Origin of the sequence: Candidatus Thalassolituus haligoni, assembly GCF_041222825.1 — a bacterium.
Taxonomy (GTDB): Bacteria; Pseudomonadota; Gammaproteobacteria; order Pseudomonadales; family Oceanobacteraceae; genus Oceanobacter; species Oceanobacter antarcticus.
In genome coordinates this window covers 3,821,055-3,878,725 of the sequence record NZ_CP139482.1, presented here as the reverse complement: position 1 = coordinate 3,878,725, position 57,671 = coordinate 3,821,055, and the positions used below count along the sequence as shown (strand labels likewise).

Genomic DNA, 57,671 nt, shown 5'->3' with positions numbered 1-57,671 from the left:
ACGACAACCAGTTCGCCATTGGCATCGACCCATTATGGGAATACGCCACCGTGGCAGAGATGACCAGCGGCTTTTTAAGCCAGAACCGTTACGTGTTTCATTGCCGGGTTGGCTCTGCCGCCACCCAGATCGAATGGATGCAGGGCGGAGAGCTCGACTTTCTGCTGGCCCCCGCACACTTGTCTGTTGCCCATGCCTCCGGCAGCCAGGGAGCACTGCAGCGGGAAGTGGTATTCCGTGACCGCTCCGGCGTGTTTGTCGGCAAACAATCCCGATTACTGGGCAGCCAGCAACCGATTTCCCCCGACGTCCTGGAACAACAACGCTGGCTTATCGCCGGAGCCAGCGCCGGATTTTTGTCTGGGGTAGAAGACCCGGCGGCGCAACAAGCCGCCCGGATCGCTTTTACTGGAGGCATTCGTTCAGTGATTCATCTGCTTAACACCACCAGTATGCTGGTGCGCCTGCCCGCACGGCTGGCCTTGATGACGACCGAAATTGATCCACAACAAATGATACAAGTCGAAGGCCAGACCAGCGCCCGCCGCGATATAGCCCTCTGGTCGCGCAGGCAAGATAGCGAACGGCCCGACAGCCAGAAAGTGCGTGAGTTTATTCGGGACTGGGTAACCGGGCTGGATCACAGCGTGGGGGAGTTCGGGCTGGATTTGTAATGGCAATACATGAGAGCGCTATAACAAGTATTGAGAGTATCTATGTCGTGGGATCATCTATGTGATCCTCTTGGCTCTGGACGGCGGCGGCACTCGCGCAGAGCCGTGCAGGATGAAATAGATGTCCCCAGTACTATAAGCAGCTGATCGTGGAATACCTTGGCAAGCTGTCGCGAGGGGTTGTCGGGGTTAACTGACAAGCCGGTTAGCGTTGGGTGATCCGCTAGCAACCTGGGTGTTGTAGTGAGTGTCTGGGTTCAGCCTTGTTCGAGTGCCAGCACTTCGGCAAATTTTTGTCGCAGGATATCCCGTAACAGTAAGGCGGCGGGGGTGATTTGTTGACGGCCAGGGGAGACCAGGTTGAGGTCGATTGGGTCGGATTGGTATTGCGGTAATATCCTCACCAGGCGTCCGGTGCGCAGGTCGTCGTTGATGTCGAGCCGCGATTTGTAGGCGATGCCGCGGCCTGCCAGTGCCCAGCGGCGTACCATTTCACCGTCGTTGGCGCAGCGGTTACTGCGTACGCGAATACGTTCATGGTGGTGCTCGTGGTGGTGCTCGTGGTGGTGTTCTGTCGCAGTGGTGGCGCTGTTTTTTACTGTTGTTGAATTGGCTGTTGTTGAATTGGCTGTTGTTGAATTGGCTGTTGTTGAATTGGCTGGTGTTGGTTTCGCGGCAATAAATTCCCAGACATCGTGGGTACGGTTGTTGAGCTGAAACAGCAGGCAATTGTGTTGCAGCAGGTCGGCAGGTGTCTGAGGTGTACCAAACCGGCGCAGATAGGCCGGTGAGGCGCACACCACCCGATCAATCGTGGCCAGTTTGAACGCCACCAAAGATGAATCCTGCTGATTGCCGTAACGAATGGCGAGGTTGATCCTGTCCATATAAAAATCGGCTACCGCATCACCCAGCAGCAGGTGGATGGACAAGTCCGGGTGTTGCTCCATGATGTCGTCGATCCACCTGGGTAGCAGGTTCCGGCCAATATCGGACGGAGCGGAAATTCTCAGTTCTCCGGCAACCTTGCCAGCCAGCGCATGAATGGATGCCCGCCCGGCGTCCAGCTCCGCCAGTGCCTTGCGACAATACACCAGAAACCGTTCGCCTTCGGCGCTGATGCGTAATTGCCGCGTTGAGCGGATAAACAATTGCACCTTGAGCTGCTGTTCCAGTCGTTTGAGTGCGGCGCTGGCAGCGGCGGTTGTGATGTCCAACTGTTCAGCGGCACGGGTGATGCTGCCGCTGTCGGCGGTACGCACAAACAGGACGAGGTCTTTGGTGTTCATTATCAAATATTTTTTGACTAAGAGTGTGGTATTGCCCCGTTTATAGCACGGGTTTGGCTGGGAATAATAGGCCATCGCCGTACGCTGCCCACCGTCAGCAACAACCGGCATCTGTTCGCAGACATCAGAGAGGATCAGACATGAAAGCTGTTGGTTATTTGCAACCCCGGGCCATTCAGGAACCCGACGCCCTGGTTGATATCGAGTTGCCCATGCCGACTGCCACGGGCCGCGATGTGCTGGTAAAAGTGCAGGCGGTTTCGGTCAACCCGGTGGATACCAAGGTACGCTCATCGGCTGCTGCCGAGGCCGGGCAGTACAAGGTGTTGGGGTGGGATGCGGTAGGCGAAGTGGTCGCAATTGGAGACCAGGTAACGTTGTTCAAGGTGGGTGATGCGGTGTGGTACGCCGGGGATATTACCCGTTCGGGTTCCAATGCCGAATTTCAGCTGGTGGATGAACGGATTGTCGCCATCCGGCCAACCACCTTGTGGAATGTCGAAGCGGCGGCGATGCCTCTCACGGCGATTACCGCCTGGGAACTGCTGTTCGCCCGGCTGGGTTTTACGCCGTTGCTGCCATCTGCGGAGACGGTTGCCAGTGACGCGGATGCCGCTGCGCCAGCGCCGGTTATCCTGATTATGGGGGCTGCGGGTGGGGTGGGATCGATTCTGACCCAGTTGGCCGCGCGGCTGACTCGCGCGACGGTGATTGGTACGGCTTCGCGGCCACAGAGCGAGCATTGGGTGAAGGAACTGGGGGCTGACCATGTGATTAACCATCACCAGCCGCTGTTACCGCAGTTGCAGGCGGTGGGTATCGACAGCGTTACTCATGTGATTAGCCTGACGCATACCGATCAGCATTTTGATCAGCTGGTCGAGGTACTGGCACCACAAGGCAAGCTGGCGCTGATCGATGATCCACAAGGGCCAATCGATATTATGAAGCTCAAGCGCAAGTCCATTTCGCTGCACTGGGAGCTGATGTTTACCCGTTCGATGTTTGCTACCTGGGATATGTACAAGCAGCATGAGTTACTTACCGAGGTAGCCCGTCTGGTTGACGACGGTGTGCTTAAAACCACGCTGGGTGAGCATTACGGTACGATCAATGCCGCCAATCTCAAACGTGCTCATGCTTATCTTGAGAGCCATCAGGCGGTTGGGAAAATTGTGCTGGAAGGGTTTTAAGCTGATGCCTGCGTTACATGACGGATCGTGCCCGCCATGTAACGCCTGCTAAAATGCCTTGGCAAAAGCCATTGATTACAGCCATTGATTACAGGCAAATAATCCCGGCTTCCGGTTCGGCGGCATACAACTTTTCGACGGTGTCGGCCCGATTGGTCAACACCGCATTCTGGTTGATAGAGCCTTTGTCGGTAATCTCGTGGGCGTCCAGTTGCGGTGGCCGGGCTTCAATCACCAGTCGCTGAACACGGGTAGAGCTACCGGTTGAGGAGGCTGCCATTTCACCGAGCAGGCGTTCAAATACCTCGCGTGTGCGTGGATGCGATACCAGTTCGCTGGCACTGGCATCGGCTGGCAGTTCGGTCAGCTTGTGCAGTTGAGCCAGGTCGGGGAACACCAGAACCGAAATATAGCCACGGTCGCGACCCGCCACCACCAGATCCTGCACGTAGGGCGCGCAATGGTGGATCACAAATGGCCGCAGGGTGCCAACGCTGACCCAGGTGCCGGTATCCAGTTTGAAGTCTTCCGATACCCGGCCGTCGAAGTAAAAGCCGCGATTGGGCTGCTTTTCATCAATAAACTTCAAGGCATCACCGAGGCAATAGAAGCCTTCTTCGTCATAGGCCTTGGCGGTTTTGTCGGCATCACGCCAGTATCCCGGTGTAATGCTGAGGCCACGGATACGGGCTTCCAGTTTGCCACCGTTGGGCACCAGTTTGATTTCGGTGCCTGGAGCCGGTACGCCGACCACGCCGGATGCACATTCTTCAATGGATGCAAACAAGGCTGCCGGGCCGGTTTCGGTAGAACCCAGGCCGGTCAGCATCGGTACTTTTTTGCCGGTGTACTGTATCGCCAGCGCATCCAGAGAGTCCCATACATGCTGGGCCAGACCGGCACCGGCAAAGTACATCACGTTCAGGTTGCGGTAAAAATTGGCGGCAACGTCGGGGTTTTCCTTCAGTGCTTGCGCCAGTAATTCAAACCCCTTGGGGACGTTGAAATAGACGGTCGGGGAAATGTCGCGCAGGTTGTCCAGTGTGATGGGCATGGCCTTGGGAACGGGTTTGCCCTGATCGATATAGAGCGAACCGCCGTTAAACAGCACCAGGCCAACGTTATGGTTGCCCCCAAAGGTATGGTTCCACGGTAGCCAGTCGACCACGACCGGTGGTTGCTGCTGTACAAAGGCCAGGACGCTGGCCAGCATGGCCTGGTTGGAGCAGAGCATTTTCTGGGTGTTGATTACGCCCTTGGGCATGCCGGTGGAGCCGGAGGTAAAGAGGAATTTGGCGATGCTGCTGGCGGTGACCGTCTGGTTGGCCTGATCAACGGCGCTGGTCGCAGCGGTGCTTTGCAGCGTTTCAAACGCGGTCAGTTGACCTTGCAGGTTATCGGTGCTGTGTTCGGAAATCACCGACACCACCGGCAAACCAGGCAGGACGGCGTCGATGGCATCACGATAAGGCCCGAGATTGTCGACAAACACCAGTCCGGGCGTCAGTACGTCGACAATGTGGCGCAGCTTGCCGAAGTCGGTAGAAATCGTGGAGTAGGCGGTGGAAATGGGCGCGTATGGAATACCAACGTACATGGCCGCCAGCGCCAGCAACAGGTGTTCGCTGCTGTTGCCAGACAGGATGATAATCGGTCGTTCCTGGCTCAGGGGTTCCCCATCGATGCGTAAATCCAGCAGCCATTGGGCGATGGCACGTACTTGCGTACGGGTTTCGGCATAGCTGAGGGTTTGCCAATGGTTATGATCTGCGCCGGACAGCGGGCGCTGGCAGACAAACAGCTGATCCGGCGTGTGCTCGGCCCAGTGATCGAGTCGGTCGGTGATGCGCTCCGGGTAGTCACACAGTTCGCCGATCGAGCGGATAACGCGGCTGCCATCCTCGCGCTGTTCAACGTCGACAGGATGATTCACTACATGGACAGGATGGAAATCGGCAAGCATGTTGAGGCTCCCTGATGCACTTTTTATGGTTGTTCGCATCGTTTGTGAGTTTTTATTCGGTTGTTACGACCGCTGTCGGGGGTTACCCGGCAGCAGTAAAGTCAAAGTCTTTCAAGCCGTCATCGGCATTGGCTACGGTGCTCATCAGTGCGTGAATACGCGGCATTTCATGGGCAAAGTAGAAACGTGCGAGGGCAATCATATTGCTGTGATAAGCCGCATCGCTGTCACCCCGTGTATGGGCCTGATTGGCCAACAAGGCCAACTGCCAGCCAACACAGAGCAAGCCCAGCGCTTCCAGTAGCGGCACCGATCCAGCGTGCAGTCGGGTTTGGTCGCTTTCTTTGGCGGCCATCTCCAACAGCGTGCGTAACTGGCCATGAATCGCTGCACCTGCGCGAATCAGGCTGGCTTGCAGTTGACTCAGAGGGGCTGCCAGGCGATCGGCATCCTGGTTGATGTCTCGCAGCAGGTGTTGCAGTGCTACGCCCTGGTCTCCGAGAACCTTGCGGAACACCAGATCCCGTGCCTGAATACCGGTGGTGCCTTCGTAAATGGTGATGATGCGGGCGTCGCGCATAAACTGGGAAACCCCGGTTTCTTCGACAAACCCCATGCCGCCAAACACCTGAATGCAGGTGTAGCTCATCTGGTTGCCTTGTTCCGTACTGAAGGCCTTGAAGACCGGTGTGAGCAAGGCAATCCGTTCTCGCAGTTGCTGCCGCTGGTGGTCGTCCTCGCTGTGTTCCGAAAGGTCGATCCAGGCCGCAATCAGATAGCCCAATGCCCGCAGTCCCATGGTTTGACTGTGCATGGAGAGCAACATGCGCTGCACATCGGGATGCTGGCTGATAGTGACCCGTGCGCCGCTCTGGAAGTGGCTGCCCTGGGTACGTTCCTGGGCGTAGCGCAAGGAGTGCTGATAACTTTGTTCACCAAAGCCTACCCCTTGCATACCGGTGCTCAGGCGAGCTTCGTTCATCAGTACGAACATCGCCATCAGACCCTTGTTCTCGGCACCGATCAGCTCGCCAATGCAGTCGTCGTTGTCGCCATAGCTCATCGAACAGGTCGGGCTGCCGTGCAGGCCCATTTTGTGTTCAATGCCACTGCAGACCACATCGTTGCTGGCCCCCAGTGAGCCGTCGGTGGCAATGCGATATTTTGGGACGGCAAACAGTGAGATGCCACGGCTGCCGGCCGGAGCATCTGGCGTGCGCGCCAGCACCAGATGGACGATGTTTTCGGCCATGTCGTGCTCACCGTAGGTGATAAAGATCTTCTGGCCCTTGATGCGATAGCTGCCGTCACCCACGGGCGTGGCCCTGGTGGTGGTCGCGGCGAGGTCGGAACCGGCACCGGGTTCGGTCAGTGCCATGGCAATGGTCCACTGGCCACTGGCCAAGGGTTCAAGATAGCGTTGCTTTTGCTCATCGGTGCCAAAATGCAGCAGGATCTCGCTGCCACCCTGGTTCAGGGCGTGGAACATCACAAACGCCAGGTTGGCCGACAACCACATTTCATTGACCGGCTGGGCGATACTCTTGGGCAGCGCTTGGCCACCAATGGCTTCGGGCATGGCCAGACCCATCCAGCCATTGTCACAAAACTGCTGGTAGGCTTCTTTCCAGCCGGCCGCAGTGGTGACTGTGCCCTGGTCAAAGGAACAACCTTGCTGGTCGCCAATCTGGTTCAGGGGTGACAGGGCACCGCTGGCAAACTTGGCTGCTTCTTCCAGTACCGCAGCAACAAAGTCCGGGGTGAATTCGGCCAGGGCTTCAACCTGATCCATCGCGGTTTGCTGGCGTACCAGATCGAGTACGAACAGCATGTCTTTTAGCGGAGCTATGTAGTCACTCATCGCATGCTTCCTATTTTGCGGCCATGCGAATAGCGCCATCCAGGCGGATGGTTTCGCCGTTGAGCATGCAGTTTTCAAAAATCTGCTGCACCAGTTGGGCAAACTCGTCCGGCTCACCCAGTCGTGGCGGGAATGGCACGGCAGCGCCGAGCGATTGCTGCACTTCTTCTGGCAGTACGGCCATCATCGGGGTCTTGAACAGGCCTGGAGCAATGGTCATCACTCGAATGCCAAAACGGGCCAGCTCTCGGGCAATCGGCAGGGTCATGGCGACCACACCCGCCTTGGAGGCGGAATAACCGGCCTGGCCAATCTGGCCATCAAAAGCTGCGACGGAGGCGGTATTGATGATAACGCCACGCTCACCGGTCGATTCCGGTTCGTTGTGCTGCATCTGGTCGGCACACAGGCGAATCATGTTGAAGGTGCCGAGCAGGTTGACCTTCAAGGCGCGTTCAAAGGAGGAAAGACGGTGCGGGCCTTCACGGCCAATCACCCGTTCAGCTCCCGGAATTCCGGCGCAGTTGACCAGCCCGTAGAGGCTGCCAAAGGTGTCGGTTCCCTGGTTGATGGCGCTGCTGACCGATGCTTCATCGGTAATGTCACAGGTGCAGAACAGGCTGCTGTTCGGGTAGTCCTGTTCCAGTTGGGCCACCAGTCGGGTGCCTGCTTCGGTATTAATGTCGACCAGTGTTATGCGGGCACCCTGGCTCAACAGGCGGCGGGCAACCGCTTCACCCAGGCCAGAACCGGCACCGGTTACCAGACAATGTTTATTGGCAAGATTCATATAACGCTCCTTCTCCAGCGATTGCTTCGGGTCCAGCGGTTGTTGCGGATCCTGTGATGGGTTTGGGCAGGGCACTCATGGGCGGCTTTGAATCCACCTGGATGAGTGCCATACCAACCTGTCAGGATGATTTTTTACGGTTGAGGAAGGCGTCGATACGTTCCTTGACCTCACCACTGGTCTGGGTAATACCGGTCAGCAGGGATTCGGTGAACAGGCCGTCGTCGCTGGCCATGTTGTTGATACGGGCAAGACCGGAGGCCATGGCCCAGTTGGACAGGCGTGAGTTGGTGGCAATGGTTTCTGCCAGCTCCTGGGCTTTTTCCATCGCCGTACCCTTGGGCACAACGTAGTGCGCCAGGCCCAGACGTTCGCCGTCTGCGGCATTCAGCGTGCGGCCTGTCAGCATCATTTCTGTCATGCGGCCATGACCAATGGTTTGCGCGACGCGCACGGAGGCACCACCACCGACAAAAATACCGTGGCGACCTTCTGGCAGACGATAGAAGGTGGTTTCATCGGATACCCGGACATGAGCGCAGATGGCCAGTTCCAGGCCACCACCAATCACGGCACCGTGCAGGGCGGCAACAATCGGGATACCACTGTTGCTGATGTGGCTGAATACCCGGTGCCACATACGGGAATGCACCACCACTTCGAATGGCTCGCGGGCGGTGTGTTCGGACAGATCCAGGCCGGAGCAGAATTCAGGGCCATTACCAGAAAAGAGGATAACGCTGACGTCCTTGGGCATGTTGATAAAGACCTGTTCGATCTCCAGGCACAGGGCGTCGTTGATGGCGTTTTTCTTGTTGGGACGATTCAGGGTCAGGTGGCCAATACTATTGTCTACACTGAATGTCAGGTGTTGGTAGTTGCTCATGAGCGGGCCTCGTCGGCTTTGTTCTTGTTGGTTATCCGCTGAAATCAGTCATCCGGATATTTGTTGTTTTCAAATATAGTTTATGAGTACAACAGTTTGCAACCAATAACTCCATTCTTTGCACGGGAGAGGCCAGGAGGACAGCTCGCGACAGTTCGATCAATGTCTATTGATGTGCTTTAAACTGTTGTTGACATAAACAATTAGCCGGGACACACTCGTTCACGAGCGGCATCGCAAGAGTCAATTCGGATACGTCACGATCCGATTGATGCCCTTCAATAATCGATAAAAATAACAAGGTGTGAATAATAATGAAGATTAAAAACCTGCTGATCACGCTGGGCGTGACTTTGGGCAGCTTGACGACTGCTCTGAGTGCTCAGGCCGCTGAACCCGAATATACGTTCAAATTGCACCACTTTCTGCCGCCGATGGCGATGGCCCACAAAGACTTCCTGCAGCCATGGGCTGACAAGGTAATGAAGGAATCGGGTGGGCGTATCAAGATCGACGTCTTCCCGGCCATGCAGCTGGGCGGCAAGCCACCACAGTTGTTTGACCAGGCCCGTAAGGGAGTTGTTGATATTTCCTGGACGGTGGGTGGTTATACCCCTGGCCGCTTCCCGAAAGCCGGTGCTTTTGAGCTGCCATTCATGGCTGCCAGTGCCGAAGCCACCAGTATGGCGTTACAACAATACGCCGAAGAAGAGATGCAGGAAGAGCTGAGTGATGTGCATGTACTGGCCCTGCACACCCACGCGCCGGGTTCTCTGCATTCTCGGGGTGACATGATCAAGGTTGCTGCAGACCTGAAAGACCTGAAGCTGCGTGCCCCCAACAAAGCCATGGCTGAAGCCTTTGGTATTATGGGTTCTGCCCCTGTATTCATGCCGGTGACCCAGATGTCCAGTGCCCTGGCCAAGGGAATTCTGGATGTGGCTGCACTGCCGTTTGAAGTGGTTGCACCGATGAAGATCAACCAGCTGACCAACAATCACACCCTGGTTAAAGGGGATCGTGGCCTGTATACCCAGTTCTTCCTGTTCAGCATGAACAAACAGGCCTACGAACAACTGCCAGCTGATCTGAAAAAGGTCATCGACAACAACTCCGGTATTGAACTGGCGCGTCATATTGGTTATTTGTTTGATCAGTCGGAACAGCACGGCTATGACATTACCGCCAAGGGTGGCAATCATTTCTACACCTTGCCAGCCGCTGAGGCAGACCATTGGAAGCAGATGATGCAGCCAGTAACGGATGCCTGGATTGGCGATATGACCGAAGAAGGTGCTAATGGTCAGGCGCTGTACGACAAGGCCAACGCCTTGATCACCAAATATCAGAAAAAAACCGGTTCCTGACCGGTTCACCTTACTGGCCTGCCAGAGACGTCGTCTGTGGCAGGTCGTTTGATTGCGCGTGTTAAACCGTTGTTTGATAACTGTTTAACAAACAACAATTGCCCGGAAAACAAACACTTTTTTGTTATACTGCCCGCCAGATATGACTTATTAATACGCAGCACAGTGGCTGTTCAGACCCCAGGCATCTCATGGCAACTTCTGATTTATCGTCCGACTCCCTCGATTTTGGTATTTTGCACGACCTGATTGGCTATCGTTTACGTCGCACCCAACTGGTGTTTTTTAACCGCTTTGCCGAAGCCTGTACGGATCTTGGTATCAGTCCGGGATTGTTTGGCGTATTGGTACTGGTGAGCCGTAATCCTGGTCGCACCCAGACAGCCATTGCCCAGGCATTAGGCAACGACCGCTCGGCGATGGTCGCCGCCGTCGACAAGCTGGAGAAAATGGATCTGGTGGAGCGCCGTCCATCGCTGAATGATCGTCGTTCCTACGCACTCTATCTGACCGAACACGGTGAAACGTTTTATCAGACGATTGAAAACCGGGTGCGAGAACATGAACAAGGGCTGGAGTCGCTGCTTGAACCGGGTGAAAAAGACCTTTTAATTGATATGCTTGCGCGACTTTGTCAGGCTGGTCGTAACGGCGGAGTCTGATCGCAGCCAAACAGCGACATACTCCCCGGCGACAGCTAACAGACGAGGAGGGTGAATATGTCGGTTTCTCTGATGCCCGTTAGCGGCGTTGAGTTGCAAGCCTATATTGATGACCTGGCGCGGTTACGTATCCGCGTATTTCGGGAATATCCCTATCTTTACCAGGGTTCTGCCGCCTACGAGCAGCAGTACCTGCAAACCTATACAGGCTCTGGCCAGGCCATGGCCGTATTGGCCATGGATGACAGCCTGCCATCAGGGCAGCGCATTGTCGGTGCCTCTACCGGCATTCCGATGACTCATGAAAGCGAGGCGTTTCGCCAGCCGTTTGAGTTGGCGGGCATTGATACCGCGACGTTGTTTTATTGTGGTGAATCCGTGTTGCTGCCGGAATATCGTGGTCAGGGTATTTATCGCGGTTTTTTTGCTGGCCGCGAACGTTATGTGCGTACCCTGGCTGGGTTTGAATCGCTCTGCTTTTGTGCAGTGGTCCGGCCCGTCAACCATCCCCTGAAGCCTGTTGGTTACCAACCACTGGATGCTGTCTGGCAGCATTTTGGCTATTCCCCGCGACCGGATCTGGTTGCTCATTATGACTGGCAGGATATTGATCAGACGGCTGCAACTGCTCATCCAATGATGTTCTGGGTAAAAACACTGTGAGTACATTACGCATTGCCTCGGCGGCCTATGAGGTCGGTTTTCTGGACAGCTTCAGTGCCTGGCAACACAAGGTCTCAGGCCTGGTGCAGCAGGCAGCCAATAACGGAGCGCAGATTTTGCTGTTGCCGGAATATTTTGCCATGGAGTTGACGTCGCTGTTTACACCCGCTGTGTATCAGTCGCTGAGCCAGCAGCTGGTCGAGCTGCAGAGTCTGCGGGTGGCTTTTGTGGCGGAGTTTGTCCGTCTGGCGAAACAGCATCAGGTGTTGATCGCCGCAGGCACGTTTCCGGTCGGATTAGCCACGGTGGCGGGCTGGGAGCAATACGTTAACCGCTGTTACCTGTGCTATCCCTCCGGCGAGGTACATTGGCAAGACAAACTGCAAATGACCCGCTTTGAACATGAGCAGTGGGGGATTTCCGCTGGTGACGCTTTACGCGTTTTTGATACCCCGTTTGGCCGTCTGGCGGTGAATATCTGTTACGACAGCGAGTTTCCACTGCTAGCTCGTCAGCAGGTGGCGCAAGGTGCGGATCTTATTCTGGTGCCTTCCTGTACCGATACGCTCGCGGGTTATCACCGCGTACAACTGGGCTGTCGGGCACGGGCGCTGGAAAATCAGTGTTTTGTGGTGCAGTCGCCTACCGTTGGCAGCGCTGCCTGGTCGCCAGCCATCGATAGCAACTGCGGTGCGGCCGGTGTTTTTGCCCCCGTGGATTACGGCTTTCCTGACGACGGCATTGTGGCGCAATTGCCGCTGAATCAACCCGGCTGGTGTTATGCCGATCTGGATCTGGCTGAGTTGGCGCGAGTTCGCACCGCAGGACAAGTGTTTAACTATCGCGACTGGGAAGGGCAATACCGGTTCATGGAAGGGCAATAAACCGGGTAAAACATCGGCCCCAAGGGCCTCCCTGCGTCAATTGCATTGTTGTGGCAGGAGGTGGCTTGCCGCTGACCGGTGTGATAAACACCAGCCCCAAGGCACCTCCTGCCGGTAAGTCAAATCAACAACGCCCACTCGCTACCGGGCAATTATTGCGGCGCATAAATCACTCCGATTTTATCCAGTTCGTCACCGGCCCGGCCCTTGAAGCCGACAATCTGCCAACCTGCGGGGGCGTTGAAGGTGGTGCAGCTGGATGTGCTGCTGCCGCCCGTCAGCGTACGGTTCTGGCTGGTGGTGAAACGCGCGTAAAAGATGCGGGTCTGGTCGTTTTTCTGGCCGGAGCAGACCTTCAGCGCCGTGAGATATTCACCGCTGTTCAGGGTCAGGGAGGATTCGCTGCCACCGTTACCACCGTGCGACAGTACATTGCCTTGAGATAAGCTCAGGCCAATATTGTCGATGCGGGAACCGGCACGCAACGTCACCCTGCTGACAACCGGATTGGCTGGTAATACCGCCACGTCGTTAAATCCGCTGCCATGCGGGCCACCCCAAAAATCGGACATTTGCAGGTTGCTGGCGGTGCTCCAGCTGAAGTTGGTCTGTACCGGCGGGTGATCGGCCAGCTTCAGGCCGTCGTAGGTCAGGTCATCCTGACGCACATCATACAGAGTGGCGTCCAGGTGGATAAAGGCATTGCCGCGATAGACGATCTTGTCGACGATTTCACAGTCGGCACTGGTGATTTTCGGATCACAGACCAGCGCGTCGATACCGGCTTCGGGCATATCGCCGGAGCGTATCAGGTCGACCCAGGCATCGCTAAAACCACGATTGAGAAACTCCCACATATTGTCGCCACTGCGAGTGTAGCGGGTATTGGTATCACCCATGACGATCACGGCGTTAGCGGCGGAGTGGGTTTCGATATAGTTGATCAGTTGCAGCATATCGGCGCGGCGAGCGATCAGGTCGGCCTCTTCTGTTTGTGCCTGGGTATGCAGATTGTAGATGTCGACGTACACACCTTCTGCCAGTCGGGTGCGTGCCAGGGTAAAGCCTTTGGGGGTCAGGCAGTCGACGCCATTGCAGGCATCCCAGCTGACCCGATCCCAGTCGGTGTATGCAAAACGGCTCATGCTGTTAAGACCGCTACCGACTCCCATACCTCCGGTGGTGGCAGAGCGATAGGCGTGGTCGTCACAGGTGTCGTACAACGCCGCGTGGTAGTTGAAATCTTCCTGGACGTTGACGATGTCAAATTCGTTGACGTAGCAGCTGATCTGCTCGGTGGCGGCCTGCCGGTCGGAGTCTGCGCTGGAAAAGACTTCCAGCAGACCGGCGACGTTGTAGGTCAGGGTGCTGAAGGTTCCGGCGTCGGCCTGGACAGGGGTATGCAGCAAGCAAAGTGGCACCAGCGCAGCGAGGTGGCGAACGATGTGTTTCAGGTCAGTCATTTCAGTGTCTCCAATGGTGGGTGGGGCTTATGGATTGGTTGTGGTTGTGGTTGTGGTTGTGGTTTACGTGACGCAGCCGTTCGCAATCCTGGCTTGGAAGCACAGGCCGTTTGATAGTGAGTTGAAGGATTCGTCACGGTACTGCGAGGTGGCTGGTAAAAGGGCAGCTGAGAGAGGAACTGCCCTTTTACCGTCAGCTGAACCGGGGCACCGGCTCCGCTGACGGGTCGGACGGGTTATTCGACGGTAGCGACAATCGAGGTGTCGGTGTACTCAAGTGTGATAGCCACTTCGCCAGCGTAAACACTGGCGAATTCACCCCCCATGTTATCGGCCTGAATCAGGGTAAAGGTCGTACCGGATGCGGGGGTTGATGCAAACGTCAGTTCCAGAGCGGCACCCGCAACATACGCCGTGCCGGAAGCCGCTACTTGAGTGCTGTCTGTATCCATGTTGATGGCCAGTGTGGCGGTGTTTTCAAGCGTCAGGTTTGCGACGGCCACCGCGCCATCGGCGTTCACCAGCGCCGCACCGCCATTGATGTAAACATCACCGCTACCGAAAGCGGTTGCCGATGCGGCTGCCAGTACACCACCTTCAATCACGGTGCCACCGCTGTAGTGGTTGTTGCCTGTCAGAGTCAACTGGCCGGTGCCATTTTTGGTCAGCTTGCCAGCACCGCTGATGTTATTACGCCATTCGTCCTGAGCATTGAAGCCGCCTTTGCCGGCATCCATATAGACGTTGACGTCACCGTTAAATGCGCCATAGCCATCGCCCGCAGCGATCAGGTTAATCCGTCCCCAGCCGTTGGAGTCATCCAGCAGCGGATAACCGGATTCCACTTCTGTGGTGGCCAGTACGGCCCGGCGCTGTTCATCGGACAGATAAGGCTGACGGGTTTTCAGCAAAGCTTCCGCCCCTTTTGGCACAATAGCAGCCAAACCCAGGGTGCCGTTTTGCGGTAAGCCGTAGGTCATGCGCGCCAGGTAATCAGCCTTGATTGCGGCGTGGTCATCGAAGCGATTGTTGTTGAATACGTTAACGTTGAGTGTGCCGTCTGCATTTTTGCTGCTGCCGGTGTCTGTCACGGTCTGGTGGGCGTAGTCATACAGACTCATACCGGCCGCCGCCGCTTTGCCACCAAAATATTCCAGCGCTTGTTGTCGTGCCGCTGCGGCCTCGGCCGGTTGGGTGTTGAGCGCGTAGGTGGCGACCATCAGGGCCTGCATACGACCACCAATGACATCGACTGGTGAGTGCATACCGGCAATAATTCGGTTTTCTCCCAGGTCTGAACCACGGGCTACGTGCTCGGCAAAACGCTCTGGCAAGGCATAGGCATAGGCGAGAGAAGCCAGAATGCCGGCGTTGGCGTGGCCGCTTGGGTAACCGTTGTCTTTACGGCGGTTTTCCGTCGTGGCGGTGTAAAGCAGTTCCGTTTCCTTGCTGGATGAATGCGCCCGACGACCGCAAAACAGACCGGGCAGGACATTCACGCTGCTGGTGTAAGAGTCTATACGGTATTCTTTTTCTTCGCGGGTCTCACTGGCACCGTCAATACAGGTCAGGCTTTCGACTCCTTTGAAGTCAATGTTGCCGGTGTCGGTCATGCGCCATGGGCGCGGTGTTCCAAAGATGTATTTCGGGCCACTGGTCGATGCGTGTGAATCACGGAAACGTTTTGCCAATTGCACCATGTCACCCAGGGTTGAATCTGTTTGACCACCATAGGTGCTGTAACTGTCGTTGTTTGGTTGCGCGTAGCGATTGTTTTCGGTCACGTCGGTGAGCAGGATGGGCTCGAAGCTGGCGTAAGCGCCAGAGTTGGCGGCGTAGTCTTCCGTCAGTGGGCCAAAGCCATCAATAGTGCTGTAGGTTTTGCTGCGGATGTCATCCAGAAACGCAAACAGGGCCTGATCTTCCGTGCGGGCTGCCGTCACGTCGATCACGTACTGGATGTTGGCGGCCCAGGAAGCAGCATCGACGATCTCGGTGCCAGCCTCAACATAATCGCTGGGCTGACCGTTGGCGGCAGCGTGCGGATTAGGGCCATCACCGGCCTTGTAACCGTTGGCATCATCGGTGTAATTACCCGCCGTGGTCTGCCATTGTTCCGTGGTGCCTTGCCAGATTTTGTTGATGCTGCTTAGCACCGTAAGAATCGGGTTTTCATCGCGGAAGAAACGGCCATCTCCTTCATTCAACGCCAGATTATCAACCGCTGGCAGCGGGTACTCGACTGATGGCTCAGCAACGTATTGTTCGTAACCCAATCCGGTCGGGATGGCTGGTTTAGACACCAGCAGGGTGCTGGTCTCGATGTCTGGAGTGTCTTGTACCGTGTCGTTGTTATTATCGTCACTGCCACAGGCGCTGAGTAGCAGAGCGGTTGCTGCCAGTACCGCAGTGTACAAGGTGCTGCGCTTGGCGCCGAAGAATTCAGAGGTCATAAAATAGGCTTCCAGGTGAACAAAATAGAGCAAGGATCAGGGCCGATCTGCACCGCTGAAAACAACAGGCAGAACAAGCGATTCACTGAAGAAGACGTCGGTACAAGCGCGATGGGGACATGACAATTACGTGAAGTTTTACTCACAGTTTATTCACAGGTTGTTGTTGCCGGGCCAAGAAGGGCGGAAAATACGGTTTTTCAGCATTTCTGGTACTTCCTACGCCTGCTGGAAACGTTGCAGCCGATGGATTGGCCAATCCGGTATCAGGCAGAACTGCTATTCGCTGAACCAATAGCAAAAATGGCACGGTGTTCGATATATTGTTGCCACTAACGGATCAATTCATACCGGCAGCATCTATTGATGGCGCGGTGCTTCATACTGTATGGTCGCTGGCGACACTACCAATACAACACCGGTTGTGTTCTTCCTGTTTGGCGCCAGTCGTTTGATCAGTCATCCCGTTTTTTGAATGGCACATTGTGCGCTGTGTGCTGCGATTACCAGATTATGATCGCCATATACTGGATCGTAGTTGATGGTCTGGTGTCCTGATTGCCAGGCGGGTATTCGATGCTTAACCCAGGTTTCCACAGCGCCAGATTGTGTTTGTACTGGCGTTTTGCGGCTTTTTATATTTCCGGAGAATTATGTCTTCTGTGGCTGTTCGCCTGACTCCAGGCTTCTTGTTAATGCTGTCGGCATTAACCGCGCTTACGCCATTGGGAACGGATATTTATTTATCTGCCGTTCCTGCTATTGCCAGTGATTACGGTAACTCGCTGCATGAGGTCGAGCTGTCGGTCAGTGTCTTCCTGATGGGCTTCAGTCTGGGGCAGCTGCTGGGCGGGCCGCTGTCGGATCGTTATGGCCGTCGCCGCATGGTGTTGATCGGGCTGAGTATTTTTGCGGTCGGTTCGCTGGGTATTATTCTGGCGCAGTCGCTTGATGTGATGCTGGCTTTTCGGGTGGTTCAGGCACTGGGTGGCGGTTTGGCGGTGGTCAACAGTACCGCGATTATTCGCGATCTGGCCAGTGGCCGTGAAGGGGCAGGGGCAATGATACGGGTGATTCAGGTGATGATGATCGCACCGCTGGTCGCGCCGTTACTGGGTATGCTAATCCTGAAAATGCTGGGCTGGCACTCGGTCTTCGGCTTTTTGCTGATCTATGCACTGTTGCTGATTGCACTGTTTTATTTTCGCCTGCCAGAAACACGCAAGGTACGTACGGGCGGTAATCCGTTACGTAATTACTGGCAGGTATTGAGTGACCGTCGCATATGGGGATTTGTCGCCTCAACTTGTGCTGCTTATGCCGGGATGCTGTCGTTTGTGACGTCGTCTCCGGGTATTTTTATGGGCCATTTTGGCCTCAGTGATACGGTCTATCCTCTGGTGTTCGGCTGCATTGTCTTAACCATGCTGGCGATGAGCAAGGTGAACCTGCATTTGCTGAAGCGCTACAGTCCTCCCGTGCTGATCAGTATCGGCCAGAAGATCCAGATCGCCATGGGGATATTGATGGTGGGCTATATTTTCCTGTTTGACGAGCTGTCGGTATGGCCACTGACGCTGATGCTGATGCTCTACATTGGCAGCCATGGGTTTGTGGTCGCCAATGCGACGTCATCGATTACCGAGTATTTCCCCCATCTGGCTGGAACGGCGACAGCGCTGGTCGGTGCGTTGGGCTTTGCCAGTGGTGGTATCGCTGGTGGTGTGGTCAGTGCGTTGTCGGATGGCTCTCCCAAGGCCATGGTCTGTATGATGCTGGCAGCGGTATTGTTTGGTTCTGTTATCCGCCGTTTAACAAAATCTTTTCAGGAGCTGGCCAGCGCCTGAACGCTCGATCCTCGGTAGCCCTCTCGTTGGCTGCCTGCTTTTCTGCTGCTTGGGGTCATCCTTGCTGGCTGTAACCTTGAACCACCCATATCTCCGGCCAGGAGCTAGCGGCTCTTCAGCCGGTAGTTCAATTGCGACCGGGTGAGCCCCAGTAGCCGGGCGGCCTGGCTTATATTTCCTGCGGTTTTTTTCAGTGCGGCGTTGATGATGCCTTCTTCGTGGCGGCGCAGGTCAAATTCGCTACTGAGCAGTTGTTGATAATCGATATTGGTTTGTCCCGGTTGGCCAATATAGCCGCCATCGGTCAGGCCGCTGTTAGTGTCCTGGTGTTGGTCTGGCCGGGTCAGGCTGGCAGGAAAGCTCTTGGCATCGATCTGGTGATTGTTGTCAGTCAGGATCACCCCGCGCTCGATCATGTTTTCCAGTTCGCGGATATTGCCGGGCCAGTCGTAATGCAGAAGGGTTTGCATGGCAAGGTCGGAAACCCCCAGGGCATTTTTGTTGTAAAGGCCGTTGTATTTGCGAATGAAGTGTTCAACAAACAGCGGAATGTCTTCCTTGCGTTGTCGCAGTGGCGGAATTTCGACAGTGAAAACGTTGAGCCGGTAGAACAGATCTGCGCGAAATTTGCCGTTATCGACAGCACTCTTGAGATTTTCATTGCTGGCGGCAACGACCCGTACATCGATGGCAATGGAGTGGGTGCCACCGACCCGTTCCATTTCCCCTTCCTGTAACACCCGTAAGAGTGCGGCCTGAGCCTTGGGTGATAGCTCGATCACTTCATCAAGGAATATGGTGCCGCCGCCAGCGCGTTCGAATTTGCCCTGGCGGGTTTCGTGGGCACCGGTATAAGCCCCTTTGTTGACACCAAACAGCTCAGCTTCGATCAGTTCGTGGGGAATGCAGGCGCAGTTGACGGCGACAAACGGAGCGCTCTGGCGCGGCGAGCTGTTGTGTAATTCTCGTGCCATCACTTCCTTGCCGACTCCTGTTTCTCCTTGTAGCAGAACGGTGGCTTTACTTTCAGCGGCTTTTTTCAACAACGTCAGGGCGTCGAGGAAGGCCGGTGACTGGCCGACGGAGCCGGTAATGCGGTCACTGTGGTGATGGGGTGAATCGGTTACTTCCCGTAAATGGGAGAGCTGCTGGCGCAAGGCAAACAGCTCATCGGCGACAGGGTCAGGCAGCAGCATGTTTTCCAGTTCCATGTGGTCTTCCCATTCATCGACGGGTTTACCCACAATGCGGCAGTGGGCATCACCGCAGGCTTTGCACAGGGTTTCCTTGAAAACGATTTTTTGCTGCATGTAAAAGGTGGTGAAGCCGCTGGCATAGCCCAGCAATGTCCAGCAGACGGGGTCGTCGGAGAGGCCAAATTGCTTGATGTGTACTTCGGCTTCGTAGGAGTCGAACCAGTCCATGGTGCAGGAAAAGTGGCCAGATTCGACGTCGAAGTCGAGTTCAACTGGCGTCACTTTAACCATGCCCTTGATGCTGTGCAGCTGCGGGCCAACAAAGTAGGCATCTTTGGTAGACAGGTCTGGGCGAATACGGGACACCAGTTCGGCATCCATCCAGCCGGAGTGGTAGCCAAATCGCATCAGGAAGGCACGGGTTCTGTCTTTGCCCAGAGTGGTAATCAGCTCTTTGCGTAATAGCCCCATTACTGCGGAATGAATCAGCAGCATGCGGTTTTCGCTCAGCCAGATTTTACCTTCCTTGGGGTCAAAACGTATCTGCGACAACAAGTCTGAGTTGTCTGGCAGGGTCAGGGATTGTTTGGACATCTTATTCTTCTTGTATTTATCAGCGTCCTGATACTTGCACAAAGCGGTCTGGCTCGCCATGTCATATCGGCCCGTTCCTGGCCTTTTTGATGAAACCTCAAATTATACCCTATGAGTATAGTTTGAGATGAATTCAATATTGGACGGCTAGCGGACCGTTGGTGAAATATGTCGGCATTCAGGTGCTGGCTGCAGTGTCTGAACCCATACGATCCTAACAATAATAAGTAAGAGGTAGGCTAAATGGTCGACAAGAATCGCCGCTCGTTTATCAAAACATCATTGCTGGCTTCGTCGGCGGTATTGGCTACCGGTGGCGTCCCCCTGGTTCAGGCCGGGCGAAACAATACTTTTAAAATTGGTTATGTCAGTCCACAGACCGGGCCGTTGGCGGCCTTTGCCGAGCCGGATATGTTTGTGCTGCAACAACTTCGTGAGCTGACCAAAAACGGCATTATGTCGGGCGGTAAAAAATACAGCGTCGAGATTATTTATAAGGACAGCCAGTCCAGTGCCAACCAGGCCGGTAATGTCACATCGGAGCTGATTCTGCGTGACCGGGTTGATTTGGTGGTGGCTTCCTCGACTCCGGCGACGACCAACCCAGTGGCGGATCAATGTGAGGTCAACGGTGTTCCCTGTATCACTAATGATGCTCCGTGGCAGCCTTATTTCTTTGGTCGCAAGGGTAATCCGGCGGTCGGTTTTGACTGGACCTATCACTTTTTCTGGGGCCTGGAAGACGTTATCGGCTCCTATTCCAATTTATGGGAGCAGATTCCTACCAGTAAAACCATTGGTGCGCTGTGGCCCAACGATGAGGATGGCAACGCCTGGGGCGATGATCAGCGGGGCTTTCCTCCGGTGCTGAAGCAGAAGGGTTTCCAGGTGGTGGATCGTGGCCGTTTCCAGTCGCCGATCAATGATTTTTCTTCGTTTATTTCTGAATTCCGCAAGCGCGATGTGCAGATTGTAACTGGCGTGGTGCCACCACCAGATTTTGCCAACTTCTGGAATCAGGCCGGTCAACAGGGCTTCCAGCCAAAGATTGTTACGGTGGCCAAGGCGACGGAGTTTCCGCAAGCCATTCGTGCCTTTGGTGATCGGGCCGAAGGGTTGACGGTGGAGCTGATGTGGAGTCCGGCTTATCCGTTCCAGTCGACCCTGACCGGTCAGTCTGCCGCTGAGCTGGTGGCCAGCTATACCGCCGCAACCGGCGTCCCCTGGACGATGCCTCTGGGTCTGAAACATTCGTTGTTTGAAGTCGCGATTGATGTGTTGAAGCGGGCGGGTGGCAAGGATCCGGAAGCTATCCGCGACGCCATCAAGAGTACGGATCTGGACACCATCGTCGGCAATATTAATTTCCGCAAGGGGCCGGTGCCCAATATCAGCAAAACACCGCTGGTCAGCGGCCAATGGCAAAAACGTGCGAACAAGCTGGAACTGGTGGTGGTTGAGAACAGCCAGGCACCGATGATTCCGCTGCAAGCCGAATTACTGCCGATCAAGTATTCGTGAGAGCAACTCCCGAAGTACGCAAGCAAAACAACGATATAACAATAAGAACGGAGAAGATGATGATCAATACCCGGTTGATTCTATGCACTCTGGCTGCAGCACTGGCTGCGAATTCTGCCATGGCGACGGAAGGCGGCGGTTCCAGTTATCCAGTGGGCGCGGAGAACTATACCTGTTGTGCCGTGCCACCTCCTGGCATGTACGGCATTGTGTGGGCACAGCATTACAGTGCTGACAAGGCGGTCGACAATAACGGCGATACAGTCACACCGGATGATTTCAAGGTGACTGCCAATGCCATTGTGCCGCGTTTTATCTATGTGACAGACAAACAGTGGCAAGGCGCATCGGTTGCCTTGCACGGGATTTTACCACTGGTGGATCTGGATGTTCATGTCACTGACGGTGTGGAGCAGAGCAAATCCGGGCTGGGAGATGCGACGGTCGGTCTGGCCTTTGGCTGGCACCACAGTCAGGCATTACATTCGCTGTTCGCCATTGATGTGATTGTGCCAACCGGTAGTTACAAAAAGGGCGATATTGCGAATCCTGGTCGTAACCATTGGGCCATCCAGCCGGTATTGGGGGTGAGTAATATGAACCCTCATGGTTTCAACTATGACCTCAAGGCGATGTGGACCTATAACCTGGAAAACAGCGCCACATCCTACCAGGACGGTCAAGAACTGATCTTCGACTATGCCCTTGGTTGGGGTCTTGGCGATCGCTGGGTCGCCGGTATTGGTGGTTATATTTACCAGCAAGTCACCGACGACACTCAGGATGGCGATACCGTGGCAGACAACCGTGGCAAGGCACTCGCGGTTGGCCCATCCGTGCGTTATGACTCGGGAACTGGCTGGTTCGCAACCTTCAAATACCAGCAAGAAACCCAGGTGAAAAACCGCGCCGAGGGCAGCACCCTCTGGATCAAAACGGTCTTCCCGTTCTAACGCAATGAGTAACTGACATGTTGTTGAAAGTTGAGCAAGCCTGCAAGAGCTACGGTGCTTTGCAGGTCACGCGGAACGTATCGTTTGATGTCGCAGAGGGCGAAACGCTGGGGATTCTCGGGCCAAACGGCGCGGGCAAAACCACCTTGTTTAATCTGATCTCCGGGGATGCTGCGCTGGATCAGGGAGCCGTGTATTTCAACGGTACTGATATCACCAGGCTGAAACCTCATCAGCGTTGCCGTACGGGTATCGGACGCAGTTATCAGGTGCCTCATCCTTTCGGCAATATGTCGGTGTTTGAGAACCTGGTCACCGCCGCCTGTTTTGGTGCCCAGGTGACGGAAAAGGAAGCCTGGCTGATTGCCGAAGAGGTGCTGGAATCGACGGATTTGCGTGCCTACGCCAATCAGCCTGCGGGCAGCCTGACCTTGCTTAATCGCAAGCGGTTGGAGCTGGCGCGGGCGTTATCCACCCGGCCGCGCTTGCTACTGCTGGACGAGATTGCCGGAGGGCTGACCGAACACGAAGCCCGAGAGTTGGTGGACGAACTGAAACGCATCAAGGCGCAGGGCACCACCATGATCTGGATTGAACACGTGGTGCATGCACTGCTGTCGATTGCGGATCGTTTGCTGGTGATCGATTTCGGTAAAAAACTGGCCGAAGGCAAGCCGCAAGAGGTAATGAACGACCCTGAAGTCCGACGGGTTTATATGGGGATCGACGCATGACCAAGGCGGTAACGAATAGCGTGATCAATGTCACCGGGCTGAACGCTTTTTATGGTGATGCGCAGGTATTGTTTGATGTCAATTTCTCGCTGTCTGAAGGCGAGGTGGTCGGCATTCTGGGTGCCAACGGTGCGGGTAAAAGTACTTTTATGAAGTCCCTCACCGGGCTGGTAAAGGTGGCACCGGAGTCGGTGTCTTTACGTGGCAACGCCATTGGCGGGATTGCACCGGGTGACATCGTGAAACAGGGCATTGCCATGGTGCCGGAAGGTCGGCGCTTGTTTGCCAGTATGACGGTGGAAGAAAACCTGTTAATGGGTGCCTTTGCCAAGCGTAAGGGTAAGTGGAGCCTGGCTGAAATTTACCGGCTGTTTCCGATTCTGCAAGAGAAGCGGAATAACCCGTCGACCTCTTTATCGGGCGGCCAGCAGCAACAGGTCGCGATTGGCCGCGCACTGATGAGCAACCCCGACATCTTGCTGTGTGACGAAATCTCGCTGGGTCTGGCACCCATTGTGATTCGTGAAATTTACGACGCCCTGCCATCGATTATCGCCGATGGCATGACCGTGGTGGTGGTGGAACAGGATGTGATGCTGGCGCGGGAATGCGCGCAGCGGCTGTACTGTTTTCAGGAAGGGCGGGTGGCACTGGAAGGTCGCAGCGACACCTTGACCCGCGACCAAATCACTGAGGCCTATTTCGGTATCTGATTATGTTAGAAGTCATCATTCACGGCGTACTACTGGGCGGTTTGTACAGCCTGTTTGCACTCGGGTTGTCACTGATGTTCGGTGTCATGCGTCTTACCAATATTGCCCACGGTGATCAGATTGTGATCTCCGGTTTTATCGGCATTGCCATTGCGTCGGTAGTGGATATCAATCCGTTTTTACTGATTCTGTTTCTGGTGCCTTGCGCGCTAGTGAGCGGTTATGCCTTTCAGTATTTCGTACTCAATAAAACCATCAGCAAGGATCCCTTGCCGTCGCTGGTGATCACCTTTGGGTTGTCGATCATTGCCCAGAATCTGCTGCAGGAAATCTTTTCCGCCAACCCGCAATCACTCGACAGTGGTGGCCTGAATACGCTGGGTATCAGCCTTGGCAACGATACCGTGGTGGGTGTGTTGCCATTGATTATTTTGGGTTGCGCCATCGGCTGTACCTTTGGTTTGCAGTGGTTGTTTGCCCACACCGCGATTGGCCGGGCCTTCCGGGCGGTATCGGACGACCGTGACATTGCCGAGCTGATGGGGCTTAGCAGTGCCAAGGTGTATTCGATGGCGACAGCGATTGCGTTTTCGCTAGTGGCGCTGGCTGGTCTGTTCCAGAGCATGCGTACCACGGTGGCACCCACTGATGGCCCGTCGCTGCTGTTGTTTGCCTTTGAGTCGGTGATTATCGGCGGCATGGGCTCGTTCTGGGGCACGTTTCTCGGTGCCATGACGCTCGGTCTGGCCCAGCAAATCGGCTTTTATTTTGATCCCGGCTGGGGCATCTGGTTTGGCCATCTGGTGTTTATCCTGATCCTGGCATTCAAGCCCAGTGGTCTGTTCCCCAAAACCAAGGGCTGATGCAGGCCGCGTACGGAGAAGAATGTATGAACAAGAATATTTTGCTTGCGGCGGTGCTGGTTGCTGTTGCCGTCATTGGTGGCACCATGCCCCTATGGGGTGATTCGTACTGGATGTACGAGTTTGTGAACGTCGCTTGTCTGTTTATTTTCGCGATGATGTGGAACCTGATGGCCGGTTACGGCGGCATGGTGTCGGTCGGCCAGCAGGCTTTTTTTGGACTGGGTGGCTACTTTATGCTGGCACTGGCTAATCAGGGCGGTATCAATCCGTTTGTGGCCATTGTGCTGGCTGCACTGGCGACGGCGCTGGTGGCATTACCAGTGTCGAAAATCGCTTTCCGGCTGCACGGTGGCTATTTTGCCATTGGCACCTGGGTGATCTCTGAAGTTATCCGTCTTACCGTCGCCAATATTGATGCCGTGGGCGGTGGTTCAGGCACCAGCCTGACAGCCTTTCGCGGCGTCAGCCGGGCCTTCCGGGAAAGTGTTACCTACTGGGTTGCATTGGCGGCAGTACTGGTCACCATTGTCGGTATCTACCTGTTTTTGCGCAGTAAGCAGGGACTGGCGCTGCAAGCTATTCGTGATAGTGAGGTTGCGGCCGAAAGCCAAGGTATCAATGTTGCCCGGATGAAATTGGCGGTTTATATCATCGCCGCGCTGGGCTGTGGCCTTGCTGGTGGTCTCTACTTTGTCAGTAATCTGCGTATCAGCCCGGAAGCAGCGTTCAGTGTCAACTGGACGGCGTTCGGTATCTTCATCGTGATGATTGGCGGTATTGGCCGCATCGAAGGCCCGTTGATTGGCACGCTGGTGTATTGGCTAATTGATCATTACTTCAGCGACTACGGCACTTGGTATCTGATGGGGTTGGGGGCGCTGGCGATTCTGATGACTCTGTATGTGCCGGGCGGCATCACTGGTCTGGCACACCGGTTGACGGGGTTGGACGTGTTATCGACCCGTCGTGTACTGAAAAGCGTCGGGTAGACGGATGTCAAAGCAGCTCGAGAACGGCCCAATAGCGCTGGCGACACCGGTTAACTGGTCTGCGGAGAGGGACTTCGGCAGTGCCGGGATGGTGAATTATCAAGACCTCTACTATTTTGTCGTGGTGGTCGAGAAGGGCAGCCTTATCGCTGCTGCCCGCTTTCTGAATGTACCGTTATCGACCTTGAGCCGGAGAATCCAGGGCTTTGAAAAAAGCCTTGGTTATAAGCTGATCCATCGTACCGCCAAACATTTTGGCCTGACCGAGTCTGGCGTGCGTTTGTATGACAGTGTGCATACAGTCATACATGATCTGGAAATGCGGGTTGATGGCGTTAACAGTGAACTGTCGTCACTGTCTGGCGAAATCAAGATTACCGCGCCGATTGCCGTTGGCCATCATTATATCAAGCCGCTGGTCTTGGGGTTTATGCAGCAAAACCCCCGCGTATCGGTGGAATTGTTGTTATCCAATGACCATTCTGACCTGGTAAAAAACAGCATTGATATCGCCTTCCGGCTCGGCCCGATTACCCTGAACGACTGGATTTCGCGGCCGCTGATGAAAGCGCCGGTCATGCTGTGTGCGGCGGCGGATTTCGATTTTGGTGCCCGTTATCCTGAACATCCCTCTCAACTTGCCTTGCTGCCACTGATTGCCACCCGTGGTTTGCCTGTCTGGCGTTTTAACCAGGGCGAGGAGTCAGTCTCTTTTGTCCCCAAAGCCTATTTCAGAACCGATGAAGCGCGATTGGCGCTGGATATGGTACTGGAAAAGGTCGGCCTGGCCTGCTTGCCGGAATACCTGGTTGCGGAGGCGCTGGCCAGTGGCCGTTTGCGGCAACTGTTGCCTGACTGGGGTGCTGGATACAAACAGGTCAATATGATTTATCCACATCGCAGTAATTTACCGACAAAAACCCGAGCCTTTATTGATTATGTGATTGCGAGATATGAACCGCTGAAGGATATGGCATTGGTCTCATAGTCATTTCGAAAGCTGCTCTCATAGGTGGGATCTTGTGTTTCAAATTTAGTCGGTTGAGCAGAATTGGCTGAGGAGTACATTGGGTCGTCAAGGCGGCACCATGACGCTCCGGTTTGGCGAACGGGCAATTAAATAACTCTAAATGGTGTATCCGTCGAACCGCGCACACGTCGCCGTCGTATTTTGATACACCCAAATGCAGGCAGTATTCAGCGGTCGCGATACTGCTGATTTATTCACCGAGATGGATGATATTTTTTATGAATGAAGCTGATATCAAGCAAGCGGGAGACGAGCTGTATAACGCGCTGGTTACCCGTACCACGCTGCGCCCGCTGACGGAGCGCTATCCCGACATCACCATCAAGGATGCTTATCATATTTCACTGCGCATGAACGAGCGCCGTATCGAGGCCGGTGAACGCATCATTGGCAAAAAGATCGGTGTGACCTCTAAAGCGGTGCAGAACATGCTCAACGTACATCAGCCGGATTTTGGCTACCTGACCGACAAGATGGCATACAGCCAGGGCCAAGAAATGCCCATCAGTGAGCTGATGATTCAGCCCAAAGCCGAAGGTGAAATCGCCTTCGTGCTGAAAAAAGACCTGCTTGGCCCCGGCATCACCAATGCCGACGTGCTGGCGGCGACCGACTTTGTGATTCCGTGTTTCGAAATCGTCGATTCACGCATTGAAAACTGGCAAATCAAGATTCAGGACACCGTCGCCGACAATGCCTCGTGCGGCCTGTTTGTGCTCGGCGATACCGCTGTCAGCCCATTGGATGTCGATCTGACCACCTGCGGCATGGTGGTAGAAAAGAACGGCTCCATCATCAGTACTGGTGCGGGTGCTGCGGCGCTGGGTTCTCCGGTGAACTGTGTTACCTGGCTGGCCAACACCCTGGGTGAATTCGGTATTCCGCTGAAGGCCGGTGAGGTCATTCTGTCTGGTTCGCTGGTGCCGCTGGAACCGGTTAAAGCCGGTGACTTTATGTCGGTAACCATTGGTGGCATCGGTTCTGCCTCTGTTCGTTTCGTATAAGCGTTAGACTCAGCGAGGAAATGTTATGTCTAAAAAATTGAAGGCCGTGATCATCGGCCCAGGTAACATCGGCACCGACCTGCTGATGAAAATGCAACGTTCCGAATGGATTGAACCGGTCTGGATGGTGGGCATTGACCCTGAGTCCGAAGGCCTCAAACGCGCCGCCACGATGGGCATCAAAACCTGCGCCACCGGCGTCGATGGCATACTCGAACAGGTAATCGCCGACGACATTCGTGTCGCCTTTGACGCCACCTCCGCCTACGTGCATGCGGAAAACTCGCGCAAGCTCAACGCGCTGGGGGTGATCATGATCGACCTCACCCCAGCGGCCATTGGCCCGTTCTGCGTGCCGCCGGTGAACCTTGCCGCGCACGCCAAAAACCTCGAAATGAACGTCAACATGGTCACTTGTGGCGGCCAGGCCACCATCCCCATGGTGGCGGCAGTGTCCCGCGTACAAGCGGTTGACTACGGCGAAATCATCGCCACCGTGTCGTCCAAATCCGTTGGCCCCGGCACCCGCCAGAACATCGACGAATTCACCCGCACTACCGCCGGTGCAGTGTCCAAAGTCGGCGGTGCCAAACAAGGCAAAGCCATCATCATCATCAACCCGGCTGAACCGCCACTGATGATGCGCGACACCGTCCACTGCCTCACCGAAAGCGAACCGGATCGTGATGCCATCACCGCATCGGTTCACGCCATGGTTGCTGACGTACAAAAATACGTACCCGGTTACCGCCTGGTCAACGGCCCGGTGTTTGACGGCAACCGCGTCTCCATGTTTATGGAAGTGGAAGGCCTGGGCGACTTCCTGCCCAAATACGCCGGTAACCTCGACATCATGACCGCCGCCGGACTGCGTACCGCCGAAATGTTTGCCGAAGAAGCCGCCAACGGCACCATCACACTGCCAGCACGTGGCGAATAACAGGGGAGCATGAACATGAACTTGCAAGGTAAAAGCGTCAAACTCCACGACATGTCCCTGCGCGACGGCATGCACGCCAAACGTCACCAGATCAGCGTTGACGACATGGTCGCCATCGCCTGCGCCATGGACGCCGCCGGCATGCCACTGATCGAAGTCACCCACGGCGACGGCCTCGGCGGTGCCTCGGTGAACTACGGCTTCCCGGCCCACAGCGACGAAGAATACCTCGGTGCCGTGATCCCGAAAATGAAACAGGCGAAAATCTCCGCCCTGCTGCTGCCCGGCATCGGCACCGTTGACCACCTCAAAATGGCCCGAGAACTGGGCGTCTCCACCATTCGCGTGGCGACCCACTGCACCGAAGCCGACGTCTCCCAGCAACACATCACCATCGCCCGTGAAATGGACATGGACACCGTCGGCTTCCTGATGATGGCGCACATGGTACCGGCCGAAAAAATCCTCGAACAAGCCCGACTGATGGTCAGTTACGGAGCCAACTGCATCTACTGCACCGACTCTGCGGGTTACATGCTGCCGGACGAAGTCAGCCAGAAAATCGGCCTGCTGCGGCAAGAACTCGACAGCCGCATCGAAATCGGCTTCCACGGCCACCACAACATGGCCATGGGCGTAGCCAACTCCCTCGCCGCCATCGACGCCGGGGCTGCCCGTATCGACGGCTCAGTCGCTGGTCTGGGTGCCGGAGCGGGTAACACGCCGCTGGAAGTGCTGTGCGCGGTACTCGACCGCATGGGCTGTCAGACCGGCATCGACCTGTACCAAATCATGGACGTTGCCGAAGACCTGATCACGCCATTAATGGATCAGATCATCCGCATCGACCGTGATGCCCTGACCCTGGGTTATGCCGGTGTGTACAGCTCCTTCTTGCTGTTCGCCCAGCGTGCCGAAAAGAAATACGGCGTCAGCGCCCGCGACATCCTGGTGGAACTGGGCAAGCGCGGCACCGTGGGTGGTCAGGAAGACATGATTGAAGATCTGGCGTTAACCATGGCCAAAGCGAAAGCGAAAGGCTAACAAAGCGAAAGGCTAACGCTGGACTGGCTGCCACGCTCCGGCGGGGCAGCCAGAAGAATGCTGATCGGATAAACAAGCCGAAGGCGTTATCCGATGTGAACACACAGATAAGGAACACAGACCATGAGCAACAACTTGAATGCAGAACAGATCGCCGCTGCGGCTGCGCATCTGGAAAAAGCAGAACTTGAGCGTTATGAAGTCACCAAGTTGACGGATGACTACCCGGAAATGACCTACAAGGATGCCTTTGATATCCAGTGGGAACTGCGTCGTCGCAAGGAAGAAAAAGGCCACAAGATCGTCGGCCTGAAAATGGGCCTGACCAGCTGGGCCAAAATGGCGCAGATGGGCGTTGAACACCCATGTTACGGTTTCCTGTGTGATTATTTCACCGTGCCAGACGGCGGTGAAATCAAGACCGATGAATTGATTCACCCGAAAATCGAAGCTGAAATTGCCTTCGTCACCAAAAAAACACTGAAAGGCCCGGGTATCACCATTGCCGACGTACTGGCGGCAACGGATTTTGTCTTGCCTGCGGTTGAGATCATTGATTCCCGTTACAAGGATTTCAAATTTGATCTGAAGAGTGTGATTGCGGATAACTCATCGTCTACCCGGTTTATTACCGGTGGCCAGATGCAGCGTGTAGAAAACGTCGATCTGAAAAACTTTGGTGTGGTGATGGAAATCAATGGCGAAGTCATCGCCACCGGTGCCGGTGCTGCGGTACTGGGCCACCCGGCGGCGTCGGTTGCCATGCTGGCGAATATGTTTGGTGAACGCGGTGAAGAAATTCCGGCAGGCACCTTCATTATGACCGGTGGTATTACCGCTGCGATCCAGTGCAAGAAGGGGGATAATTTCAGTGTCCGTTATCAGGGCATGGGCACGATTACAGGTCGTTTTGGCTGATCCGTTTTAGAGGGCACATTTTTAGATGTCCCCTCTACGCTGTTGGTTTTAAAATGGTCGCTTGGCGGCCGTTTTCTGCGTTCAGGTTTCTACTCACTTCTCCCTGAGGTCTCGACATGGATGTGCAATTAACAGACAAGCTGGCGCTGGTCTCCGGCAGCACCGCAGGTATCGGTTTTGCGATTGCCGAAGCCCTGGCGGCGGAAGGTGCCCGCGTCATTATTAATGGCCGTACCACGGCAGCGGTCGAGGCGGCGATTACCGAGCTGACCCCCCGTGTCAGTGGTGAGTTGCTGGGTTTTGCCGGTGATCTGACCAATGCCGCAGCAATTGAACAATTGGCTGAACAATTCCCGCAGGTGGATATTCTGGTCAACAGCCTGGGAATTTTTGAACCCGCCGAATTTGCCGATATTACTGATGCAGACTGGTTTCGTTTTTACGAGGTCAATGTCATGAGCGGTGTGCGTCTGAGTCGTTTGTATTTGCCGGGGATGAAGCAGCAGGACTGGGGACGTATTGTGTTTATCTCCAGTGAAAGTGCGCTGCAGATCCCGGCTGAAATGATTCATTATGGCATGACCAAAACGGCCCAGCTGGCGGTATCCCGAGGTTTGGCGGAATCTCTGGCCGGAACTGGCATCACCGTTAACAGCGTACTGCCGGGGCCAACCCGCTCCCGTGGCGTGGTAGACTTTGTTAACGAGCTGGCTAAAAACGAAGGCAAAACCTTCGAGCAGTTTGAACAGGAATTTTTCGAAAAGGTGCGTCCATCGTCGTTGATCAAGCGCTTTGCCGACCCCCGCGAGGTCGCCTCCATGGTGGCTTATATTTGTAGTCCGCTGGCTTCGGCCACGACCGGTGCAGCATTACGGGTGGACGGTGGCGTGGTGCGATCAGCGGTTTGACCACCGAGTGCTGAAACAACCGTCAGGTCGGGTGTAAAACAATGAAAGTGCTGATTCTTGGGGCTGGTGGTATTGGCTGTTATTACGCAGCCCGGCTGATGGATGCCGGGCACCACGTGGTGTTGGTTGCTCGTGGCGCTCATCTTCGGGCGATGCAAACTCAGGGGTTAAAGGTCATACACCCGCAGTTCGAGTTTGCTGCCCCGGTATCGGCCTGTGATATGCCCGCACTGATGTCTGAGTATGGCTGCGCCGACTTTGATCTGATTATCCTGGCCGCCAAGGCCACGGTCACCGCCAGCATGATGGCGGAGCTGGCTAACTGGCTGGCGGCGGCAAGTACGCCGCTATTGTCGTTGCAAAACGGTGTGGGTAATGAACCGCTGATCGCCGACGTGGTTGGCAGCGGCAGAACGCTGGGCGGGTTGGCCGTACGTATTGGTGGCCATATCGTAGCGCCAGGGCAAGTGGAGGCAACGGGCGCGGCACAGATAGAAATGGGCGCCTGGCCCGATAGTCGCCGCAATCCCGACTGGCAGGCGCATTTGTTGCGGTGGCAAGCGGTGTTTGTTGCAGCCGCGATTCCCTGTACGCTCAGCGACGATATCCAGCAAGCATTGTGGCGTAAGCTGGTGATCAATAATGGTGTTAATCCGCTGTCGGCACTGACCTGGCTGACCACCCGTGCGATGACCCAGGATCCGGTATTAAAAGAAATCGTGCGTGAGATGATGGCGGAAACCGTGCGTGCGGCCCAGCAACTCGACGTTGGCCTTACAGCACAGGATGCCGCCGACATGTTCCGGTTGATCTCGGAATTTGACGACATCAAAACCTCCATGCTGGTCGACCGGGAGAAGGGACGGCCACTGGAAGTGGATGAAATCTGCTTGCCGGTGATTGAGCATTGCCGTCAGGCCGGGCAACCGGCACAAACGACGGAACGCATTCACCGGTTACTGCTGACCAGTCTGGTGCACGGGGTATAGTACAACCGTTATTTCTGCAATCTGCCTATTTATCTCTCACCTCCGATTTCCTGAGTCCGTGTCTTCTGCTGCCATTTTTCCTACATGATTGTTACAGAGCTGGAACAATCAGCCCTGTGGTGGAGCGTTTAGATGTATCTAAAAATGTAGCGAGCGATGAAGGTGCAAGGCAAAAATCGACGAAAAAGCGCCGTTTATGAGCGATAAATGAGCATTTTTGGTTGGTTTTTGCCACCGTAATGGCGAGCGCGGTTATTGTTAGATCTGCTCTTTTGTCTATCTGTCCCAGGCTTTGAAGCGCACCATGATCGTCAGCTGACCCATTATTCTACTGTCAATTTAATTCACCGCCAGATGTTGGCTCATGTACGCCATTGATGCAGTTTGACTGGTATTTTTTATATTCACTGATTTATCGACTGTTGTTGATTTCTAAACAAATTTTCTTGGGAAAATTTCGCTAAATAAGTCTATTTAGTCGTATTTGTCAAGTATGTAGTCGTCCCTGCAACACCTTCGACGCCAGCATTCAACAGCCTTACACGCCTGTTGCGGCCAGACTTTCTACTAGTAAAATCATATTACGATATCAAAATCTGGTAGATCGCCATGACTCCCAAGGACAAACAGCACGATAAACAGAAAGATTTCCTGCGCCCGGAGCTGCTTGACCTAATCGACCCCAGGCATGAACTCGTTCAGCTCAGTCAACGTATCGACTGGGCTGAACTGGAGCGTCACTGTCAGAGTTTTTACTGCACAGACAACGGACGCCCTGGATCATCGTCCCGATTAATGATTGGCCTGACTCCTCAAACACATCTACGCGCTATCGGATGAACACTGCATCGCCCGCTGGGTAGAAAACCCCTACTGGCAGCACTTCGCGGCGAGCAGTATTTCCAACATCGACCACCGATTGATTCCATCACGTTCGGGCGTTTCCGCCGACGTCTCGGCGAGGACGGTTTAAAGACACTGATGAAAATGACGGTTCGCCTAGGGTTGGAACTGAATATCATCGACGAAGCCAGCTGTCAGACCTTGGTCGCGGACACGACCGTGATGGAAAAAGCCATTGCCTATCCGACCGACAGCCGACTCTTCAAACGTGTACAGGAACAGCGGGGGATGTTAGCCAAAGCCCAAGGCATTTCGTTACGTCAGAGCTACGAAAAAGAACTGACTCATCTCAAACACAAAGCGGCGGGCTACGCCCATGCCCGACAGTTCAAGCGTTTGAAGAAGGCTCTCAAGAAAATGGCGACGCTGGTTGGGCGACTGACGCGAGACATCCTGCGCAAGCTACCGGTCACCGAGCAAAGCCGGCTTATTCTTGAAAAAGCCGCGCAAGCCTCTCAACTCATCAAGCAAACACAGCAAGACTGGGAAGGCCCGAAACGGTACAGCCTGCATGAACCAGACGTTCAGTGCATCGCCAAAGGCAAAGCCGACAACGCTATGAATTTGGCCAAAAAGTGGCCGTGGTTACCACGACTGATAGTCACTTCATCACCGCCTGCTACTGTGTCCCTGACAACCCCTACGACGGCCATCCCCTGTACTGGAATCTGATTCAAAGCTGGCTAAACACCGGGATTAAACCGCAAGAGATCCTGGTCGACCGAGGGTACCGGGGAGCGCAACACGACAGCCGTATAGCCGCCGTCGATGTCTGCATCAGCCATCAAAAGAAAGGACGAGGCAAAGTGCACCCGGAACAGTCAAGGCGCAATGGCATAGAGCCGATCATCGGTCACATGAAGTCAGACGGACTCATGAAAAGAAACTGGCTGAAAGGGGTTGTTGGAGATTGCATCCACGCTCTGCTGTGCGGAGTTGGTCAGAACCTGAGAAGAATTCTGAGGCACCTGAGGTCTCTTTTTGCGCTCATATTCTGGGTGTTATCAGGGGTAATAGATGGGGCGTACGAGTCTGAATTCGAATGGGAACAGGCTAGGGAATGGGCCGCTTGACGAAATGCCCACTTTTGCAGGGACGAATATGTAAAGGTGAGCCGATACATTTTTTACGCTATGTCGGTTTGTGAAATGAAAGTTTTTTATCGTTTTTTTATGAGAACGATTCGTTTTTTAATCTATGTTGATTAAATTTTTACGAGCTATATGATCAACTCTGGAACTGAAACGGTTTTCTGAATAAAACCCTGGTTTTTTATAAAAATAATTGATGATTCATAGGTATGAAATACCTGTGCTTACCTCGCAGCTTTACCAGTGATGCGATATGGATGCAAACCCTCTGGTTGTTATCTGTACCGTTTGTATTAAAAATCCATGTAAAAAATGGAGGTGAAAGCACGCCCCTAATATGTCAGTACCTTTTAAATAATAAGAATCTGTACCAGCGGAGTAACAAAACATGAAAAAAACAAACCTCTCATTTATTAAACCTCTGGCGTTTGCTATTGCCACTGTCGGGTTAATGGCTGGGTGTGGCAGCGATGACAGTAACAGCAGTTCATCTGCGGCCATCTCCACCGTTGTGGACAGCGAGGACAACCAGCTGGCATTTGATGCGACCGCCTATACAACGGTTAATATCAGCCTGGATGGCGTCACTATGGCAGTACGTCAATACCGGATTGTCTATGTTGCCAACCCGATTGAAATGGCATCACAAAGCGCATTTGGCAGTACTATGCTGCTGGATGACCCGTATATTTACCAGACCATGATTGTCTCGGTTGCCGAAGCCTCTGTCAGCGATGAGAACACCGCGCTGTATTTTAAAGTCAATAACGCCGGTTGGTTTACCAGTGCTGTAGCGACCGATATTACCGAGGGTGCTGAATTTGTCAGCACGTCAGACACGGATGCCGTCGGTGCAGCGTTAAAAGCAGGCTATGTCTTTATCGATGTGGGTACACGCAGTCGTGGTGCCAGAGCGGTTGATGGCAGCTGGGCTGGCAAGGCACCTGCACCGGTTGTGGATGCCAAGGCGGCAATTCGCTACTTGCGTCTGAACGATGCGCTGATGCCGGGTTCTGCTGAACGTATAGTGGTTACTGGCACAAGTGGTGGTGGCGGTTTGACTGCTGCGGTTTCTGCCAGCGGCAACAGTGCCGATTATTTACCTTTCCTGGCTGCTGTTGGTGCTGCCGGTGTTACAGGTGAGGATGATAGCCTGGCCAGTACAATCAACGATGATGTATTTGCGGCGGTAGCGTATTGTCCTATCAATAACCTGGGTAATGCTGATGCCGGTTACGAATGGCAATATAATGGCATTCGTAGTGATGACAATACGGGTTCCCTGAATGGCGTTGCCTATTCGGCTGGTGTCCAACCCGCAGCTTCCGCAGCGATTGCGGCATTGTTCCCGGATTACCTGAACAGTTTGAACCTGACGCTGGATGATAGCTCGGCGCTCACTGATGCGACCATGAATAGCGCTATCGTAGAACAGCTGAAAGAAGAGCTTGAACGTCAGCTGGCGGCGGGTACGGACGTGCCTGATTATGGTGAAGACTTCAGCGTGACGCTGCGTGGAACGACGTATGCCATTGCCAATGACTGGCTGACCCTGTCGGGTAGTGGAACCAGCGCAACGGTTGCCGATATCGATTTCGAGAAATTTCTGAAGTTTGTGACTACTCCAATTGCCCTTAAGACCGTAGTGGCATTTGATGCAGTGGGAGTAACCGGTAACCCGAATATCAGCGGTGAAACCAATCTGTTTGGCAGCGACAGTTATGAGTACGCCAACTTTACCCAATGGAGCTGGAATAATAACGAAGTATTGGGTGATGGCTCTGGTACAGACGATACCGGGCTGGCCTGGTCGGATTACCTGGCGAGCACCAGCGAGCTGGCAACACAGCTAAAACTGATTAATCCCATTGCTTATCTGAATACCGATGCCGACTCTGCACCGTACTGGTATGTCCGTCACGGGATGATTGACCGGGATACTGCCTATGCCATGCAATTGACGCTGTATTACGCGATTAAAAATGACAAATCCGTTAGAGATGTTTCTTTTAAAATGCCTTATCTTACACCGCATAGCGGCAATTATGATGTGCAGGAAGCATTTTCCTGGATCAAGACTAAACTGGATGCGGGTATTTAATAACGTTATCTGAGGATGCAGAGAGTCCGGTTGATTCCCTGCATCCTGCACTTTTTATATCTAAAAAATTCAATGTTCGGAATGAAGCTGATTAAAAGGCGTGTTGTGTTTTTTATAATTAATAGGGATGTCTATTTAATTCGATACTCCCGCTGGGCACGGGTTGCCGCCGTCCAGGGCGGTGTTACCGAATGTGAAAAGGACTCATTATTTCGCCGCCTTGCCCTGATCACCGGCAACACTCGCGCAGAGTCGTGCAGGATTAAATAGATTTCCCCAATAGGTAGGAGGCAGGGAATGATCTATTTCTATTTTTTATGAAATAATATATTTACTGTCAATTTGATATAGCCATGCGATTTGCAGGTTGCAGGCCTGTTAGTCATCGTTGGTGATACTATGATCCCAAAATAGAAATCCTATTTCCCGTAATCAGGAGCAGGATTTGCGCGATTTTCTGCTCTGAATGAGTAATATGGAGGCTCATAGGTTAACAATAAAAAGAAGTGTGGCCATGAAACATCAGCATCCTGTTGTACCCACGGCAAAAACCTGTCATCAGGTTTGGGTTGCCAATGAATCACAATGCTTTGAAGCCGATTCACAAAAGAATTTGCTGGCTAATATCGGCAAGGCCGAGAATTCGCCAGTGCTGGTCGGCTGCAAGGGTGGCGGTTGCGGCAAGTGTCGCGTCAAGGTGACCAGTGGTACCTATCTCAGCAAAAAAATGAGCCGGGCGCATATTACCCCGCGTGATGAAGAGCAAAGTATTGTGCTGGCATGCCGCATCTTTGCCCAGAGTGATATCCGTATTATTCCGCTCTAATGTTAACCGCGCTGGGCAGGCCGCTGTGTCTGCCAATGTCTGTGCCAGTACCAGTCCTATGCCTGGTTAATACGCTGGTGGTGTTTCCCATCTGGCGTCCATAGCCTGGTATTTCCGTATGCGTATTGGTCTGGTGAACGGGTTCCCCCGCCGCTATTGGCTGCTGCTTCTCTTTTCCCTCCCTGTATCTACATGGCTGTTTTTTTGCTCGTGACATTTTGGATGCCCTTTTGGCAAGGTGGCGCGGATGTTTTTGAGCAAAAATCAAACTTTAGGGGACATTTATTTAATCCGGTGCTCACCGTGCAGGATTAAATAGATGATGAGATGGACGCTCCCCATATGATCCAGCGTCAAAAGCGCTAATATTTTGTTACGAGCAAAACGTCAATATGAGGAGCGTCCACATGAACAATATTAGTACCATCGCCATCGATCTTGCAAAGTCCGTTTTTCAGATCTGCATCGTCTCCGGGCACAACAAGGTATCGAAGCAGTTACGCCTCAGCCGGGAGAAATTCAGGCAATTCATGCTGGAGCAAACACCCTCCAGAGTCGTCATGGAGACCTGTTATTCCTCGCATTACTGGGCCAGGTTATTTCAGCAACAAGGCCATCAGGTACTGTTGATTCCGGCCCAGCATGTCACGCCATTTGTGCGGGGCAACAAGAACGATCAGAACGATGCTCTGGCCATTTATGAAGCATCCATGAGACCCAATATCCGGTTTGTACCGATCAAGTCATTGGGTCAACAGGATGTTCAGAGCCTGCATCGAATGCGAGAACGGCTGGTCAAGGATCGCACTGCGCTTTGCAATCAGATGCGCGGTTTGTTGGCGGACTATGGTTATATCTTTCCCATCGGGATCAATGCTGTGCTTAAAGGGTTGCGTGAGATTCTGGAACAAGGTGAGCTGTCTGGCATGATGCAGTCGGAGTTGAATTGGACATTGACTGAATATGACCTGTTATCGCGTCGGATTGATCACATTAACGAAGAATTAAAGCGTTATGGCGAACAGGATCAGCAATGCCAGAATCTGATCTCTATCCCTGGAATCGGGGCTCATATCGCGACGGCCATCAAGAGTACGGTGGGCAATGCGGAGGTCTTTCATAACAGCCGGGATTTTGCGGCGTGGACGGGGTTAACGCCGAGACAAAAGGCCAGTGGTCATAAATCGGTGATGTCAGGGATTACCAAGCGTGGGGATGCCTACTTGAGAAAATTACTGGTGCAGGCTGCACGTCACACACTGCGCTGGGCCAAGCGAAACGAAGACACAAATCTGGCGCGCTGGATGATAGACATCGTCCAGCGTCGCGGATTGCACAAGGGCGTTGTCGCCATTGCGCATAAACTGGCGCGGATTATCTGGAGCGTTTTGACAGGTCAAACGGTCTTTAATCCGGCCTGAAAGCAAGAACCCATCGGGTAGTCGTTGTTTGATGATGTAACGGGGCAATCCGTCCCTGGTAGAGCCTGAGCGGGACACGATCGGCGTGGCCAGATCGAATAGATGTCACTACTGTCCGGTTAACTGACCCGCCAAAAGAAAGGAGCCCGGTTCCCATGCCGTTTCCGGTAAAATGAAGCTTCTCACAGACATCATTCAGAGGAACCGGGCTTGGCACATTCTAACACCGTACTGGCACAGCGACTCAACATCATCCCTCGTCATCAATTTCAGAAAACCGTCGATCAATACCAGGCCGACAAACGCACACGAACCTTGTCATGCTGGGGGCAATTGGTGGCCTTGCTGGTGGGTCAGCTGAGTGGTGCTTCCTCTCTGCGAGGGCTGGTTGAACAGCTCGATGTTCAATCCCGCCGTCTGTACCATCTGGGCCTGAAGCCCGTTCGCAAAAGCACACTGGCCGATGCCAATCAAAAGCGCTCCACGCTGGTCTATTACATGCTGTTCTTTCGCTTGCTGTCCCGTTTGGCCAGACAGAAAGGTCTTCGGGAAGTCATCACTCAGGTGCAACTGATCGACTCCACCACCATCTCCCTCTGTCAGTCACGCTACCAATGGGCCCATTTCCGGAAGAATAAAAGCGGTGTCAAAATCCATACGGTCTACGATCCCAATGCCGACACGCCCATCTATTTTGAAATCACCGACGCTAGAGTTAGCGATGGCCGCGCCATCTCTCAACTCTCTGTTTTTAAAGGAACTACTTACGTATTTGATCGTGCCTATAACGGTGGGGCGTGGCTCGAAAAGCTCGTGAATGAGGGCTGTCTGTTTGTGGGCCGGATGAAGAAAGATATGAATTACAAGGTCACGAAGTCTCTGCCACCGAAAGGGGTGGGTGTGGTGAGGGATGAAAAAATCGAAGTGTGTTACAAGACCCGATCGTATCTGAAAGGCCGCACCTTGAGGCGAGTCGTGTTTCATCGTCAGCAGGATAACAAGGAGCTGGTCTTCATCACTAATGACCTGAAACGCAGCGCTCTGGCGATTGCGGATTTGTACAAACAGCGCTGGCAGATTGAATTGTTTTTCAAGTGGATCAAGCAGAATCTCAAGATCAAACAGTTCTATGGTACGTCAGAAAACGCCGTCAAATTGCAGGTTTTAGTGGCGATGATCAGCTATGTGCTGTTGCGTCTGATCCAGCAAGGCGTGGCCCCTGAAAGGCGTTTGGGGAATGTGTCAATCCGACTGGGATCGGTACTTATGCAGCGAATGCCGCTGCTGGAGGTGTTCAGAAAACCACCGGATTTGCCGGATGATACAGGGCCGCTGGGTCTGGGATTTGGTTAACCGGACAGTAGTGAATAGATGTTAAAGGTGCCAGGGTTCGGATTTCATCAGGGCTGCGGGAGCTGATCCCGATCAGAAGCCGGATATATGTCAGAACTGCCACTGTCATCGCAACGAACGACGAAGGGTCAACAGGAAAAAAGAAGGGCATATGGCAGGTGTCAGGGCCAAGTCATCCTTGATATTGGGGAAGCGTCTATATATGTCCCCTATACCCTGTCGGTATTTATTCAAACAAAAACCATATTAGACAGAGCCGGGGATTCACCGGATTATCATCCGTAGTCATTCAAGTAAAAAAATAAGAGGAACCAATCATGGCTATGACAGGCGTGCTGCGGCCCGGGTATTGTCAATTGCGGGTGCTAGATCTGAATGAATCCATCCGGTTTTATACCGATGTCATGGGGTTGATTGAAACCGGGCGTGATGCAAGCGGTCGTGTCTATTTTAAAACGGCTGACGAGCGTGATCATCACAGTGTGGTTATTCGTGAAGCAGATCAGGCCGGTATGGATTTTTATGCGTTCAAGGTATTGGACAAGCGAACCCTGGACAAGCTGGAAGTGGATTTGAATGAGTACGGTGTGGCAACCGAACGTATGCCAGCCGACGGCTTGCTGGAAACCGGTGAACGCGTCCGTTTTGTTGCGCCAACCAAGCATGTGTTTGAACTTTACTGGGAAATGACCGAAGTGGGCGATGGCCAGGGTTATATCAATCCGGGGGTGCGTGTTGACGGCCCAGGGGGTATTTGCCCAATTCGTCTCGATCACTGGCAGATTCATGGTGCCGATCTGGATGGCAGTCGTGATCTGTTCATCAATGTGCTGGGATTCCATCTGGTTGAGCGCATTACCGGTGAAGACGGCGCAACCGACATGGCTGTCTGGCTGACCTGTTCAACCAAGGCACACGACATTGCCTTTGTCCGGGATGAACGCGACAACACCTTGCATCATGCTTCCTACTTGCTGGAAAGCTGGGAGAAGGTACTGCATGCGGCGGATGTAATGTCGGCCAAGGGCGTATCTTTGGATATCGGCCCATTGCGTCACGGCATCACTCGCGGCTGTACTATTTATGCCTTTGATCCATCGGGCAATCGTTTTGAAACCTTTAGCGGAGGCTACGCGTTCTACCCGGACATGAAGCCTTACACCTGGACTCACGAGGAAATCGGTGCCGCTATTTTCTATCATACCCGTGAGTTGAATGAACGTTTTCTAACGGTCGTTACTTGATGGTCGTTGACGGGGTTGAGTGATTTATTGAGTGCCCTTGTGTTGGGTTGCCGCCTCTGAATCAGAGGCGGCTTTTTTCAGGTTGTTACATTTTAATAATCGTCAGGTTTGGAACCATTATGCCAATTGCAACTATTCAGATGATTGAAGGACGCTCGGAAGAGGTCAAACGGGAAATTATCGAAAAAGTGACTCAGACGCTCGCAGAAGCCTCGAACTCTCCAGTGGAAGCGATCCGTATTATTATTCAGGAGGTACCCAGTACCAACTGGGGTAAGGCGGGTGTGATGGCCAAGGATGAGGGTCGTTAGGGTCGGCTGCCAAACAACGGCTCACTGGCTCATTGATTGTCTTTGGATGTATCGCCGATTGTTGCTTGTTGCCCATACTCCTCACCCCGTTTGATGCCCCTGTTTTTCAGGGGTACAGATTCTGCTCCTGTCGGCTATTAGCGGTTTTTCTGCACAACTTGTGGTTTTTCTGATTGTTTCATTCCGCTGTAAATTGTCCTTTTTTTGCCCTGTATTGCGTCGAATAATATATCTGGCACTGTTCTTGTGCGTTTTTACTGATTGGCACCCCGTGCGCGCTAAGGCGTGTAGTAGTTTTTAATGCGGCATTAAAAGGTCAGGTGTGATTCTTTGCTGGACAGACGCTTCGCCAGACGGAGTGTTCACTGACACAGCCCTGATTAGCCTTTAGTGGCACGCTTGATGCTTTATCCGGTATTACCAAATTCAAAAAACGTAATACCGGAGACGCCAAATGACGATTAAGAAACGCATGCTGGGATCCCTGTTCGCTGGACTGCTGATGGCTGGCAGCGCCATCGCCGAACCGTTAAAAATCGGTTACAGCGACTGGCCTGGCTGGGTGGCCTGGGAAATTGCTGTTGAAAAGAAAATGTTCGACAAGGTGGGCGTGGATGTCCAGTTTGAGTGGTTCGATTACGTCGCCAGTATGGATGCCTTTGCTGCGGGTCAGCTGGATGCCGTGGCCATGACTAATGGCGATGCCCTGGTGACAGGTTCAACTGGCGCCAGCAACGTGATGATTCTGGTGAATGATTATTCCAATGGTAACGACATGATCGTTGGTGCGCCCGGCATCCGCTCGATCAAGGATCTGAAAGGCAAGAAAGTTGGCGTGGAAGTCGGTTTTGTTGGTCATTTGTTGCTGCTGAACGCGCTGGAAAAAAATGGCATGAACGAGTCGGATGTTGAGTTGGTGAACGTACCGACCAACGAAACTCCGCAGGTGCTGGCCTCGGGTCAGGTCGATGCCATTGTGGCCTGGCAACCAAACTCCGGTCAGGCACTGAGCCTGGTACCTGGCTCCAGCCGTATCTATTCCAGTGCCAATGAACCGGGCCTGATTTACGACGTCCTGGCGGTATCGCCTTCCAGCTTGTCTGCGCACAAGGCGGAATGGACCAAGGTACTCAAAGCCTGGTATATGGCGGTGGATTACCTGAATGATCCGGCGACTCAAGAAGATGCCATTGCGATTATGGCCGCTCGTGTAGGCCTGAAAGCGGATGAGTACAAGGGCTTTATCAAAGGTACTAAAATCCTGACGTTGAAAGAAACCCTGCCTTTCCTCGAACCAGCTGACGGCTTCAAGTCGCTGTATGGCTCTACCGAAATTGCCGATGACTTCAACGTTGCCAACGATGTGTATCCCGAGAAGCAGCCGGTCGGCAGCTATATCGATACCTCGCTGATGAAGTCGCTGTAACGATCACACAGGCCCGGATAACGTTCGGGCCTGTCTTCCCCTGAATCACCAACGTGCCTGATATGAAGGCAGGGGAAACTGCATGCTGAAATTTGTTAACCAGTCGCCGGGACACTGACCATGCTACTATTGTCCGTCAATAAACCGCTCGAACCACGCAGCCGCTCGCTGGTCGCCATGTGCAGTTTCGCCTTGCCATTACTGCTGTGGTGTCTGGTCAGTTATGTGCCGTTTATCTGGCATCCGCAGGTCAGCATTACCGAGCCGGGCTCGGTCAGTTACTTCCGCGACGATATGCTGGTCGATCGTGAGGTGTTTGATAAAGAGTACAAAAAAGCAGAACAGGCGAATACGGCCTTGCCCGTTGGGGATCCGGCCAACCCGGTGTATCTGCCTGCGCCCGATGAAGTGGTGGCGGCGTTTTACACCGCGTTTGTTACTGAGCCACAGCGTCGCAGTGAGGCCTGGTTACACGAAAGCCTGTGGAGCAGTCTGCAAGTAATTTTCTGGGGTTTTGTGCTGTCGTCGATCGTGGGGATTCCGCTGGGGATTCTGGCGGGCACTTACGATTTTTTCTCGCGTCTGTTTGAACCTTTTATCGAGTTTTTTCGCTACTTGCCCGCGCCCGCGTTTGGTGCTTTGGCGGTGGCGATTCTGGGCATTTATCAGGCACCCAAAATTGCCATTATCGTGATCGGTACGTTTTTCCAACAGGTACTGGTGGTTGCCAATACCACCCGCAAACTCGATCCGGCCTTGCTGGAAGCCGGGCAAACGCTGGGTGCCGGTAATCGCTCGTTGCTGTTTCGTATTGTGGTGCCCGGCATTCTCCCGGACCTCTACCGCGATACCCGCATTTTACTGGGTTGGGCCTGGACGTATCTGATCGTGGCGGAACTGATTGGCACCAGCTCGGGGATTACCTGGTTTATTACCCAGCAGGCGCGCTACAAGAATTTCGACAACGTCTTCGCCGCCATCATGATGATTGGCATCATGGGTCTTGCCATCGACCTGATACTGGCCTGGATCGGCCGCCGCCTGTTCCCGTGGCAGAAGCATAATCAGTAGCGGGCACCCAATAGGGGATATCTATTTAATCCTGCACGGCTTTGCACGAGTGTTGCCGTTGTTCAGGGCAAGGCGGCGAATGCAGCGACGAGTCCTTTTCATATTCGTCAACACCCACTGGACGGCGGCAACCCGCGCCCGCGGGGGCTGCCGGATGATCTCGACTCTGTGTCGCCGACGTTTGACTTGACCCGTCAGGCCTGCAAGTCGGCTTCGTGATTCGACACCATCCGCTAGCCCAGAGTGAGCACCGGATTAAATATATGTCCCCTTATAGGAGAGGTTGATATGAATGAACTGAATTTACCGGATTACCAGCAGCAGTCGGCTGCCGTACGTGACCGTTTTGAGCGGCTGAAACAACGCCCGGTGACGATGGAAGTGAAGGGCCTGACCAAGGAATTCAAAACTCGTAACGGCACAGTGACAGCGCTGAAAGACATTCACCTGACCATCCACAAGCGTGAGTTTGTTTGTGTGATCGGCCCTTCAGGCTGCGGTAAATCGACGCTGATTCGGATCCTCGCCGGTCTGGAACAGGCCAGCTCTGGGCAGGTGCTGCTGGATGGCAAGGTGGTCGACAAACCCGGCCCGGAACGCGGCATGGTGTTTCAGGGCTATACCTTGTTTCCCTGGCTGACGGTGAAGCAGAACATCATGTTTGGCTTGCTGGAGTCCGGCTACGAAAAGGGCACAGCAGAAGCAGAAGCGCGTCAGTGGATCGAATTGATTGGCCTGGCCCGGTTTGAAAACAGTTACCCCAACCAGTTGTCGGGCGGCATGAAGCAGCGCGTCGCCATCGCCCGTGCGTTGGCTAACCAGCCGAAAATTCTGTTGATGGACGAACCCTTTGGAGCCCTCGACGCCCAGACCCGATCGAAGATGCAGGCCTACCTGATGGAGATCTGGAAGAACATTGATATCACCGTGTTTTTTATTACTCACGACCTCGACGAGGCGGTGTATCTGGCTGACCGGATTCTGGTGCTGAAAGCCAACCCCGGTGAAGTGCAGGAGCTGATTGAAGTCCCTGTGCCACAGCCACGTCATCCTGGCCAATTTTTGTCGCCGGAATTTCTCGCCGTCAAAAAACATATCGAAAGCCTGATTCATCCGCCGACCGATGACGAAGACGATGTGGATCATATGAACCTGGTGCGCATGGTGCCGGTCAGTGACGACGTAGGGAGCGTGTTCTGATGTACGAACTTAATAACATGACCTGGGAAGAAGTGGCCCAGGCCGTCCGCGACGGAGTACAAACCGCCGTTCTACCGATTGGTGCGACCGAACAGCATGGCCCCCATATGGGCTGTGGTATGGACAGCGCCATCGCCCATACGCTGTGTAAGGACGTTGCCGCCAATACACCGGTTATCTTACTGCCAACGCTCCCTTACGGTTGTTCGATCGGGCATTCGCGGCGCTGGCCCGGCACCATGGCGCTGAATCCGAAAACCCTGATTGATGTGATCTGTGACCTTGGTGACTGGGTGTATTCGTCTGGTATCAAACGCTTGCTGCTGGTGAACGGCCATGTGACCAACGAAGCCCCGCTGCGTTGTGCCCTGGAGATGCTGCGTGCCCGTTACGACGATCTGATGGTGGCGCTGATACATACAGCCCGGCTGTCCGAACGGGTGAAAAAAGCGCACTTCGACGATGCCGAAGACTGGCATGCCAATGCGGCAGAAACCGCCCTGATGATGGCCATTCACCCGCACATCGTGCGTACCGACAAACTCGCCGAGGCCGATGACCCGGATCGTACTGACGGCTGTATTTTCAGCCATCCGGTTAACCACACCAGTCTCAATGGCGTCACCGGCAAACCGTCGGCGGCTACCGTCGAGATGGGCCAAGAACTGTATCAGTGGATGTGTGATGACCTCACCGATTTGCTGTTGCACGCGGTGCAGGAACAAGCGCCGCTAGCCTACAGCTACCACACCAGCATCCTCGCCAGTAACCCTGGCTGAAGAAAACCGGAGAGCAGGCAACGGTTCCGTCCGTCACCTTGCTCCGGTGTTACCAACGCCCGGCAGATAATTCAGGCTAGCCGCCCTAACGGCTCCGCCGGGCTAATATCATCCGTTAAGAAGGCTAGTAACATGATTGAATACAAATCCGATGAGCAGATAAAAACCATTCAGGCTGAGCTGAAAAGCAAGGGCGTGAAGTACTGCATGGGTACCTATGTCGATATTCACGGCATCCCCAAGGGCAAGGTGGTACCGCTGTCTCATCTGGCGCATATGGCGCATGGTTCGGAGCTTTACACCGGCTATGCCCTGGATGGACTGGGTCAGGCACCGAATGACGACGAGATCGCCTCGGTACCGGATCTTGATCATATTATCCAGATGCCCTGGCAGCCGGAAATTGCCTGGATGCCTGCCGATAATACCCTGTATGGCGAACCCTACCTGCTCAGTACCCGGGTGCTGCTGAAGTCGGTACTGGAAGACGCCAAAAAACTCGGTTACGGCATGAACCTTGGCATCGAAGCTGAAGTGTATCTGCTCAAGAAAAATGCCGATGGCACTCTGGTCATCCCGGATCCGGATGACAAGCTGAAAAAGCCTTGCTACGACACCCGTGCTTTTCTCAGTAACTTCAAGTGGCTCGATAAAATGGCCACCAGTATTGATGATCTGGGCTGGGGCCTTTACTCCTTCGACCATGAAGACGCCAACGGCCAGTTCGAATTCGACTTTAACTATGCCGATGCCGTCACCAGTTGCGACCGCTTTACCTTCCTCAAAATGATGGCGAAAGAGTACGCCAAACAGGAAGATCTGCTGGCGACGTTTATGCCCAAGCCGTTTTCCAACAAAACCGGTACCGGCGCTCACTTCAATATGTCGCTGTACGATCTGGAGACGGGGGAAAACCTGTTCCAGTGCACCCCGGAAGAAGACCCCCATGGCCTGGGCCTGACCCAATTGGGTTACCATTTTATTGCCGGTATTCTCAAACACGGCCCGGCGCTCTGTGCGGCTTTTGCACCGACGGTTAATTCCTACAAGCGCCTGGTGCGCCAGGGTGATATGCCGTACTTCACCTGGGCACCGGTATTTAATTCCTTTGGTTCCAACAACCGCACCAATTCAGTACGGGTGCCAATGGGAGGTGGCCGCTGTGAATCCCGCAATGCCGACGGCGCGGTGAACCCGTACCTGGCGGCGGCACTGGCGCTGGCAGCCGGGCTGGAAGGTATTCGCGAAGCACTGGATCCCGGCAAGCCACAAGAACGTAATCTCTACGAGCTGACCGAGGCCGAGCGTGAAGAACTGGGTATCGGCTTTTTGCCACGTACCCTGGATGAGGCAGTCCAGGCGTTTGAAGACGACCCGTTTGTTGAGCAGGTGTTAGGCAAGGCGTTGAAAAACGAATTTATTCGTTACAAGCGAGCCGAGTGGAACGAGTACCATACCGCCGTGAGCACTTGGGAAATCGAACGTTACAGCCACTTGTTCTGAGTCTGAAAGGGGGGGCAAACGCCACCCCAATATCACGGATACTGCTTGCAAGGACAAACCATGAGCAAAGAAAAAATCAGCCGAATCAGCATCTCCATGCCCGAGAGCCTGCTCGACGGCCTGGATCAGATGGTGAGCGAACGGGGCTTTGAAAGCCGTTCACAAGCCATCTGCGACATGATCAATCATCAAATCAACGACCATCGCGCCCAGCAGGGTAGTGATGTTATGACCGGCACCGTCAATCTGGTTTACAACCACGCGATACCGGGGCTGCAAAAGCGTTTGCACGACTTGCAGTTTCAATACATTGACGAAGTGATCAGCAACCTGAACGTCAACCTGACCCACACCAACACCCTGTCCATTATTCTGGTACAAGGCCCTGCCGACAAACTCAACCAGATCGCCGACCAGATGATCACCTTGAGAGGCGTGGTCTACGGCAAGCTACTGTTGAATTCCTACATTATCCCGCCGATACATCCTCTGCCGCCAAAAGGCTGAATGCTCCGACGATGTTATCGGGCTGAGTCCGCCAGCTCCATTACGGCCGCCATGGCGTAAGCCGCAACTTCCTTGTCTTGTGCGGCCGTGGCACCGGATACCCCCACGGCACCGATCAATTCGCCGTTGATCATCATTGGCAGGCCGCCGCCAAACGCCATCAAACCGCCGCCGACCTGATCCATACCAATCAGCTTTTCCTGCTCGATCACCGTGCCGAAGACATCGGTCGGGCATTGAAACAAAACAGCGGTTTTGGCTTTACGCTGACTGACATCCGCTGAGCCAAGAAAGGCTCTGTCCATACGCAAGAAACCAACGATATTGGCACCACTGTCGGCAACAGCGACACAGATACGCAGATCCATACTTTCGGCTTTTTCGACCGCGCGATCCAGAATCTCGCGGGCCTGCTTGCAGTTGATCGGATTCATAACATGACCTTTGGTTGTGTATTTGAGCGCTGTTATTTCGAGCGCAGTCATTTATAGATGTGACCTGATGATGCTACCACTGGCCAGAGGCCGCCTTGGGGCCAGATTCGGGATATTGATATACCGTTATACAGCACATCGGTGGCGTCAGTATCTGCTCTACAGGCCTGATGGAATGGGGCTTGTTCGTTTTAGACCGCGATCATAAAGCATCAATTAACAGGCTGGTATCGGGTTTTCTGATACCACTAAGGTATCGAGATGGCTAAAAAATAGTATTAGATGGTATGTAATGTATTTACTAACCTTCAACTTTCACGGTCGACCAGTGCTCCGCTGGATAAATCTAATTAAAAAAGATCGAGGGTTTGGTTTATGCACCAGATTGAAAACTTTATTAACGGGTCTTTCCTGCCAGCCAGTTCCGGCATCCGCTTCGACAAGCGTTCCCCGGTAGACAACAGCGTCATTGCCAGCATTGCCGAAGCCACCCGGGCAGACGTGGATGCTGCGGTTAAGGCCGCCCGTGCTGCGCTGCATGGCGAGTGGGGTTCGCTGAGCCAGGATCAGCGTGTTGAGCTGCTGTATGGCGTTGCGGATGAAATAACTCGCCGTTTCGACGACTTTGTGGCGGCCGAGATGGAAGACACCGGCCAGCCCGAACACGTCATGAAACACGTATTTATTCCCCGTGGTGCCGCCAACTTCAAGGTGTTTGCCGACGTTATCAAAAACGTGCCGACCGAATCCTTCATGCTCGATACCCCGGATGGTCGCGGCGCGCTGAACTACGCCCTGCGAGTGCCTAAAGGCGTGATTGGTGTGATTTCCCCCTGGAATGCGCCTTTCCTGCTGATGACCTGGAAAGTCGGCCCGGCACTGGCGTGTGGCAACACCGTGGTATTAAAACCGTCGGAAGAAACCCCGTTCACCGCCGCGTTACTGGGCGAAGTGATGAACAAGGTCGGCATCCCCAAAGGCGTGTACAACGTCGTCAACGGATTTGGCCCGGCCTCTGCCGGTGAATTCGTGACCCAACACCAGGGCGTTGACGCCATTACCTTTACCGGTGAAACCCGCACCGGCACCGCTATTATGAAAGCCGCTGCCGAAGGCACCCGCGATGTGTCGTTCGAGATGGGCGGTAAAAACGCCGGTATCGTGTTTGCCGATGCCGATTTTGACGACGCCGTCAACGGCATTTTCCGGTCGGCTTTCCTGAATACCGGTCAGGTGTGTCTGGGGACTGAGCGGGTGTACGTTGAACGTCCTGTTTTCGACAAATTTGTCGCTGCGCTGAAAGAAAAAGCCGAAGCCGTGCAGTTTGGTCGCCCGGAAATCAAAGGCAATAACTACGGCCCGCTGATCAGTCGCGAGCACCAGCACAAGGTGTTGTCGTATTACCAAAAAGCCGTTGCTGAAGGTGCCACCGTGGTGACTGGCGGAGGCGTGCCAGAGATGCCAGCCGATCTGGCTGAAGGTAACTGGGTGCAGCCGACCATCTGGACTGGCCTGCCAGAAACGGCCTCGGTGGTACGTGAAGAAATCTTTGGCCCTTGCTGCCATATCAGCCCGTTCGACAGCGAAGACGAGGTAGTGGCCAAGGCCAACGATAACGAATACGGCCTCTCTACCACCCTCTGGACCACCAACCTGACCCGTGCTCACCGCATGGCCGGTCGTATCGATGTCGGTATCACCTGGATCAACTCCTGGTTCCTGCGTGACCTGCGTACTGCCTTCGGTGGCTCGAAACAATCCGGTATTGGCCGCGAAGGTGGGGTGCACTCGCTGGAGTTCTACACCGAACTGCGCAACGTCTGCATCAAACTGTAAGGGGTGCTGACCATGGCTATGAATAATGAATTGATCAACCAGCTGGGCGACGAACTGTACAACGCGTTCGTCAGCCAGACCACGCTGGTACCCTTTACCGAACAGTTTCCAGACATCAGTCTGGAAGACGCCTATCGCATCCAGCAACGTTTTATTCAGTGTCGACTGGATGCGGGTGAAAGCGTTGTCGGTAAAAAAATCGGCGTCACCAGCAAGCCGGTGCAGGATTTTCTCGGCGTGTTTCAACCGGACTTTGGCCAGTTGACCTCGAACATGATTTACGCCGAAGGCGATACCATGAATCTGGATGAACTGATCCAGCCGAAGGCCGAAGCGGAACTGGCGTTTATCCTGAAAGAAGATCTGCAAGGCCCCGGTATCACCGCTATGGACGTCATCCGTGCTACCGATTATGTGGTGCCATGTTTCGAGATTGTCGATTCCCGTATCGACAACTGGAAAATCAAGATTCAGGACACCGTCGCCGACAACGCCTCTTGTGGCGTGTACGTACTGGGTGAAACCCGAGGTGATCCGAAAAAACTCGACCTGACGCTGGCGGGCATGGTGCTGGAAAAAAACGGTGAATTACTCTCCACCTCAACCGGTGCTGCGGTACAGGGTTCTCCCGTGAATGCGGTGGCCTGGCTGGCGAATACTCTGGGCACCTTGGGTATCCCGTTCAAGGCCGGTGAAGTAATTCTGTCCGGCTCCCAATCGCAATTGGTACCGATTGAAAATGGCGACACGCTGACCTGTACGGTTGGCGGGCTAGGTTCCTGCAGTGTGTCGTTCCAAGGCCACACGGCAGTACAAAGAAAGGCCCAGACTACTTCACAGGAGAACCAGGCATGAAAGACATTACCCTGACTCGTGAAGACATCGTACGCCTGTGCGAGCGTATTGAAGGTGCTCAAACCCGTGCTTACGCCATTCCGAAACTGACCGACGAATATCCGGCCATGACCATGGACGATGGCTATGCCGTGCAAACCGCCTTGCGTCAGCGTTTTATCGCCCAGGGCCATAAACTGGTGGGCTGGAAAGCGGGTCTGACCTCCAAGGCCAAGATGAAGCAAATGGGTGTGGAAGTGCCGTCCATCGGCTTCCTGACCGATAAAATGGCGGTGCCGGAAAACAGTACGATCTCGGTATCCGAGCTGGTTCACCCTAGGGCGGAATGTGAAATTGCCTTCGTTACATCGCAGGATCTCGAAGGCCCGAACTGCACTGCCGAACAGGTGTTAGCCGCCACCGACTACGTACTGCCCGCAATTGAAATCATCGACTCCCGGTTTCAGAAATTCAGCTTCGACCTACAAAGCGTGATTGCCGACAACGGTTCCTCGGCGCGCTTTGTCGGTGGTGGCCGCCCCCGTTATGCGGCTGATTTGGATTTGCGCACCCTCGGTGTGGTGATGGAAAAAAACGGTGAAATCGTCGAAATGGGTGCCGGTGCCGCAGTGATGAACAACCCGGCAGAAGCCGTCGCCATGCTGGTGAACATCCTCCATCAGCTGGGCGAAACCCTGCCGAAAGGCAGCTTCGTGATGAGTGGCGGCATCACTGCCGCTACCGCGGTGGCACCGGGGGACTACATCTCGGCGCGCTTCCAGGAACTCGGCTCCGTATCGGTGTCCTTCACTGCATAACAACAAGAGACTACACAAATGCCCATTATCGAAATGCACATGCTGGAAGGCCGCTCTCTCGAAGACAAGGCCCGCCTGGCTGAAAAGGTCACCTCCGCCTGTTGTGAGGCGCTGGATTGTAACGCCAGCACCGTACGTATCCTGATTACTGAACACAAAAACGGTGAATTTTTTGTCGCCGGTAAAGCCGGTCGGGCATCCGACCAGGCGGCTGCGGCACAGAGCAGCGGAGAAGGAGCGCAACCACTATGAAAAAAATCAAATGTGCCCTGATCGGCTCGGGCAACATCGGCACTGACCTGATCTATAAAATCCAGCGCAGTGAAGTACTGGAACCGGTCTGGATGGTGGGCATCGACCCGGAATCCGAAGGCCTCAAACGTGCCGCCGCCATGGGCCTGAAAACCACCCACCTGGGTGTTGACGGCCTGCTGCCCCACGTACTGGACGATGACATCCAGATCGCCTTCGACGCCACCTCGGCCTACGTGCATGCAGAAAACTCGCGCAAGCTGAACGAGCTGGGTGTACTGATGATTGACCTGACGCCCGCGGCGATAGGCCCATTGTGCGTTCCGCCAGTGAACCTGAAAGAACACGCCGAGCGCGCCGAAAAGAACGTCAACATGATCTCCTGTGCCGGTCAGGCCACGATTCCGATTGTGAACGCCGTGTCGCAGATTCAGGATGTGGAATACGCCGAGATCATTGCCTCGCTGTCGTCCAAATCGGTTGGCCCGGGCACCCGCGCCAACCTGGACGAGTTTACCTACACCACCTCCAACGCCATCGAAAAAGTGGGCGGTGCCAAAAAAGGCAAGGCGCTGTGCATCATCAACCCGGCTGAGCCGCCGATGATCATGCGCAACACCATTTACTGCCTGACGGAAGACAAACCAAACGAAGCCGCGATTACCGAATCGGTGCTGAACATGATCAAAGAAGTGCAGAAGTACGTGCCGGGCTACCGCCTGGTGAACGGCCCGGTCTTCGACGAAGTGCCACAAGGCCATCGTGTTGCCGTGTTTATGGAAGTCGCTGGCCTGGGCGACTACCTGCCAACCTACGCCGGAAACCTCGACATCATGACCGCTGCCGGTACCCGAACTGCGGAAATGTTCGCCGAAAAAATGCTGGCGGGCGAATACAACCTGTCCGAAATGGAGGCCACTCAATGAGCAAGCGTTTAAAGGGTCGTAACATCATCCTGCACGACATGTGTCTGCGTGACGGTATGCACGCCAAGCGTGAACAGATTTCTGTGGCCGAAATGGTCAAGGTCGCCAAAGGCCTCGACGCCGCCGGTATTCCGTACCTGCAATGTACCCACGGTGCTGGCCTGGGCGGTAACTCGCTGCAGCACGGTTTTGCCATGGCCTCCAACGAGGAATACATTAACGCCGTTGCCAATGCAGTGACCAACGCCAAAGTCTCCGTCCTCTTGTTGCCTGGCCTGGGCACTATGAAAGAACTCAAAAGTGCCTACAAAGAAGGTGCCCGCTCGGTTCACGTGGCCACCCACTGCACTGAAGCCGACACCTCACCACAGCACATTGCCTGTGCTCGTGAACTGGGCATGGACACCACCGGATTCCTGATGATGGCGCACCTCAACAACGCCAAAGGCCTGGTCAAACAAGCCAAACTGATGGAATCCTACGGAGCCCAAACCGTTTACATCACCGACTCCGCCGGTTTTATGCTGCCGGAAGACGTGACTGAACGAATCGAAGCCCTGCGTGACGCGCTGGAGCCAGGTACCGAAATCGGTTTCCATGGCCACCACAACATGGGCATGGGCATTGCCAACTCCATCGCTGCGGTCGAAGCCGGAGCAGCCCGCATTGACGCCTCCGTTGCCGGTATGGGCGCAGGCGCAGGCAACACCCCGCTGGAAGTGTTCGTCGCCGTGGCAGAACGCATGGGTGCCAAAACCGGCACCGACCTGTTCCAACTGATGGACTTGGCCGAAGACGTTATCGTGCCGCTGATGGACCAGCCAGTGCGTGTTGACCGCGACTCCCTCACCCTAGGCTACGCCGGTGTCTACTCCACCTTCCTGCTGCACGCCAAACGCGCCGCCGAACGCTTCGGCGTACCCGCCCGCGACGTGCTGGTCGAACTGGGCCGCAAGAAGATGATTGGTGGTCAGGAAGACATGATCATCGACACCGCCATGACCATGGCGAAAGAACGCGGTTTGCTGGCAGAGAAAACGCTGGAAGCGCTGTAATACAGCTCGGTGGTGATTTTGAACAACTGGCTCCCACGCTCCGGCGTGGTATGCCTTGATTTTGGCAGGTATCACGTTCCCACGAAGGAATGCTGGGAACGAGCAATGAATGTGATCAGTAATAACGACGGGTAATAGGATTACTGATTGCAGGGCCAAAACGTTGGCAGGTGGCAGTAAAGAAATTGCTGAGCTTGCCATCGGTCGGTTCGAGATCGATCCCGGCAAGACACGTCAAGCACATATCATCATCAAGATGCTGATCGATTAATTGATCCAACTCCTCTATCCATTCCTTGCGCCGTGTGACCAATATTGAGTGGTTAAGGTTTAGCAAATCAATCGTGTATTTTGCCTTCTTCTGGTACCGGCGTGATTTTATTGGATTTGGTATTATTTTACCGTTGTTCAAATACAGAAGGTAGTTATGCTTGGTTCTTGCTAGTAACGGAGAGAGAAATTGTTTCTTATTAAAATGGCTACGTTTGGAGTGGCCTCCAAAGCTACTTATTGGCTCAGAATTATATTGGATTTTTAAATTCTCCAAATCCGTTGAGCTCAGCGCGGATAGTACCAAATTGCGGTAATCGAATGTCTGCAAAGGATATTTGCTCTTGGGTTTGACGTGTTCGACATGAAAGCCAAATCCAAGCTCTTCCAAACGTAGTTCGGTGTATGCACATAATCTGTACTGCTCTTCATGTAGAGTATCCACCAATAAATTGTAGTTATTGTTTCTACTGAAACGCTGCCATCTATTTCTCGCACTTTCAGCGTCTATTGGTGGTTTAATCTTCTCGTCGTACAAGCAATCGAGATGCCTCTTCCTTTTGGCAATGTACTTCACCGCTTAAGAGCCTCCATTCGGCGAATCGACCGTTGCAGCCTCAGGATCTGTGGATGCTGATGACCCAGTTGTTCCATCAGTTTTTCCATTAACTGCTGTGCTTTCGGTCTCTGGTATTGGCCACTTTCAATCAGGGTCGTGAGTTCATCAAGATCTGCTTTTTCAGCGACTGGCGGTTGAGGGTCAACCTCCATAATACCTTGCAGTGCATTCTGGCTTTCCATGCCGTAGGAATTCATCAGGGGCATCTCAGCACGTGCTTGCCCGTTGTCGGCGATCACAATCTTGCGAATGGATTCCCGCAGTACAGTGGTCAGCACCTGCGGGCTATGGGTGGTTACAATGAATTGCAGCTTTGGAAATGCTCGTTGTAACGAACCCATTACCTGTTGCTGCCATTCCGGATGCAGGAACATATCGACTTCGTCGATCAGTACCACTCCGGTAGTTTCGAGGGCTGCATGTTTACCCAGATACGGATTCAGGCGAACACAACGGAATGCGATATCGGCTACCAGAATAACGATATTACGCAGGCCATCACTGAGCATATCCAGAGGCATAAAGCCCAGCTTGTCGTGTTCCATTACCAGCTTTTGGCCCTGGGATTGCCGGTATTGCAGATTTTTCCAGCCGGTGACAGCTTCCGTTACCTCGTTGACCGCCTGCTGAACGGATTCAACGGATTGCCTGAATACGTCGAGGTCACGTCCGTTATGGTTATTCGGGCTTTCCAGGTTGGCGATTTGCAGCTCTCGATAACTTTTGAATAACCAGCCGTACCAGTCTTCAAACTGTTTGTAGCCTGACGTCGCGGTTAAACAGTTTTCATAGCCCCAGATGCGGGAATACATTTGTTGTTCAAGCTTTTTGTCGTCGATTGTGGCAGTAAAGCGCCCTTGGTACCACAATCGTCCGGTGCCTTGATACAGAATCAGTGGCAGTTCCGTGCTGTCACTGGTCTGCTCATCCTGGGCTTTCTTCTGCAGCTCTGTCGCTACAGAGGTGATGCTGTCGTAGATATCATCGCGAAACATACGAGTTTTTGGTTCGACCGATCTTCGTTCTGCATACCAGGTAATAATATCCGGCTCATGAGTGCAAAAAATACCATCCGCCGTGATTCTGGACGGCTTTTGAGGTTCCATACTGCCCGATGGCATTTTTTGCAGACGTACGTCATCTGGCGTAATGCTGGCCAGTACATGTGGACGTGCCGAGCTGACGTCAATACCTTTGATAAACGACGATAATGCAATTCTGGCGGCATCCAATACCGTAGTTTTACCCGCACCATTGGGGGCAATCAGTACGGTCAGCTGGTCGTGGAAGTCGATTTCCAGCTCTTCAAAGCAGCGGAAATTTTTCAGCGTCAGTCGGTTCAGTTTCATCGGGTTGTGTCTGCAGTAACGGCTATTGGCCAACCAGCCGGGTGCTGTGTCGTCAAACCAGAAGAGATTATTCCGATTTAACCTGGATTGTTGTTAATCATACCGGCCGAATAGCCGGATCACGAGGTTAAAAGGCTCAAAATATCGTCACATTCGGGGCACTGCAGATCACTTGCGTCAGCAGGCACGGGAGGGAATCAACTCTCCCCATATGCCTTGGCGACCAGTTGCTTTGCTTCTTCGAGTTCTTCCGGCGTCCGTACATTGACTTCCAGATCACCGGTGCCCCAATGGCCGGTTTTGCTCATATTCCTCATCCATTTGTCGTCTTTCTCTTCGGCCATTTCACCGGGCAGTTTCAAGTACAGCTGTAAACGCGGGTCTCGTCCGCTGAGTACCAGCACGGAGGCAAAGTTACGGATGCGTTTGAAGGCGGTGTAAAGCTTGAGTTCCTTGCGTTGGACTTCGTCGCCGAGGGATTCGATGTAGTCGCACAGGTTGTTGTAGAGCTCAAGCAACTCGGGTGGGGCTTCTGCGAGCCGTTCTTGCTGGCTTTTGTCACCTCGTGTTGTGATTTTGTTTTCCGTTATTGGTGTGTCAATTTGGCTGGCTGTGGAATCAGTTTTACTTGTCTGTGCATCCTGGTTGATCTGCGCCGTCCGGGCATTCACCAGTTCCAGCAACAGCAGGTTATCGCTGAAGTAGCGGTAGCGCATCAGCTCGATATTGCGGTTGATCTGTTGTACGGCGTGTTCGTCGTAGCGGTTGAAGTCCGAGGCGATGCAGATCAGACGGGTGCCGTTCCATTCGATGCCGTTGGCAGCTTCCCGGCCCAGTGTTTCCATCACCAACCAGCGGAATTCGGCCTGATGGTCGAGCAACCAGTCGAGGTAAAACAGCCCCTGGTTGATCACGTTTTCATTGCTGTGGCGTTTGTATTCGATGATGACGGGGCAGTTGTTTTCGTCGATTCCCAGCGAATCAATGCGACCGCGATGAGTTTTGCCGGTGCTGTATTCGCTGGCCAGAAAATTCACGCCCAGCAGAGCTGGCATATTGCGCTCAACGTCCTGTTGCAGGTGTTTTTCGAGGCGGGCGCTCTGGCCTGATAGCTCTGTGGCCTTGCCCTGATCGAGTGTGAACAGCTT

Annotated in this window: 51 protein-coding genes (2 of these 51 cut by a window edge); 39 read left to right on the top strand and 12 right to left on the bottom strand. The window is 54.0% G+C overall.

Annotation, left to right across the window (positions count from 1 at the left end):
- Positions 1-674 carry the 3' portion of a LysR family transcriptional regulator gene (locus SOJ49_RS17510; protein ID WP_369855769.1) on the top strand. Its footprint begins 265 nt before the window's first position, so only the last 674 of its 939 coding nucleotides appear in the window; its start codon lies off the left edge, out of view; its stop codon occupies positions 672-674.
- 257 nt (positions 675-931) lie between these two features.
- Here the strand turns inward: SOJ49_RS17510 and SOJ49_RS17505 are convergent, their stop codons facing one another.
- Positions 932-1,963, bottom strand: a complete 1,032-nt coding sequence (locus SOJ49_RS17505) for a LysR family transcriptional regulator (protein WP_369855768.1) — start codon at positions 1,961-1,963, stop codon at positions 932-934.
- A 140-nt stretch (positions 1,964-2,103) separates the two neighbouring features.
- Between SOJ49_RS17505 and SOJ49_RS17500 the strand changes: the two genes are divergently transcribed.
- Positions 2,104-3,156 (top strand): zinc-binding alcohol dehydrogenase family protein, encoded by a 1,053-nt coding sequence (locus SOJ49_RS17500; RefSeq protein WP_369855767.1) that lies wholly within the window; start codon positions 2,104-2,106, stop codon positions 3,154-3,156.
- An 88-nt stretch (positions 3,157-3,244) separates the two neighbouring features.
- Here SOJ49_RS17500 and SOJ49_RS17495 read toward each other — a convergent pair whose 3' ends face one another.
- The 4 genes from SOJ49_RS17495 to SOJ49_RS17480 all read right to left on the bottom strand — a co-directional run bounded on the left by SOJ49_RS17495 (position 3,245) and on the right by SOJ49_RS17480 (position 8,656).
- Complete coding sequence (locus tag SOJ49_RS17495) at positions 3,245-5,119, bottom strand: feruloyl-CoA synthase (RefSeq protein WP_369855766.1); 1,875 nt, start codon at positions 5,117-5,119, stop codon at positions 3,245-3,247.
- A gap of 82 nt (positions 5,120-5,201) precedes the next feature.
- On the bottom strand, positions 5,202-6,980 hold the full coding sequence (locus SOJ49_RS17490; protein WP_369855765.1) for an acyl-CoA dehydrogenase: 1,779 nt from the start codon (positions 6,978-6,980) through the stop codon (positions 5,202-5,204).
- A 10-nt stretch (positions 6,981-6,990) separates the two neighbouring features.
- Positions 6,991-7,770 (bottom strand): 3-hydroxyacyl-CoA dehydrogenase, encoded by a 780-nt coding sequence (locus SOJ49_RS17485; RefSeq protein ID WP_369855764.1) that lies wholly within the window; start codon positions 7,768-7,770, stop codon positions 6,991-6,993.
- A gap of 121 nt (positions 7,771-7,891) precedes the next feature.
- Entirely contained in the window at positions 7,892-8,656 is a 765-nt protein-coding gene (locus SOJ49_RS17480; RefSeq protein WP_369855763.1) for a crotonase/enoyl-CoA hydratase family protein, read from the bottom strand.
- A gap of 314 nt (positions 8,657-8,970) precedes the next feature.
- Here SOJ49_RS17480 and SOJ49_RS17475 point away from each other — a divergent pair, with 314 nt between their 5' ends.
- From SOJ49_RS17475 to SOJ49_RS17460, 4 genes are all read left to right on the top strand, one after another.
- On the top strand, positions 8,971-10,023 hold the full coding sequence (locus SOJ49_RS17475) for a TRAP transporter substrate-binding protein (protein ID WP_369855762.1): 1,053 nt from the start codon (positions 8,971-8,973) through the stop codon (positions 10,021-10,023).
- 191 nt (positions 10,024-10,214) lie between these two features.
- Entirely contained in the window at positions 10,215-10,685 is a 471-nt protein-coding gene (locus tag SOJ49_RS17470; RefSeq protein WP_369855761.1) for a MarR family winged helix-turn-helix transcriptional regulator, read from the top strand.
- Positions 10,686-10,742: 57 nt separating this feature from the next.
- Positions 10,743-11,348, top strand: coding sequence for a GNAT family N-acetyltransferase (locus SOJ49_RS17465; protein ID WP_369855760.1), 606 nt, complete (start codon positions 10,743-10,745; stop codon positions 11,346-11,348).
- Positions 11,345-12,232 carry a carbon-nitrogen hydrolase family protein gene (locus tag SOJ49_RS17460; protein WP_369855759.1) on the top strand — a complete coding sequence of 296 codons (888 nt, stop codon included), beginning with the start codon at positions 11,345-11,347 and terminating at the stop codon, positions 12,230-12,232. Before SOJ49_RS17465 ends, SOJ49_RS17460 begins: the two co-directional genes overlap by 4 nt.
- Positions 12,233-12,384: 152 nt before the next feature.
- Here the strand turns inward: SOJ49_RS17460 and SOJ49_RS17455 are convergent, their stop codons facing one another.
- Together SOJ49_RS17455 and SOJ49_RS17450 are read right to left on the bottom strand one after the other, a co-directional pair.
- Entirely contained in the window at positions 12,385-13,695 is a 1,311-nt protein-coding gene (locus tag SOJ49_RS17455) for a jacalin-like lectin (RefSeq protein WP_369855758.1), read from the bottom strand.
- Positions 13,696-13,931: 236 nt separating this feature from the next.
- Positions 13,932-16,148 (bottom strand): autotransporter-associated beta strand repeat-containing protein, encoded by a 2,217-nt coding sequence (locus SOJ49_RS17450; RefSeq protein WP_369855757.1) that lies wholly within the window; start codon positions 16,146-16,148, stop codon positions 13,932-13,934.
- Between the two features lie 653 nt (positions 16,149-16,801).
- On the opposite strand from SOJ49_RS17450, the gene SOJ49_RS17445 reads away from it, so the two are divergent.
- Positions 16,802-17,995, top strand: a complete 1,194-nt coding sequence (locus SOJ49_RS17445) for a multidrug effflux MFS transporter (RefSeq protein WP_369855756.1) — start codon at positions 16,802-16,804, stop codon at positions 17,993-17,995.
- 104 nt (positions 17,996-18,099) lie between these two features.
- On the opposite strand, the gene SOJ49_RS17440 is transcribed toward SOJ49_RS17445, so the two are convergent.
- Complete coding sequence (locus SOJ49_RS17440; RefSeq protein WP_369855755.1) at positions 18,100-19,785, bottom strand: sigma 54-interacting transcriptional regulator; 1,686 nt, start codon at positions 19,783-19,785, stop codon at positions 18,100-18,102.
- A gap of 243 nt (positions 19,786-20,028) precedes the next feature.
- Here SOJ49_RS17440 and SOJ49_RS17435 point away from each other — a divergent pair, with 243 nt between their 5' ends.
- From SOJ49_RS17435 to nikR, 26 genes are all read left to right on the top strand, one after another.
- Positions 20,029-21,306 (top strand): ABC transporter substrate-binding protein, encoded by a 1,278-nt coding sequence (locus SOJ49_RS17435; RefSeq protein WP_369855754.1) that lies wholly within the window; start codon positions 20,029-20,031, stop codon positions 21,304-21,306.
- 56 nt (positions 21,307-21,362) lie between these two features.
- Positions 21,363-22,259 (top strand): transporter, encoded by an 897-nt coding sequence (locus tag SOJ49_RS17430; protein WP_369855753.1) that lies wholly within the window; start codon positions 21,363-21,365, stop codon positions 22,257-22,259.
- Between the two features lie 17 nt (positions 22,260-22,276).
- Positions 22,277-22,993, top strand: a complete 717-nt coding sequence (locus SOJ49_RS17425; RefSeq protein ID WP_369855752.1) for an ABC transporter ATP-binding protein — start codon at positions 22,277-22,279, stop codon at positions 22,991-22,993.
- On the top strand, positions 22,990-23,706 hold the full coding sequence (locus SOJ49_RS17420) for an ABC transporter ATP-binding protein (protein ID WP_369855751.1): 717 nt from the start codon (positions 22,990-22,992) through the stop codon (positions 23,704-23,706). Before SOJ49_RS17425 ends, SOJ49_RS17420 begins: the two co-directional genes overlap by 4 nt.
- Before the next feature lie 2 nt (positions 23,707-23,708).
- Complete coding sequence (locus SOJ49_RS17415) at positions 23,709-24,569, top strand: branched-chain amino acid ABC transporter permease (RefSeq protein WP_369855750.1); 861 nt, start codon at positions 23,709-23,711, stop codon at positions 24,567-24,569.
- 26 nt (positions 24,570-24,595) lie between these two features.
- Positions 24,596-25,561 carry a branched-chain amino acid ABC transporter permease gene (locus SOJ49_RS17410; RefSeq protein WP_369855749.1) on the top strand — a complete coding sequence of 322 codons (966 nt, stop codon included), beginning with the start codon at positions 24,596-24,598 and terminating at the stop codon, positions 25,559-25,561.
- Positions 25,562-25,565: 4 nt separating this feature from the next.
- Positions 25,566-26,549 carry a LysR family transcriptional regulator gene (locus tag SOJ49_RS17405; RefSeq protein ID WP_369855748.1) on the top strand — a complete coding sequence of 328 codons (984 nt, stop codon included), beginning with the start codon at positions 25,566-25,568 and terminating at the stop codon, positions 26,547-26,549.
- A gap of 260 nt (positions 26,550-26,809) precedes the next feature.
- Entirely contained in the window at positions 26,810-27,595 is a 786-nt protein-coding gene (gene dmpE, locus SOJ49_RS17400; protein ID WP_369855747.1) for a 2-oxopent-4-enoate hydratase, read from the top strand.
- 25 nt (positions 27,596-27,620) lie between these two features.
- Positions 27,621-28,535: an acetaldehyde dehydrogenase (acetylating) gene (locus SOJ49_RS17395; RefSeq protein ID WP_369855746.1), complete on the top strand. Its 915-nt coding sequence runs from the start codon at positions 27,621-27,623 to the stop codon at positions 28,533-28,535.
- Positions 28,536-28,550: 15 nt separating this feature from the next.
- A complete protein-coding gene (dmpG, locus tag SOJ49_RS17390; RefSeq protein ID WP_369855745.1) occupies positions 28,551-29,579 on the top strand; it encodes a 4-hydroxy-2-oxovalerate aldolase in 1,029 nt (342 codons plus the stop codon).
- Between the two features lie 123 nt (positions 29,580-29,702).
- A complete protein-coding gene (dmpH, locus tag SOJ49_RS17385; RefSeq protein ID WP_369855744.1) occupies positions 29,703-30,497 on the top strand; it encodes a 2-oxo-3-hexenedioate decarboxylase in 795 nt (264 codons plus the stop codon).
- Positions 30,498-30,613: 116 nt separating this feature from the next.
- Entirely contained in the window at positions 30,614-31,405 is a 792-nt protein-coding gene (locus tag SOJ49_RS17380) for an SDR family NAD(P)-dependent oxidoreductase (RefSeq protein ID WP_369855743.1), read from the top strand.
- Between the two features lie 41 nt (positions 31,406-31,446).
- Positions 31,447-32,394 (top strand): ketopantoate reductase family protein, encoded by a 948-nt coding sequence (locus tag SOJ49_RS17375; RefSeq protein WP_369855742.1) that lies wholly within the window; start codon positions 31,447-31,449, stop codon positions 32,392-32,394.
- 981 nt (positions 32,395-33,375) lie between these two features.
- On the top strand, positions 33,376-33,969 hold the full coding sequence (locus SOJ49_RS17370) for a hypothetical protein (RefSeq protein ID WP_369855741.1): 594 nt from the start codon (positions 33,376-33,378) through the stop codon (positions 33,967-33,969).
- Between the two features lie 807 nt (positions 33,970-34,776).
- Positions 34,777-36,489, top strand: a complete 1,713-nt coding sequence (locus SOJ49_RS17365) for a subtype B tannase (RefSeq protein WP_369855740.1) — start codon at positions 34,777-34,779, stop codon at positions 36,487-36,489.
- 514 nt (positions 36,490-37,003) lie between these two features.
- Positions 37,004-37,315 (top strand): 2Fe-2S iron-sulfur cluster-binding protein, encoded by a 312-nt coding sequence (locus SOJ49_RS17360; RefSeq protein ID WP_369855739.1) that lies wholly within the window; start codon positions 37,004-37,006, stop codon positions 37,313-37,315.
- 407 nt (positions 37,316-37,722) lie between these two features.
- Positions 37,723-38,736: an IS110 family transposase gene (locus SOJ49_RS17355; protein WP_369855738.1), complete on the top strand. Its 1,014-nt coding sequence runs from the start codon at positions 37,723-37,725 to the stop codon at positions 38,734-38,736.
- Between the two features lie 210 nt (positions 38,737-38,946).
- Complete coding sequence (locus SOJ49_RS17350; RefSeq protein ID WP_369855737.1) at positions 38,947-40,089, top strand: IS4 family transposase; 1,143 nt, start codon at positions 38,947-38,949, stop codon at positions 40,087-40,089.
- 323 nt (positions 40,090-40,412) lie between these two features.
- A complete protein-coding gene (locus tag SOJ49_RS17345) occupies positions 40,413-41,333 on the top strand; it encodes a catechol 2,3-dioxygenase (RefSeq protein ID WP_369858084.1) in 921 nt (306 codons plus the stop codon).
- 119 nt (positions 41,334-41,452) lie between these two features.
- Positions 41,453-41,644, top strand: coding sequence for a 4-oxalocrotonate tautomerase family protein (locus SOJ49_RS17340; RefSeq protein ID WP_369855736.1), 192 nt, complete (start codon positions 41,453-41,455; stop codon positions 41,642-41,644).
- Between the two features lie 454 nt (positions 41,645-42,098).
- Positions 42,099-43,070: an ABC transporter substrate-binding protein gene (locus SOJ49_RS17335; protein WP_369855735.1), complete on the top strand. Its 972-nt coding sequence runs from the start codon at positions 42,099-42,101 to the stop codon at positions 43,068-43,070.
- Between the two features lie 120 nt (positions 43,071-43,190).
- Complete coding sequence (locus tag SOJ49_RS17330; RefSeq protein ID WP_369855734.1) at positions 43,191-44,141, top strand: ABC transporter permease; 951 nt, start codon at positions 43,191-43,193, stop codon at positions 44,139-44,141.
- Between the two features lie 288 nt (positions 44,142-44,429).
- A complete protein-coding gene (locus tag SOJ49_RS17325; RefSeq protein ID WP_369855733.1) occupies positions 44,430-45,341 on the top strand; it encodes an ABC transporter ATP-binding protein in 912 nt (303 codons plus the stop codon).
- The gene (locus tag SOJ49_RS17320; protein ID WP_369855732.1) at positions 45,341-46,120 is read left to right on the top strand and encodes a creatininase family protein; all 780 of its coding nucleotides are present in this window, start codon (positions 45,341-45,343) and stop codon (positions 46,118-46,120) included. Before SOJ49_RS17325 ends, SOJ49_RS17320 begins: the two co-directional genes overlap by 1 nt.
- Before the next feature lie 132 nt (positions 46,121-46,252).
- Positions 46,253-47,623: a type III glutamate--ammonia ligase gene (gene glnT, locus SOJ49_RS17315; protein WP_369855731.1), complete on the top strand. Its 1,371-nt coding sequence runs from the start codon at positions 46,253-46,255 to the stop codon at positions 47,621-47,623.
- A 60-nt stretch (positions 47,624-47,683) separates the two neighbouring features.
- Positions 47,684-48,130, top strand: coding sequence for a nickel-responsive transcriptional regulator NikR (nikR, locus tag SOJ49_RS17310; protein ID WP_369855730.1), 447 nt, complete (start codon positions 47,684-47,686; stop codon positions 48,128-48,130).
- Between the two features lie 14 nt (positions 48,131-48,144).
- Here the strand turns inward: nikR and SOJ49_RS17305 are convergent, their stop codons facing one another.
- Positions 48,145-48,564: a heme-binding protein gene (locus tag SOJ49_RS17305; protein WP_369855729.1), complete on the bottom strand. Its 420-nt coding sequence runs from the start codon at positions 48,562-48,564 to the stop codon at positions 48,145-48,147.
- Positions 48,565-48,939: 375 nt separating this feature from the next.
- Between SOJ49_RS17305 and SOJ49_RS17300 the strand changes: the two genes are divergently transcribed.
- The 6 genes from SOJ49_RS17300 to dmpG (SOJ49_RS17275) are packed head-to-tail and all read left to right on the top strand — an operon-like array spanning position 48,940 to position 54,285.
- On the top strand, positions 48,940-50,400 hold the full coding sequence (locus tag SOJ49_RS17300; RefSeq protein WP_369855728.1) for a 2-hydroxymuconic semialdehyde dehydrogenase: 1,461 nt from the start codon (positions 48,940-48,942) through the stop codon (positions 50,398-50,400).
- A gap of 12 nt (positions 50,401-50,412) precedes the next feature.
- Positions 50,413-51,255 (top strand): 2-oxopent-4-enoate hydratase, encoded by an 843-nt coding sequence (dmpE, locus tag SOJ49_RS17295; protein ID WP_369855727.1) that lies wholly within the window; start codon positions 50,413-50,415, stop codon positions 51,253-51,255.
- Positions 51,252-52,052 (top strand): 2-oxo-3-hexenedioate decarboxylase, encoded by an 801-nt coding sequence (gene dmpH, locus SOJ49_RS17290; protein WP_369855726.1) that lies wholly within the window; start codon positions 51,252-51,254, stop codon positions 52,050-52,052. The genes dmpE (SOJ49_RS17295) and dmpH (SOJ49_RS17290) overlap by 4 nt, the downstream gene beginning before the upstream one ends.
- An 18-nt stretch (positions 52,053-52,070) precedes the next feature.
- Positions 52,071-52,304 carry a 4-oxalocrotonate tautomerase family protein gene (locus SOJ49_RS17285; RefSeq protein WP_369855725.1) on the top strand — a complete coding sequence of 78 codons (234 nt, stop codon included), beginning with the start codon at positions 52,071-52,073 and terminating at the stop codon, positions 52,302-52,304.
- Positions 52,301-53,230 carry an acetaldehyde dehydrogenase (acetylating) gene (locus SOJ49_RS17280; RefSeq protein WP_369855724.1) on the top strand — a complete coding sequence of 310 codons (930 nt, stop codon included), beginning with the start codon at positions 52,301-52,303 and terminating at the stop codon, positions 53,228-53,230. Before SOJ49_RS17285 ends, SOJ49_RS17280 begins: the two co-directional genes overlap by 4 nt.
- Entirely contained in the window at positions 53,227-54,285 is a 1,059-nt protein-coding gene (gene dmpG / locus SOJ49_RS17275; RefSeq protein WP_369855723.1) for a 4-hydroxy-2-oxovalerate aldolase, read from the top strand. Before SOJ49_RS17280 ends, dmpG (SOJ49_RS17275) begins: the two co-directional genes overlap by 4 nt.
- Before the next feature lie 115 nt (positions 54,286-54,400).
- Here the strand turns inward: dmpG (SOJ49_RS17275) and SOJ49_RS17270 are convergent, their stop codons facing one another.
- The 3 genes from SOJ49_RS17270 to SOJ49_RS17260 form a co-directional block, all read right to left on the bottom strand.
- Entirely contained in the window at positions 54,401-55,132 is a 732-nt protein-coding gene (locus SOJ49_RS17270; RefSeq protein WP_369855722.1) for a retron system putative HNH endonuclease, read from the bottom strand.
- Positions 55,129-56,523, bottom strand: coding sequence for an AAA family ATPase (locus tag SOJ49_RS17265; protein ID WP_369855721.1), 1,395 nt, complete (start codon positions 56,521-56,523; stop codon positions 55,129-55,131). The genes SOJ49_RS17270 and SOJ49_RS17265 overlap by 4 nt, the downstream gene beginning before the upstream one ends.
- Positions 56,524-56,720: 197 nt before the next feature.
- Positions 56,721-57,671, bottom strand: partial view of a DUF5655 domain-containing protein gene (locus SOJ49_RS17260; RefSeq protein ID WP_369855720.1) — the 3' portion only. Its footprint extends 12 nt past the window's final position; the window shows 951 of its 963 coding nt (coding positions 13-963); its start codon lies beyond the right edge, outside the window — the gene reads right to left on this strand; its stop codon occupies positions 56,721-56,723.

Coding starts and splice junctions, on each gene's coding strand:
- dmpG (WP_369855745.1), top strand. CDS start 28,551: ATGAACTTGCAAGGTAAAAGCGTCAAACTCCACGACATGTCCCTGCGC.
- nikR (WP_369855730.1), top strand. CDS start 47,684: ATGAGCAAAGAAAAAATCAGCCGAATCAGCATCTCCATGCCCGAGAGC.
- SOJ49_RS17280 (WP_369855724.1), top strand. CDS start 52,301: ATGAAAAAAATCAAATGTGCCCTGATCGGCTCGGGCAACATCGGCACT.
- SOJ49_RS17410 (WP_369855749.1), top strand. CDS start 24,596: ATGAACAAGAATATTTTGCTTGCGGCGGTGCTGGTTGCTGTTGCCGTC.
- SOJ49_RS17380 (WP_369855743.1), top strand. CDS start 30,614: ATGGATGTGCAATTAACAGACAAGCTGGCGCTGGTCTCCGGCAGCACC.
- SOJ49_RS17470 (WP_369855761.1), top strand. CDS start 10,215: ATGGCAACTTCTGATTTATCGTCCGACTCCCTCGATTTTGGTATTTTG.
- dmpH (WP_369855726.1), top strand. CDS start 51,252: ATGAAAGACATTACCCTGACTCGTGAAGACATCGTACGCCTGTGCGAG.
- SOJ49_RS17365 (WP_369855740.1), top strand. CDS start 34,777: ATGAAAAAAACAAACCTCTCATTTATTAAACCTCTGGCGTTTGCTATT.
- SOJ49_RS17495 (WP_369855766.1), bottom strand. CDS start 5,119: ATGCTTGCCGATTTCCATCCTGTCCATGTAGTGAATCATCCTGTCGAC.
- SOJ49_RS17450 (WP_369855757.1), bottom strand. CDS start 16,148: ATGACCTCTGAATTCTTCGGCGCCAAGCGCAGCACCTTGTACACTGCG.
- SOJ49_RS17415 (WP_369855750.1), top strand. CDS start 23,709: ATGTTAGAAGTCATCATTCACGGCGTACTACTGGGCGGTTTGTACAGC.
- SOJ49_RS17330 (WP_369855734.1), top strand. CDS start 43,191: ATGCTACTATTGTCCGTCAATAAACCGCTCGAACCACGCAGCCGCTCG.
- SOJ49_RS17395 (WP_369855746.1), top strand. CDS start 27,621: ATGTCTAAAAAATTGAAGGCCGTGATCATCGGCCCAGGTAACATCGGC.
- SOJ49_RS17355 (WP_369855738.1), top strand. CDS start 37,723: ATGAACAATATTAGTACCATCGCCATCGATCTTGCAAAGTCCGTTTTT.
- dmpE (WP_369855747.1), top strand. CDS start 26,810: ATGAATGAAGCTGATATCAAGCAAGCGGGAGACGAGCTGTATAACGCG.
- SOJ49_RS17360 (WP_369855739.1), top strand. CDS start 37,004: ATGAAACATCAGCATCCTGTTGTACCCACGGCAAAAACCTGTCATCAG.
- SOJ49_RS17475 (WP_369855762.1), top strand. CDS start 8,971: ATGAAGATTAAAAACCTGCTGATCACGCTGGGCGTGACTTTGGGCAGC.
- dmpG (WP_369855723.1), top strand. CDS start 53,227: ATGAGCAAGCGTTTAAAGGGTCGTAACATCATCCTGCACGACATGTGT.
- SOJ49_RS17480 (WP_369855763.1), bottom strand. CDS start 8,656: ATGAGCAACTACCAACACCTGACATTCAGTGTAGACAATAGTATTGGC.
- SOJ49_RS17440 (WP_369855755.1), bottom strand. CDS start 19,785: ATGTCCAAACAATCCCTGACCCTGCCAGACAACTCAGACTTGTTGTCG.
- SOJ49_RS17305 (WP_369855729.1), bottom strand. CDS start 48,564: ATGAATCCGATCAACTGCAAGCAGGCCCGCGAGATTCTGGATCGCGCG.
- SOJ49_RS17500 (WP_369855767.1), top strand. CDS start 2,104: ATGAAAGCTGTTGGTTATTTGCAACCCCGGGCCATTCAGGAACCCGAC.
- SOJ49_RS17345 (WP_369858084.1), top strand. CDS start 40,413: ATGACAGGCGTGCTGCGGCCCGGGTATTGTCAATTGCGGGTGCTAGAT.
- SOJ49_RS17455 (WP_369855758.1), bottom strand. CDS start 13,695: ATGACTGACCTGAAACACATCGTTCGCCACCTCGCTGCGCTGGTGCCA.
- SOJ49_RS17340 (WP_369855736.1), top strand. CDS start 41,453: ATGCCAATTGCAACTATTCAGATGATTGAAGGACGCTCGGAAGAGGTC.
- glnT (WP_369855731.1), top strand. CDS start 46,253: ATGATTGAATACAAATCCGATGAGCAGATAAAAACCATTCAGGCTGAG.
- SOJ49_RS17465 (WP_369855760.1), top strand. CDS start 10,743: ATGTCGGTTTCTCTGATGCCCGTTAGCGGCGTTGAGTTGCAAGCCTAT.
- SOJ49_RS17370 (WP_369855741.1), top strand. CDS start 33,376: ATGAAAATGACGGTTCGCCTAGGGTTGGAACTGAATATCATCGACGAA.
- SOJ49_RS17485 (WP_369855764.1), bottom strand. CDS start 7,770: ATGAATCTTGCCAATAAACATTGTCTGGTAACCGGTGCCGGTTCTGGC.
- SOJ49_RS17425 (WP_369855752.1), top strand. CDS start 22,277: ATGTTGTTGAAAGTTGAGCAAGCCTGCAAGAGCTACGGTGCTTTGCAG.
- SOJ49_RS17430 (WP_369855753.1), top strand. CDS start 21,363: ATGATGATCAATACCCGGTTGATTCTATGCACTCTGGCTGCAGCACTG.
- SOJ49_RS17325 (WP_369855733.1), top strand. CDS start 44,430: ATGAATGAACTGAATTTACCGGATTACCAGCAGCAGTCGGCTGCCGTA.
- dmpH (WP_369855744.1), top strand. CDS start 29,703: ATGAGCAACAACTTGAATGCAGAACAGATCGCCGCTGCGGCTGCGCAT.
- dmpE (WP_369855727.1), top strand. CDS start 50,413: ATGGCTATGAATAATGAATTGATCAACCAGCTGGGCGACGAACTGTAC.
- SOJ49_RS17490 (WP_369855765.1), bottom strand. CDS start 6,980: ATGAGTGACTACATAGCTCCGCTAAAAGACATGCTGTTCGTACTCGAT.
- SOJ49_RS17505 (WP_369855768.1), bottom strand. CDS start 1,963: ATGAACACCAAAGACCTCGTCCTGTTTGTGCGTACCGCCGACAGCGGC.
- SOJ49_RS17420 (WP_369855751.1), top strand. CDS start 22,990: ATGACCAAGGCGGTAACGAATAGCGTGATCAATGTCACCGGGCTGAAC.
- SOJ49_RS17285 (WP_369855725.1), top strand. CDS start 52,071: ATGCCCATTATCGAAATGCACATGCTGGAAGGCCGCTCTCTCGAAGAC.
- SOJ49_RS17405 (WP_369855748.1), top strand. CDS start 25,566: ATGTCAAAGCAGCTCGAGAACGGCCCAATAGCGCTGGCGACACCGGTT.
- SOJ49_RS17435 (WP_369855754.1), top strand. CDS start 20,029: ATGGTCGACAAGAATCGCCGCTCGTTTATCAAAACATCATTGCTGGCT.
- SOJ49_RS17375 (WP_369855742.1), top strand. CDS start 31,447: ATGAAAGTGCTGATTCTTGGGGCTGGTGGTATTGGCTGTTATTACGCA.
- SOJ49_RS17300 (WP_369855728.1), top strand. CDS start 48,940: ATGCACCAGATTGAAAACTTTATTAACGGGTCTTTCCTGCCAGCCAGT.
- SOJ49_RS17445 (WP_369855756.1), top strand. CDS start 16,802: ATGTCTTCTGTGGCTGTTCGCCTGACTCCAGGCTTCTTGTTAATGCTG.
- SOJ49_RS17335 (WP_369855735.1), top strand. CDS start 42,099: ATGACGATTAAGAAACGCATGCTGGGATCCCTGTTCGCTGGACTGCTG.
- SOJ49_RS17265 (WP_369855721.1), bottom strand. CDS start 56,523: ATGAAACTGAACCGACTGACGCTGAAAAATTTCCGCTGCTTTGAAGAG.
- SOJ49_RS17320 (WP_369855732.1), top strand. CDS start 45,341: ATGTACGAACTTAATAACATGACCTGGGAAGAAGTGGCCCAGGCCGTC.